Raw genomic sequence first — 55,914 nt, 5'->3', positions numbered from 1 at the left:
TCTTTTTTGAGGTTTTGACGGGCAAAGAAAAGCCCGGGCACTTCCTTTGCGTCGCGTAAAACGGGGAAGGAAGGAACGCTCGTGCTTCATACATAAAAAGACGAACCGGGTCGTGAGAAGGAACGTGGTTCGTCGACAGCCGCACGTCGTGGCTGTCTTTTCAAATGGAGCGTTCAATCAACGACTCGACGTCGCGGCGGACGAGGTCGACTTTGAGCTCGTCATACGCATAGCTGAGCCGGTGCGTCGATTCATCTGTACCCATCAAATCGGCGAACAGGCTGCCGAGGTTGTGGACGCTCTTGTCGACTTGAATCAACAAGTCGAGTGTTGCCTCATCCTGGAGCAAGACGACCTCGATCTCGTCGAGTTTGCGACCGAACCGTGTGCCGTTCGGTGAATATTCAAGCTCTTGGGCGATCGGCAGACGGCCTGAACGGTGACGTGCCGGCAACATCTCGGTGTCGGCCTTTTTCAAGCGGAAGCCGATGGCGTCTAGCGCATCGAGAACGACTTGTTGTGTCGCGTTTGGTTTGACGACGATCGCATCCTCATCTTTCGGGTCGACGGCCTGGGCGATGTCGAGTCCGGTCTCGATCCATGACTTCGACTGGCTGACCGAAAGTGGGGTGTTGAACGGGACGGCGATCGTGAACGGGATTTCCTTCACTTCATCGGGACCGATCAAGAACGGGGCCTCGTTCAATGAAATCTTCTCGATTGTGAACGTCGAGTACGTCGCCTTATCGTTCACTTCATGTTTATATAGTGTGTTGAAGAAGATGTAGATCCGGTCGACCGATTGCTCGACGCTGCCGCCTTTGACGTGGACGACACCTTCTAAAGTGCCGCCTGGTTCACAGTGGCTGTCGGCGAGTCGTGTATCGACCGTCGCGGCGCCGACCCCGATCGATGAGAGTAGTTTTTTGAACATGGTTCTTCCTCCTTTGACGTTTGCACGGCTTCGTGTAATAGTATGTACGGATGAACGATTTAAAAAGTTTCGAAACTACTGAAAAGGAATGAACGAAGTGGACTATACACAATTACTGGCCCGACTGAAGGAAGTCGTCGACCATGAACAACTCGTCACGGCGACGATCAGCCAGCCGCGTCAAAAATCAAGCGATCTCCGGCGCGTCAAGCTGAAACCGGTCTTATTGAGAGAAGCGTACCATATACAGTTTGAGTACCAATATGAGCGGGTGATGAAACATAAAAATTTACCGGCGGACGAAGCGGCCGCTGAGATCGAATCGTTGCTCGAGACGTTCCGTCAAGGACAGTTCCAGTTGAAGTCGTCCGATCTTCAGTTTCAGCTGTCGAAGAAGTTCAAAGTGGTGTATAAAGAACGACAGACGGCGGCCAAACAAGTGAAGCTGACGCACAACCGCGAGAAACAGTACGTCTTGCCGCTCGACGAACCTGTTCCGTTCTTGATTCGTCTCGGTGTCCAGTCCGAGGATGGGAAAGTGAAGCGTCAAAAATATGACAAGTTCAAACAGATCAATCGCTTCCTCGAGTTCATCGAGGACTCGATCAAGCATCTACCGACAGACCGGACGATTCGCATCCTCGACTTTGGCTCGGGGAAATCGTACCTCACGTTCGCCCTCTATCATTTCTTGCATGAGATGAAAGGCTACGACGTCCACATCACCGGGCTCGACTTGAAGAAGGAAGTCATCGAAGAGTGTGCCGGCATCGCCCGTGATTTAGGATACGAGCGGCTCGAGTTTCTCGTCGGCGACATTAACGAGTATGAAGGCGAGTCAGCGGTCGATATGGTCGTCACGCTCCACGCCTGTGACGTTGCGACCGACATGGCGCTCGCCCGGGCCGTCCGGTGGGGGGCGAAAGTCATCTTGAGTGTGCCATGCTGCCAAAAAGAGTTGAACCGTCAGCTTGACGCCGCGCCGCTTGATGTCATGTTGCAGCACGGTCTCATTAAAGAACGGTTCGCCTCACTCGCGACCGATTCGATTCGGGCCGAACTGCTCGGCTTCGTCGGCTATGAAGCGCAATTGCTCGAGTTCATCGATATGGAACACACGCCGAAAAATATATTGATTCGGGCATATTTAACGAATCGGGAAGCGACTGCAGAAGAACGTGCCCGTTACATGGCGTTCAAATCGCTGCTCGGCGCCGACCCGTTCCTCGAGCGTGAATTGAGCGATAGACTTGTTTTCACCGCACGAGAAGACGTAAAATAAAAAAGTACAGACGCAAGTCGAAAGGGGAAACGATATGGATTTTCAATTATACTTCCAAGATGTAGTCGAACAAGCACGGAATGAGGTTCGTGCCGCTGGATATACAGAATTGACGACGCCTGAAGAAGTCGACGCCGCCCTCAAACAAGAAGGCAAGACGCTCGTCCTCGTCAACTCGGTATGTGGTTGTGCCGGTGGGATCGCCCGTCCGGCAGCAGCTTATGTCAACAAGATGGAAGGGACGAAACCGGATCACTTCGTCACCGTCTTCGCTGGACAAGACCGCGAAGCGACGGACCGGGCCCGTGAATACTTTGAAGGATACGCACCGTCATCGCCTTCGATCGCCTTGCTCGAAGACGGCAATATCGTCACGATGGTCGAACGGAGCACGATCGAGTCATCGACGGCCGAAGAGCTCGTCGATCAGTTACAGACGTTGTTCGACATTTATTACGCATAAGAAAGAAGCGCAGAGGCTTTTGCCTTTGCGCTTTTCGCTAAGAAAGGATCGATTCGATGGAACCAGTCATCAAAATCATGAGCGAGGCGGAATATACGATCGCCTTGTCACGCGGCGAGATCAATGAGCCGTCGCTTCAGACAGAAGGATACGTCCGCTGTTGCACCCCGCAACAAATCGGCAAGTTCGTGCGCCGTCACTATCGTGATGAACGGGTCGTCCTCGTATCGTTCCACGTCGCTCGGCTAGGAAGTCTACTCCATTACGAGTTCGATGAGGACGGTGAACGTTACCCACACGTCTATAGCGCCATTCCCATCACGTCGGTCAAACGGGTCCAACCGTATGGCTCACGCGATAACGGTACGGTCACTTATTTCGCTTACGAGCGAATGTGACCGTATTTTTTTTAGATTTTATGCATGAATATACTTTACAAGTAATAATTATGTGTATATAGTGGTTGAAGAACAAGTCAGACATGTGATGAGTCGAAAATCGATTGAGTCATTTTCACATATATGTCATAATTTTGTTAATGTTCTGATTATTTCATCTCAATGGAGAAAGGAACGATGATCATGAAAAAAGGTTTTCTAGCATTATGTATCGCGGGGCTTGCCGCTTTCTCGGCCGCATGTGGCGCTGACGTCAACGAAGGAGGGTCATCTTCTTCGGCAAACGACGACAAAGTCATCGTCATGGGCACGAGCGCGGATTACTTCCCGTACGAGTTCGTCGACACGGCGAACGGGGATGAAATCGTCGGATTTGACATCGACATCGCCAAACAAGTCGCAGAAAACATGGGGTATGAATTAAAGATTGAAGATATGGACTTCGGAAGCCTCCTCGGGGCACTGAACGCCGGACGCGTCGACTTCGTCATGGCCGGGATGACACCGACGGAAGAGCGGAAAGAAAACGCCGACTTCTCGGACATCTACTTCACGGCGAAGAACTTGATCTTGTCAAAAGGAAACGCCATCCAGTCACTTGAAGACTTGAACGGCAAGCAAGTCGGGGTCCAGCTCGGTTCGATTCAAGAAGGGATCGCCAAAGACCAGATCGAAGGCGCGGAAGTCGTCGCCTTGAACAAAATTCCAGAGATCATTCAAGAAATCAAGACGGGTCGCATCGATGCGATGGTCATCGAAGACACGGTCGCGAAAAAATATCTCGACCAAGACAGCGAACTTTCGACATTTGAGATCGTTGATGAGGAAGAAGCCGGCTCTGCTGCCGCATTCCGCAAAGACGATGAGCTTCGCAATCAATTCAACGAAGAGTTGAACAAGTTGATTGCGAGCGGTGAAATCGAGAAATTGGCTCAAAAATGGTTCGAAGAAGAAGCCGCACCAGCGGAATAATTCATGCACGAGGCTGACTGGATGTATCAGTCAGCCTTTTTTAGGAGGAACTTACAATGGAGTTTAGTCGGATTTATGATTCGATCCCTTATATTCTCGAAGGGATCCCTGTCATGTTTCAAGTCGTGCTCGTCTCGGCGCTGTTCGGGATCACGCTCGGGATCGTCATCGCCACGTTTAAAATCATCCCGAACCGGTTCGTCAATTTTATCGGACATGCGTATACGGCCGTGTTCCGGGGCACGCCGCTCATCTTGCAACTCGCCATCATCCACTTCGGTCTCCCGCAGTTGACAGGCTTCATCACGACACCGTATCAATCGGCCGTCATCGCCTTCTCACTCAACTCGGCGGCGTACATCTCAGAGATCATCCGGGCCGGGATTCAAGCGGTCGATAAAGGACAGTGGGAAGCGTCTGACGCGCTCGGCGTCCCGTATGTGAAACAGCTGCGGTCCATCATTTTGCCGCAGGCGTTCAAGAATATCTTACCGGCGCTCGTCAACGAGATGATCACGCTCACGAAAGAGTCGGCGCTCGTCTCGACGGTCGGTGTTCTCGACATCATGCGTCGGGCACAGATCGTCGGCGGACAAAAGGCGATCTACTTCGAACCGCTCCTGTTCGCGGGTGTGATATACTTTACGATAGTGATGGTGTTGACATACTTTGGTCAGCGCCTTGAAAAACGGCTTAGAAAGAGTGATGGCAGATGATACAAGTTAACGATTTACACAAGCAGTTCGGTGAATTAGAAGTGTTGAAAGGTATTACGACGACGATCGAGCGCGGGGAGGTCGTCGCTGTCATCGGGCCTTCGGGCTCGGGGAAATCGACCTTTCTTCGTTGCCTCAACATGTTGGAGGTCCCGACGAGCGGGACGGTGACGGTCGATGGCTACGAGTTGACGAAAAAAGGAGCCAACGTCTCAAAAGCCCGTCAACAGATCGGGATGGTGTTCCAACAGTTCAATCTGTTTCCGCACATGAGCGTGCTCGATAACTTGACGTACGCCCCGATCAACGTGTTGAAAATCAGCAAGGCCGAAGCGATCGAACGGGCGAAGAAGTTGCTTGAACGGGTCGGGTTATCTGAAAAAATCAGCGCCTACCCAAGTCAATTATCGGGCGGACAAAAGCAACGTGTCGCCATCGCCCGGGCCCTCGCCATGGAACCGAACGTCATGTTGTTCGATGAACCGACGTCGGCGCTCGACCCGGAAATGGTCAATGAGGTACTCGACGTTATGAAAGGGCTAGCCGAGACTGGGATGACGATGGTCGTCGTCACACACGAGATGGGCTTCGCCCGCGAAGTGGCCGACCGCGTCCTATTCCTCGACGAAGGCATCCTGATGGAGGAAGGCAAACCGGCCGACCTGCTCCTTAACCCGCAGACCGATCGGGCGAAGCGCTTCTTAGAGAAAGTCTTGTAAGTGAAACGTTCCAGCTGACACCAGTTAAGGGAGGAATCATGATGAAGATCACGTACTATGGCCACGCAACCGTATTATTGAATATTGATGGGGTGCACGTCCTCATCGATCCGTTCTTGACGAGCAACCCGCACACGGACGTCAATCCGGCGACCGTACCGGCTGACTATATCCTGCTCACCCACGCCCATTTCGATCATATCGAGGACGTGGAGTTGATTGCAAACGAGACCGGTGCGACCATCGTCGCGACACATGAGCTCGCCACTTACTACGAGAAGAAAGGCTTTTCTGTCCACGGCATGAACATCGGGGGCGGCAACGCCTTTCCGTTCGGCCGCGTGACGATGACGCAAGCGTTTCACAGCTCGAGTCTCGACATGGGCGATACACCGGTTTACATGGGTATGCCGGGAGGCTTCATCATTGAAACGAACGCGCTCACCGTCTATCATGCGGGCGACACGGGACTGTTCTCGGACATGAAGCTGTACGGGGAACGGTTTGAAATCGACGTCGCCTTCCTCCCGATCGGTGACAACTTTACGATGGGACCGGCTGATGCGCTCGACGCGGCGCATTGGCTACAAGCGAAACGGGTCGTCCCGATTCATTTCGATACGTTCCCGCCGATCAAACAAGATGCACGTGCGTTTTGTGATCAGTTGCACCAGCGCGGTCTGCTGATCGAACCGAACAGCACGATCGAGATTTGATGACGTACAAAGAAATCATCACGGCGACGGAACGGTTCGTCGCGGAACTGCACGAAAACGACCATACCGGACATGACGTCGCACATCTCGAGCGGGTCAGGCGACTGGCCGAATCGCTCAGTGAAGGATTAGCGGTCAATCGATTCGTCGTGACGCTTTCGGCGCTCTTACATGACGTCGAAGACCATAAGCTAGGGCGGGCATCCGGGCTCGTGAAGGCTCATCTCGATTCGCTCGACGTCCCGGGCGAGCTGAGCCGACACGTGTTAACGGTCATTGGTGAGACGTCCTACTCGAAAGGGATAGCACCGTCCTCGCTTGAAGCGGCGATCGTGCAAGACGCCGACCGGCTCGACGCCATCGGGGCGATCGGCATCGCCCGAACGTTTCAGTATGCCGGTGCAAGCGGCACTGCTTTATACGGGGAATCGAGCGCCAGCGCACACTTCGAGGAGAAGCTGTTGAAACTTGCGGACGGCATGCATACGCCTCGCGCGAAACAAATCGCATGCGAGCGCCATGCCTTCCTCGTCTCGTTCCACGAACGGTTCAAGGCAGAATGGACGGGCGAGGACATATAAAAACGGCCGAGGAGTTCGACTCCTCGGCCGTTTCGCTTTAAAACGGATATTTATTGAGCCAATGCCCGCCGTCGAGCGAGATGCATTCCCCGTTCAAATAACGCATCTCATCCGATAGCATCCAATACGCCAAGTCGGCGATCTCTTCTGGTGTCCCGAAACGACCGAGCGGCACGTTGCGACGAATCCGTTCGACTTCTTTCACGTGGACGGCGAGCTTCTCTGCGCCGCCCGTCCGCTCAATTGGACCCGGGCTGATCGCGTTGACGCGTGCCCCGAACTGATAGCCCCATTCGACGGCGAGCGTGCGCGTCAAGTTGAGGACACCGGCTTTCGCGGCGGCGCTAGGGGCGACGCCAGGTCCGGCTTGCCAAGCGTAAGAGGCGACCATGTTCAAGATTGAACCGCCGCGCAACTGTTCGGTCTCCCAATGTTTTCCGAGTGCGTGTGTACAGTTGAACGTGCCGTTCAAGACGATGTCGATGACGCTCGACCAGCCGTTCGGTGTCAAGTCGAGCGTCGGACAGACGAAATTACCGGCCGCGTTATTGACGAGCGCATGCACTTGTCCGTAGGCGGATGTGATGGCGTCTAACGCTTCGGCGCAGCCGTCATAGTCACGGACATCATGTTGGACGCTCATCGCCCGTCCGGCTTCGATTGCGTCCAACTCACGCATCGCCTCTTCAAGCCGCTCCGTGTTCCGACCACTGATGGCGACGTTCCAACCTTCCTGTTTAAATTTGAGGGCCATCGCTTTCCCCATCCCGGATGACCCGCCTGTGATCCAAATCGTTTTCATGAAAAAATCCCCCTTTTAGAAAAATGAATGGTCGTTCATTTATGTATTCTTGATGTGACGGGGGAATTCCTGCAATAAAAAAAGTGATGGCTTTCACCATCACTTGATTCGCTCATAATATGCAGAACCTAAGGCACGGTCGATCCGATACATCGTCCCGGCAACCTTTTCGCCCCAGTACGGGTCCGATGCATAAAAGATGTTGATGCCTTCCTGTTTGTTGCCTGGGTACGGTCCTCTCGCATAAGCACCGGTCACGTATTTCTCGGCGAACAAGTTTGCTGCGGCGTCAACGCTATCCTCGAACGAGGCGAATGTCGCGGCGTTGCCGCTCGGGTCGTTGTCGGTCGCTTTGAAGCCGAACAAGTTGAACTTGTCTCGGGCGATGGCGGATGTGCCGTAACCTGATTCATGGCCGGCGACGGCGAGGAGGAATAATGCGTTGATCCCGTGCTTCGACTCGGCGTCTTTAAAGGCAGCGCCTTTTCCTTTCAACGGAGAGTCCGATAACGTCTCGAGGAACCGATTCAACTCGGCCGCCGAGTATGGTGACGTCGAGGCGATGGAGGCGAACTGGTACGGTGAATCGAACACGTCACGGACGTTCTCGGTGTAGTAACGGTCTTCTTCTGTGCCGTTCGCCGGACCGACGAGGAACGTGCCGGCAAGATTGTCGTTCGCCTCGACCGTATGGTACACGTCCCCATCACGTACTTCATAAAAGCCACGTTTCTTCACGAGTGCGTCCGGGTACAACGTCATGTTCGCGAGCGGGACAAATACGTCTGCCCCGGAGATGCTGACTTTCAAGTGGTCTTGCCCTCGCTCGAGTAGACGTAATCTTGTGCCACCAGCCACGTACGATTGGCGTTCAGACAAGGCGGCGTCTTTAAACAAATAAGTGACTTGTCCGGTCGGGGTGACGGCGATGCCGGCACCGGTAAAGTCGATGACCTCACCGTCGGGTCCGACCAATGCCCGATGGTCACCTCGTTCCATATAGGCTTTCGCCTCGGCGAGCGACTCGAACTGTCGTGTCTCGGTCTGGCCGTCCACGAACGTCTCGACCGTGTACGTACCGCTCGGACGTTGCTCGAGCCAAAGGAAGCCGAGGACGGCGATCGCAAGGATGAGGAGCGAAGGGAGGATCCGTTTATTCTGTTTTGACTTCATGTTCCATCACTTCCAAACATAAGGATTGCCAAACGGGGAATTCTAGTTAACAATTTTGTAAGAGAAAGGGGGGATTCGATGAAAATCGGGTCACGCACGTTAAAGACGGCAGTCGCCGCCGGCATTGCGATGCTCATCGCCGAGACGATTCATCTCGATTATTACGTGTTCGCGGCCATTATCGCCATTCTGAGTATTCAAGAGACGAGGAAGAAATCCTTCCGAGCGTCTTACGAACGGGTCATGGCGAGTCTGCTCGCCATCGGGATGGGAGCGCTCATGTTCACGCTCCTCGGCTATTCACCAGCCACGCTTACACTTTATTTTGTCATGTTTATCCCGCTCGTACAACAACTCAAACTGCAGGACGGGATGATTACGAGCGTCGTCATCTTGACGCATCTGTATACGGAAGGACGATTCTCGATCGAACTGTTCATCAACGAGCTGTTGTTGATCGCGATCGGGGTAGGCGTCGGGCTCATCGTCAATATGTATATGCCGACGCTTGACAAAGAGATCGAGCGCATCAAAGAGAACATCGACCGGGCGCTCGCCGTCTATTTCTATGATATCGCCGCCTGTGTCGAGACGGGGATCTATAACGACCATGCGATGATGCTGTTGAAGACGCGCGATTATTTGAAGCAAGGAAAAGACCTCGCGCTTAGGAGGATGGGCAATTCAATTGGGAAACGGAACGAAGATATGGACTATCTCTACTTTCGGATGCGCGAACGACAATACGACATCCTGAAACGGATCGTCGACAACGCCCGCGAGATCACGCTCGTCGTCGATGAGGCGAAGCCGGTCGCGACGTTTCTCCGGCTCGTCGGGGACAATGTGAATGAACGGGCCGACGCTTCGGCATTTCTCCGTGAGCTCGATGCGACGATCGAGCATTATCGAAAAAACGTACCTCTCCCCACGTCACGTGAAGAATTTGAGGTACGTTCGTCGTTGCTCAATATTTTGTCGGATGTGAAGAGCTACTTGATTTTAAAAGAGCGCTATATTCTTCTGTTAAAAGAACATGGCCATGCTCGAGAGCACCGTGCTGAGCAAAAAGATTGATACGATGACGACAACGCCGATCTGGATGATCCGTTGTCGTTTTTTTTGTTTATTTCTCATGTCGTTCCTCCATTACACGTTTGTCCCCATTGTACAGAATGGAAAACGTTCGTGCAAACGTCATGAGTTTGGTATAATGACCAAGAAATGTTTGGATGGAGGGATGGTTTTTATGGTAAATGAGACACGCGTGCTCGACACGTTCTTAGGGCTTGTCGGCATCGATTCAGAAACGAAAGAAGAAGCGGTCATCTGTGAGCATTTGAAAGCGGTGTTCACTGAGCTTGGCTGTGACGTCTATGAGGATGACGCGTCGACGAAGACGGATCATGCGGGGAACAACTTGATCATAACCGTTCCAGCCACGAAGGAAGGCGTCGACCCGATTTACTTCACGGCCCATATGGACACGGTCACGCCGGGGAAAGGCATCAAGACGAGCATCAAGGACGGCTACGTCGTCACGGACGGAACGACGATCCTCGGAGCGGACGATAAGACCGGCCTCACGGCGATGATCGAACTCGTGCGTGTATTAAAAGAAGAGAAGATCCCGCATGGGCAGATCCAATTCGTCATCACGGTCGGCGAAGAATCAGGTCTTGTCGGCGCGAAAGTGCTCGATTTGTCTAAAATCGAAGCGAAGTACGGTTTCGCACTCGACTCGGACGGACCGGTCGGGGACATCATCGTCGCCGCACCGACTCAAGCGAAGGTGAATGCGCGAATCTTCGGGAAGACGGCTCACGCCGGCGTCGCGCCTGAGAAAGGTGTGTCGGCCATCCAAATCGCAGCGAAGGCGATCGCGAAGATGCCGCTCGGCCGCATCGATGCCGAGACGACGGCCAACATCGGCCGATTCGAAGGTGGACGGGCGACAAATATCGTCTGCGATTACGTCGAAGTGTTCGCTGAGGCGCGCTCGCTCATCCATGAGAAGATGGAAGCGCAAGCGGAAGCGATGAAGCAGGCGTACGTTGAGACGGCGGCCGCACTAGGCGGACGCGCGGAAGTCGACATCGACATCATGTACCCTGGTTTCAAGTTCGAGGAAGGAGACGAGGTCGTCGAAATCGCGAAAACGGCTGCGGCTTCGATAGGTCGTCCGACGCGCATTTTGCACTCGGGCGGTGGATCTGACGCGAACGTCATCGCCGGTGGCGGCATTCCGACCGTCAACCTCGGTGTCGGCTATGAAGAGATTCATACGACGAACGAGCGGATGCCGCTCACAGAATTGTATAAAATCGTCGAGTACGTCGTCGAGATCGCCAAGCACGTCGCCACACCGAACAAGCCATAAAAAAAGAGCCGACGTCACGTCGGCTCTTCGTATGTGTTCATGCTTTCAGGCGGCGAATTCCAATGACTCGAGAACGAGTTCGTCGGTACAGTGGAGTTCTTGCGCTATGTCGTGAATTCGGATCGAGGTGCCTTCTTCTTGTTGGTGTTTGCGATTTAAGGAAGTCGCTCGTTCACGGATCACTTTATATAAAGTGTCGGAATGGTCAACTTTGTTCATCACGGATCACATCCTTTTTCAACGATTACGTCAAGTATAGCATGGAATGGTCTACAAGAAAGGACAATATTATTTATGAAGTTACATTTTTTAGGAACTGGCTCTGGTATGCCGTCGAAACAGCGCAACGTTTCCGGCCTTGCGCTGACGTTGCCGAAACAGACGTGGCTGATCGATTGTGGGGAGGCGACCCAACACCAAATGTTGCATACGTCGCTGAAACCGCGCAAAGTGTCGGCCGTCTGGGTCACCCACCTTCACGGCGACCACGTCTTTGGATTGCCGGGATTTTTGTCGACCCGTTCGGCGCTTGCCGGGACGGAACCGCTCACGCTCTATGGTCCGAAAGGCATCAAGCAATGGCTCGACGTGACGCTCAAGATGACCGGGTCTTATTTAGGGTATCCATTGACGATCATCGAGTATAAGGACGGAGACGAATTTCTCCAAGACGGCCATCGCGTCACGGTGAAAAAACTCGAACACCGTTTTCCGTCGTACGGGTTTCGAATCGAGGCACCGATTCGCCCAGGGACGCTCCTCGTCGACAAAGTGAGGGCGCTCGGTATCCCGAACGGACCGATTTACGGTCAAATCAAACAGGTTGAAACGTTCGAGTTTGAAGGGAAAACGTACAACGCTAAAGAATACGTCACAGAACCGGTCGCAGGCGCGGTCGTCGCCGTGCTCGGTGACACGGTGCCATGTGCCAACGCCGAACTGCTCGCGCGTGACGCGGACGTGCTCGTCCATGAGGCGACGTTCATGGGCGCCGAGTCGAAGCTTGCCCGCCAATACGGACATTCGACGACGATCGAGGCTGCCTCGCTCGCGGTGGCGGCTCGCGTCGGTCAATTGATCGTCACACACATCTCGGCGCGGTATCAAGGCCGGGAATCGGAGTTTGCGGCAGAAGTGGAGGCCGCTTTTCCGAATAGCCAAGTAGCAGTCGACTTCTATGAATTTACAGTGGGGGATTGATGTGACCATACAACTTTACGTCTGGCTCGGTTTTATCGTCATCAGCGTGTTGCTCGGTGTACGATTGAACCAGTTAAAAGAACCGGAACCTCGGTTTTTCTTGAAGTTTTTATTTTATTCATTGCTCGGCATCGTCTCGTTCCCCATCGGCGGGTTTCATATCCCGATTGGTTTTTTACTTTCTTTTTTATTTTTCCCGAAACGGAACAGCCGTTATAAATGGTACGGTGCTCTCGTCGGGTTCTTCTTTTTCATCGTGCTGCTGTTCGTCCCGCTGTTCGACCAATCGGGGTTCCGGGCCGAGTCTCAACAGATCGGGGCGGTCTCGATCCAAGACGAATCATTCGACCGGATGACGAACCATATTATGCGCCGTGTCAACGGTGAGGCGATCAAGCTAGATCGGAGCAAGATGGTGCTCACGCGTGACGGAGAATTGCAATCACTCGAGTATTTGTTGCTCGTCGAGCGGAGCAGTTCGTTCCAACAAATCCGGATCACGTATGATGAGACCGGCGAACTGTCTTATCAGCAAGTCGATGAGTTGAATAAAGAATCGGGTCGGGCGTTCTTTGAGAAGCTCGTCGATTTTGAACGTGTGTTGAGCGCTGTTCAGGACACGGCGTGGGAAGACTTCGCCGACCGAGTGAACGCACCGCTCATCCAACTGTCATTTGACGGATTGTATGACATGTATACGTATGAGAACGAGGTGATGCTCATGATCAATCGAGAGGGCCGGATCGTCAAGTTCTGGCTCCAGCGTGACCCGGTGCTCGCCAACAGCATCCAGCTGTCAGGTCTTACCCGAGAGAATCGGCCGACCGGGGAACGCTACATCATTTTATATAACTATTCCATTCACCAACGAGAGGATTTGACAGACCAATGAAGCGATTACTCACGTTCAGTTTACTCATCCCACTTCTGACCGGTTGTGCGGATTCGTCATCGACCGGCACGAACAGCGAATGTGCCGTCGAACCGACCATTTCGGTCTACAACGCGGCGACAGAAGAGACGCTGTACCATGAAAAGAGCGTCTGTCTCGATGAAGGCGCCACAGTCCTAGACGCCTTGCAAGCGACGGACTTGGCCATCGAGTCGGTGGGCGGCGGCGAAATGACGTACGTCACGGCAATCGACGGTGTGGAAGAGAAATCGGCCGGGCAGTCTTCAGGTTGGGTGTACGCCTTTAACGGCAGCCCAGGGGATGAAGGGGCCGGTGCGAAAGAAGTCGAGTCAGAAGACATCATTCAATGGCGGTTTGAAGAAGATGCAATTTCTTTCTTCGAATGAGGCTGATTGGGAGCGCAGACATCCTGTCACGCTCCTTTTCTTTCTCATCGCACACTTGTATGTTCTCGTGTACATGAACGGGTCGATTTGGCTGCTCATCGGCTTGGTCGGTCTTCTCGTTCTTGAGCGCAGGTTCCCGCTTGGGTTGGCCGTTGTCCTGCTGGCGTTCGTGCTCATCTCGTTGGCGCCGTTGTTGATCGGTTGGGACGTCTCATTCCATCGCATCATACGTCAGCTCGTCCAATTGGCGACGTTCTTGTTCGGGATGGTATGGGTGAGCCGCTTTCTGAAACTGGATCGATTTTTACCGTTCCTTGCCAGATGGCCGCGGTCGACGCAGCTGTTGTTCGGGGCGTGGGCGCTCATTCCGACGATGGAACGGGCCATCCGTTTGTCTTTGAAGAGCCACGCGCCTCGCGATTGGCAAGAGGCGGTTGTCGTCGGCATCGACAGTCAGCGACAAGAACCGATCTACCGTGTCCCGCTCTCACGGCGCTTCGAACAGCATGATCTCGTCCCGCTCGCCGTCTTGACCGGCTGTTTCGGGGCGACGTATGGAGGCTGGCCGCTCTTATGGCTCCTCTATCCATATTTGACGAAAGGAGGGATGCGAGATGCAATGGTTATCATCCGAGGATACACGAGACGTTGAAAACTGGATGACAGCGGTCGGGGCGAAGGCTGTGCGCCTTGCCGAGCCGCTCGCCGGACGTGTCGCCTCGCTCGTCATCGGGAACGATGCACTCCAAGGTTCTGAAGTCGTGGCGCTACTCCAAATCGATCACTTGATGAACAAGCGTTTCGATGAATGTTCGAGCGGAGAGCGTCAACTCGTCCGTATCGCCCATGCATTGACCGATCGACCGAAAGCCCTCGTTTTATTCGAACCGTTCCGTCATCTCGACCGTTATCGGCGGGAACATTTGACGATGTTGCTAGAGCGGCTCGCACGGCTCGGTGTGAAAATCGCTTATACCGAGCGGGCCCGGGAGGTGGGATCGCCCCCTTCGTTTTCGGTCGTCTCATCGCGAGGGGCGGGCACGGTCGACGTTCGCGACGTCTCGTACCGTCATCCGCTGCAACCGGTGTATGCCGTCGAACATGTCACGTTCGCCTCGGAAGGTCCCGGTTTGACGGCGTTCATCGGTTCAAACGGCAGTGGCAAGTCGACGCTTCTCGAACTGATGGCCAAAAGCGTGAGACCGCTACAAGGTAAACTTAAGCTGTCATCACGTCCCGTCTATCTTCCGCCCGAAGTAGAATATGGCCCGTTCCCGGACGCGCCGAAACGACGTGTGGAACAGTTAAAAGCGGTGCTGGCTTCGGAAGCCCCGCTTTTTCTGCTCGATGAGCCGACCGTAGGCCTCACCGATCAGGAACGAGCGGATTTCCTCACCGCGCTGGTCGAGAAGAGCCGTACGGCGTGTCTCATCTGTGCGACACACGACGCATCGGTACTCGCTGCCGCCGACCGTATCGTGTCCCTGTCGAATGGCAGCATCGTGTTTGACGGCAGTTATGAACAGTTTCTAGAACGGAGTATCGTATGGTCACATTCATCGTCGCTGTCTTGATGGCTTATCTGCTCATGTCAAAATTTGAACGGACGAAGACGCCGATTTCGGTACTGACCCAGTTGCTCGCCGTGGCGGTCATCGGCCGCTGGTTGTTCGTCGCGATCCCAAACGTCCAACCGACGACGGCGCTCATCATGATGACCGCGCTTTACTTCGGCTGGACGAGTGCGGCGATGCTCGCGTTGTTCGTCCCGGTGTTGTCCGGATTGTTACTCGGACTCGGGCCGTTCGTGATGTATCAGTTTCTCGGGTGGCTGCTCGTCGTGACGGTCGTCGTCATGTTGCGGCCGCTACTGAAGCAGTCTTTGATCCTCCTTGGCCTCGTCGGACTCGGTTCGGGCTTTTTGTTCGGTTGGACGACGAACTTGTCGTATGCGGAAGTGATCGGCACCGACTTTTTGAACTTGCTCGTCATGAGCGTGCCGTTTGATCTCGCTCACGGGATCGGCAACGTCTTCTTTTTGATCGTGTTACGGGAGTTGTTCGTCCGCATATTTGTGCGTGACGAAGGGTAAATGAATGAAAAGGGCGAGGTGATGGGTCGTGGGCGAATACATCAATCTAGTTGAGATAGGTATGTTTTTGTTTATCGGACTGTTGTTCATGGGGCTGCACATCTTTTTCATCGTACGACGATACTTACGGACGCGCTATGCGATGATCGGGGTGCTCGCCTCGAGCGTCTGGCCGGCGCTCATGATCGTCTTATCGGTTCAAAATATTGATCTCCTCTCCGCATTGACGATCCGGCGTGTGACGGCCGAAACGGTGATCGGCTGGTCGATCGTTTTGTCGACGGCGTTCATGCTGTTGATTCCGGCCGGCGTCTTTCTCGTCCGGATGTTTCGGTTGTCACGTGAGGCCCATCCAAAAAAATCGTAAAGCGCAGCTGCGCTTTACGATTTTTTTATGCGTTCGGCACTTGCTCGACCGCCGCATCGGTCGGTTTTTGGAAACGACGTAAAATCTCGAGGCTGACCGCGCGCGGCATCAGTTTCGCAGCGGCGACGAGCAGCTGGTTCGAAACACCTGGGATGATGACGCGCTTGTTGTTCATGACCCCTTTATAGCCGAAGAAAGCGACGAGATGCGACGGCATCTTCGAGACCATCATCTCGCTGCCGGCTCGGTTGAAGAAGCCCGTGTCGGTCGGTCCAGGGCAGAGGACACTGACGTGGACACCTGTATCTTTCACTTCGGCATGAAGCGCCTCGGTCAGAGACAGGACGTACGCTTTCGTCGCGTAGTACACCGCCATATACGGGCCAGGTTGAAACGCCGCGACGGAGGCGACGTTCAACACATAACCGTAGTTGCGACGGACCATGTCCGGCAAATACGTTTTCGTCAATTCAGTCAACGCGTTCACGTTCAAACGTACCTCTTCAGCCTCGGTTTCCGGGTCAAGTTCGATAAATTCTCCGGCCGTGCCGAAGCCGGCGTTGTTGATCAAAAAGTCGACGGTCAAGCCGGCGTCTTCGATGGCGCCTGTCAGGCGTTTGGCGGCGTTATGTTCGGACAAGTCGAGGGCGAAGACGTGCACATTGATACGATACCGTTTTTCGAGCACTTTTTTCAGCTCGTGCAGGCGCGGTTCGTTTCGAGAGACGAGAATACAATCAAAGCCGTCTCGAGCCGCCAATACGGCGAGATCGAGCCCGATGCCTGTCGAGGCTCCGGTAATGAGGGCGGTTTTAGTCAATAGGGTCCACTCCTTTATAAATGTCATACATTGTTACTCAATTCTTCACGAGTTGTTAAATTCCTGCCCCGTTCACACATCCGAACATGTGCTAGAGTTATCAAGAAAATGTGATTAGACTCACAAAGTCAGGAGACGAGAACGAGATGATGATTCAGTTGATTACTACGGCGCACAGCGTCGAACAGGCAGAAGCACTTATCATGGCGGGAGCGGACCGTTTGGTCGTCGGTGAGACGACGTTCGCTTTACGTCACAAAGGGGACTGGTCGCTCTCTGCTGTGAGGGAAGTCACAGCCCTCGCCCATCGTTACGGAAAAGAAGTGACGGTCGCCGTCAACAATATGATGCATAACGATCAAATCGAGTCGTTACCCGACTATTTGGCCGAGCTCAAAAACATCGGGATCGATAGTGTGACGGCAGGAGACCCGGGTGCGATCCGGTTGATCCGTAATGCCAATATCCCCTATTGGTATGACGCTCAAACGCTCGTCACATCGGCCCGACAGATCCAATTTTGGGCGAAGCGGGAAGCAATCGGTGCCGTCGTCGCCCGAGAAGTGACGTTGACCGAGCTCGAACAGATCCAGCGTCAACTCGGGTTGCCCGTCGAAGTTCAAGTATACGGGCCGACTTGTATCCACCATTCGAAACGGCCGCTCTTGACGAACTATTTCAATGAGATCGGTCGGCCGGACAGCGGCAAGCAACGCGAATACTACATGAGTGAACCGAACGATGTCGCCAGCCGTTACCCGATCTACGAGGACGCCAACGGTACGCACATCTTTTCAGAAGATTTGACGCTGATGGGGAAACTGCCCGAACTGTTCCGAAACGGGCTCCATACGTGGAAACTCGACGGGTGGCATGCCGGGGACCGGTTCGTCGACATCGTCGGTTTGTTCAGCCAGGCGCGCTCCCACTTGTTGAACACGAAGTTTGACCGCGTAGAGATGGAGCGGCGCTTAGCCGAACTTCAGCCTGAACAGTTCCGGCTTGGCACGGGACTCATGTTACGAAATCCAGAAGAGATCAAGTGAGGGAAAAGCGATGAAAAAACGTCCAGAATTATTGGCACCGGCAGGAAATTTAGAGAAGTTGAAGATGGCAATCCATTACGGCGCCGATGCCGTTTATATCGGGGGGCAACAGTTCGGTTTACGCTCACGTGCCGGCAATTTCAGTTACGAGGAAATGGCGGAAGGCATCTCGTTCGCCCATGCGTCCGGAGCAAAAGTGTACGTCGCGGCCAACATGGTCACGCATGAAGGGGATATCGAAGGGGCGGCGGAATTTTTCATCACACTACGAGACCTTGGCATCGACGCCGTCATCGTCTCGGATCCGGCCATGATCGAAGTCTGTCTCACAGAAGCACCGGGATTGCCCGTCCATTTGTCGACGCAGGCGTCCGCCACGAACTATGAGACGCTTCGGTTTTGGCAGGAGGAAGGCTTGGAGCGGATCGTCCTCGCGCGTGAAGTCTCGATGGACGAGATCAAAGAGATGAAACGTCAGACCGATGTCGAGATTGAGACGTTCGTTCATGGTGCGATGTGCATCTCGTATTCAGGTCGATGCACACTCTCGAACCATATGGCGCTCCGTGACGCCAACCGGGGTGGCTGCGCCCAATCGTGTCGTTGGAAATATGGGTTCTTCGAGGCCGACGAACTGATGACGCCGGAGATGGAGGCACGGGATGAAGAACCGTTTTCGATGAGCTCTGTCGATTTATCGATGGTCCGCCACATTCCAGATCTTGTCGACGCCGGGGTCGACAGTTTGAAAGTCGAAGGGCGGATGAAATCGATTCATTACGTGGCGACCGTCTGTAACGTATATCGGAAAGTCATCGATGCGTACTGCGATCACCCGGAATCGTTCGAATTCGACCCGGCATGGGAAGAAGAAATTTGGAAAGCGGCGCAACGTGAGCTGTCGACCGGATTTTACTACGGGACACCGACCGAAAAAGAGCAGTTGTTTGGCAAACCGCGGGCCATCCCACAATATGCGTTCGCGGCCCGTGTCATCGCCTATGATGAAGAAACACAAACCGCGACGCTCGAACAACGAAACCATTTCCGCCGCGGTGAAGAAGTTGAATTCTTTGGTCCTGGCTTCGTCCGTTTCACCCAACGTGTCGAAGAGATGTGGGATGAGGACGGTACACCGATCGAGACGGCGCATCAAGCGATGATGACGGTCAACATCAAAGTCGCCGAACCGGTCGCGACCGATTATATTATGCGAAAACGGAAAGTGGCCGCAGGCAAGCTCGTCCGAAGCGGGAACTGACACATCACGTAAGACAACATAGTCGACCGTTCCCTTCAATCTTGCTACCCTATTACCATAAGAGATGGAGGGGATGGAAAGATGAACCAAAATACAGAGCAGCTTCGGACCGAGCCGATTGGACGATTGTTGTTCAAACTGTCTCTCCCGGCGATGATCGGGATGCTCGTGACGGCGCTCTATAACATCATCGATACGATTTTTGTCGCGCGCGGCATCGGGGCGTCAGCAGTCGCGGCAATCGGTATCGCCTTTCCGATTCAAATGATCTTGATGGCGGTCTCGAGTGCGGTCGGGTTAGGGGGCGCGTCCATCAGCTCACGGAAACTCGGAAAAGGCGACGACGCCGGTGCGGCCGTCACGTTCATGAACGTCCTCGTTCTCGTCGGCGTGTTCGCCGCTTTCGCGGTCAGCTCAGCTTTCTTCATGCTCGACTCGATTTTGACCGTCTTCGGGGCGACGTCGGCGATCATGGAACTGAGCCAACAATACTTATCGGTCGTGCTCATCAGTTCACCGTTCTTCATGTTCACGATTGCGGCGAGCGCGATGGTGCGGGCTGAAGGTCAGGCGCCGTATCAAATGAAAGTGATGCTCACGACCGTGGTCGTCAACTTGGTGACGACACCGCTCTTTATCTTCACGTTCGGATGGGGCATTTACGGGGCGGCCTGGTCGACGGCGCTCGCTCAAGTCGTCGGTTCGATCCTCATGTTACGCTTCTTCTTTTCAAAAACTCGCCGAACCGCACTCGACTTCCAGTGGCGTAAGTTTCGGTTGCGGTTCGGCGAGTTGAAAGAGATCATGGCCATCGGGTCTTCCTCGTTCATCATGATGGTCTCACAATCCATTTTATTCGTTTGTGTCAACGTCATGCTCGGAACGTATGGCGGGACGGAAGAATTGGCCATCTTCGCCATCATCAACAAGTTTATGGCGCTCGTCGGCATGCCGATCATGGGTATTGTCCAAGGGATGCAACCGATCGTCGGTTATAATTTCGGGGCGCGTCAGTTTGAGCGGATGCGCGAGACGATATGGACGGCGCTTCGGGCCGGAATCGCCATCGCTGTGTTCATTTGGTTGACGCTTCAGCTGTTCCCGACCCCGCTCATGCGCATGTTCACGAATGAAGCGGCGCTTATCGCCGGCGGGGTCACGGCAATTCACGTCCTGTTCGCCGTCTCGTTCTTACCGAGTGTACAGATGCTCGTCAACGGGATTTACCAATCGCTCGGGAAAGCCCGAGTGGCGATGTTCTTGTCGTTGTCGCGCCAGACACTCTACACGATCCCGCTCGTCTTCATCTTGCCGTCTTACCTCGGTGTGTTCGGTGTCTGGCTCGCTTTCCCGATCGCTGACGCCATGACGTTTTTGACGGCAGTCGGTATGGCGATTTGGGACCGGAAACTTTTATTCCGGCCGGCTGAAGAAGAAGTCAAAAAAGCAACAAACTTATGAAACGGCGTCCGTTCTGACTGAGCGGGCGTCTTCTTTTAGGAACAAATAAATTCCGCCAAGCAGGACGGCCGCCCCGATCAATTGGAACGGACCGAGCCGTTCTTCGAAGAAGAAGAAGCCGAACAACATTCCCCAGAGCGCTTCCCCGAGGATAGTGATGCTGACGACGGTGGCGCTCACACGGGCAAGCGCATAATTGAATAAGTTATGCCCGAGCAGCGTCGGGAAAAAGGCGAGGGCGACGAAGTACCACCAGTTGACCGTCTCGAAGGCGACGAACGTCGTGTCGCGAACGAGCAGCATAAAGCCGAGGACGATCGTGGCGACGATATAGACGCTGAACGAATAGTCGTTCGTCTTCATCTCGGTCCGGACGTGTTGACCGACGAGCCAGTAGCCGGCGATCAAAATGGCGGCCGCTAAGGCGAGCGCGTCCCCGATGAGTGCGTCCCGACCGAGCTGGAAATCACCGGCCGCGACGAGCATGCCGCCGAGAACGGCGACGAGCGCGAACGTGAGCCCTTTCGATGTCGGGCGTTTTTTGAAGAACACCGCGTTCCCGATCAACACAAAGATCGGACTCGACGTGACGAACAACGTCGAACTCGCGACGGTCGTATAATCGAGCGATAAAAACCATAACCAAAAGTGGAAGGCGAGCAATACACCGCTCAGCCCGATTGCGTATCGGGTGTTCGTCCGTAACGAGATGAGCGAACGATAATCAAGAAACGGTAACAGCATGAGACTTGAGAACAACATGCGGTAAAAAGCGGCCGTCTCGGCTGGCGCGGACGTCCATTTGACAAAGAGGACGCTCGTCGACAAGAAGAAGACGGCAGCAAAAAGAATGAGATAAGACAAACGATGGTCCTCCTTTTGTATGTATGTAATCATCCTAATGATATAGTAAAATGACAGAGCGACCAACATAAACTCGGATCGTGACGCAAAGAATCGCGGTTGCGTCACAGAGGAAAGGAACGATATGAGACTAATCATTGCCGAGAAACCATCGCAGGCGCAAAAGCTTGCGGCCCCATATCCGTCAAAAAAACGGAAAGATGAAATTGAAATCTCGCCGTGTCCTCGTTTCCCAGACGGTGCCATCGTCGTATGGGCGGTCGGGCACTTGTGCGAGCTACAAGAACCGGCGTATTATCGTCCGGAATGGAAGTCTTGGAAATATGAGGCGCTCCCGATTGTACCGGATCGGTTTGACTACCGGATCTCGAAAGGAAAGTCAAAACCGTTTCAGACGATCAAGCGTTGGCTCCATGATAAATCGATTACCGATATTATCATCGCCTCCGATGCCGAACGCGAAGGAGAGGCGATCGTCCGGCTCATCCTTCGTCTGGCCGGGAACAAAAAACCGCTCACCCGGCTATGGATCTCGAGTTTGACCGAACAGGCGGTCGATCGCGGCTTTTCCAACTTGTTACCGGGAGAAGAGACGGTCCCGTATTATTACGAGGCGATGAGCCGCGCCTGTGCCGATTGGCTCGTCGGGATGAACGCCTCGCGGGCGTACACGACCCTCTTGAAGACGATTGGGGTCGAGGACGTCTTCTCGCTCGGTCGTGTCCAGACCCCGACGCTCGCCCTCATCGTCGAGCGGGAGCGGGAAATTAAGCAGTTCGTCCCTGAACCATACTTCGAGGTCGAGGCGACGTTCCAAAAGTCACGCTCAACGTTCAAGGCGAAGTACACTCTTGGCAAGACGACGAAATTGAAAACGCGGCAACAAGCGGACGAAGTCGTCAAGCGAGCGTCGGGTCAAGCGGTCGTCCGATCGATTGACACGGAAGAAAAAATCGAGCAGCCCCCGTTTTGGTTCAGTTTATCCGGGTTACAAGCCGAAGCCGGAAAACGGTTCGGATTTGGTGCGAAGAAGACGCTCGATGTGGCCCAAAAGTTATATACGAAAGGGTGGATCAGCTATCCACGGACGGACTCTGGATTCGTGACGCCAGATGAGGCGTCGCTGTTCCCGGTCACGAAAGCCCGGTTGCTGAAATCAGCGGCATACGCCGAACTCGCTCCCGTGTTGACTGAGAATCCGGCGTCAAACAAACGCTACGTCAACGCCAAAAAAGTGAGCGACCACTATGCGATCATCCCGACCGAGGCGTGCGGGGACGTGGCGCGACTCAGCGGGGACGAGGCAAAACTTTATGATTTGATTAACCGCCGTTTCCTCGCCGCTTTCGCTCCGTCAGCGAAACTCGAGAAGACGACGGTCGATCTGTTGGACGGAGACGACTTGTACCGGGCGAAAGGGACAGTCGTCGTCAGTGCTGGATATCGTCAAGTCGTGGAAATGAAATCAAAAGACGTTGAACTCCCGTTGCTCGAGAGAGGAGAGACGGTGACCGAACGGAACGTCGAGGTGCTCTCCAAACAGACCGAGCCACCGAAACGCTACACGGAAGGCGCCCTCATCCTGGCGATGAAAGTGGCCGGGCGTAAACTCGATGACGACGAGTTGATCCATATCATGAAAGAAGTCGAAGGGCTCGGGACGGAAGCGACTCGAGCGAACATCATCGACGGCCTGAAAAAGCGCGGGTACGTCGCGTTACAAAAGAAAGAACTCGTGCCGACCGATAAAGGCCGACTGCTCATTGATGTCCTCGGGGATAGCATCCTCGCTTCTCCGGCGATGACGGCGAAGTGGGAGAAACGGCTCCATGAAATCGGGCAAGGGGCGGCCTCGGCCGCTGAGTTCATCGACCAGGCGAAGAAGATGGCGATCCACCTCGTCGATGAGGCAAAAACACGTGTCACATCGGCAAACCCGGAAGGCTACACGATCGAACCTAGACGTGGATCACGAAAAGGACCGAGTCGTCCGAAACCGTCGTTCGGAGTCTGCCCGAGCTGCGGGAAAGGACTCGTCGAGCATCCGAAATTTATCGGGTGCAGCGGTTATCGGGAAGGCTGTAAGTTCACGATATCGAAGCAAGTGCTTGGCGTCGGCATCTCAAAAGACGAGTTGAAACAGATGATCACGGGGGGACGCTCGAACATCCATACGTTCACGAAAGGCGAAAAAACGTTCAACGCCGCTCTCTATCTCGAGGAAGGTGCGCTCCGGTTCGAATTCAAGTGAAAACAAGACCGTCCTCATGGACGGTCTTGTTTGTCTGCTTGCTCTTTTTCTAAAATCTGGCGATTGATCTCATCGTAATCAAGGACGATGTCGTCTTTATTATCCTTATAGGCATATCCTTTTTGGATGACGACGACCGAGGCGATTAAGACGAGCAATATGATCAACCCGCTCACAGCGAACAACCAACCCATCACGCATCCCTCGCTTTCATACTCTTAGTATGCCAAAAATAGAGACGCATCTCTACAATCGATGCTTTCAATACTGTTATAAGTTTGAAATAAGCGGTCAATCGATTAGATATGATACAATAATATACAGATGAACATTGACTGAGAAGGTAGGGATGACGATGGCGATTATGATTGTGGATGACGAACCGGTTAACACGATGGTTCTCGAACAGCTACTGCATCAACACGATTACGAGACAGTCGTCGTCTCGAGCGGTGAAGATGCTCTCGAACTCCTCATGGATCCGCAAGCGCCGTCGCTATATGATCTTGTTCTGCTCGATGTCGAGATGCCAGGCATTTCAGGAATCGAGACGTGCAAGCGGATTCGCCATATGGCGGGCTATGAAGAACTGCCCGTGATCATGGTGTCCGGGCGCACCGAAGAGAAACAGATCGCGGAAGGACTCGACGCAGAGGCGTCAGACTATACGACCAAACCAATCAAGATCACGGAACTGCTTGCCCGTATCCGTTCTGCTCTCCGCTACAAGGCGGCGGTTGATGAACGGAAGAAGTATGAGGCGCGATTACAGTACGATCTCGATTTGGCGCAAAAAATCCAACAAAGTGCGTTGACGCCGCCGATCAGTAACGCTGAAATCGATATGCGCGCGCTCTATTTACCGTCTAAAAAGTTGGCGGGTGATATGTATGCATGGTTCCAGGTCGCACCGGACCGATACGGTGTCATCATCTTTGATGTGATGGGTCACGGTGTGTCTTCGGCGCTAATCACGATGGGAATCCGCTCCATTTTGCCGGGGCTCGTCGGAAACGTTCAATATCCGGTCGATGTCATGACCGAATTGAACCGTCAAATGACGTTCTTGTTCTCAGGCGATGACATGCAGAGCTACTTTACGGCCGTTTACTGTTATGTCGATACGACGAAAAATCGCATCGAGTACGTCAACGCCGGACATCCACCGGTCATCGTTACGTCACCGTCAGGGGTTTGTCGTCTCGAGACGACCGGTGTCCCGGTCGGTATGTTCGAAGAGCCGAACTACGAAGCAAAAGAAATCGATATCGAGCCGGGCATGGTGTTGCATATGTACACGGACGGGTTGATGGAATGCTACAGCAAAGACATCGATGACGGGATTCGCTGGCTTGAGAAAGACATCGCCACGTACGGCGTCGGCTATGCCGACCATGTCGCGGAGCGTCTCGTGCCGAAAATCGAAATCGATGATGACTTGTGTCTCGTCACGGTCAAACTGCTGTAAGGTTATCGAGAAAGGGAGCGTCATTCCAGAAGGGATGACGCTCCTCAGCTTGTTGACTACCATGAATAATATTGCTCGTTTTTCCGGCGCCCACGCTTTCCGCAGGCAATCCCGGAGCCGCATCGCGACTCGTGTCGCTGCTGGGCCTCCGTTGGATTGCGTTCCTGCAGGAGTCGGGACGCCGTCGGACGAGCAACGCAAACGGTCGCTGTCGTGCGGCCGTTTGTTTTTTCTGAGGACTCGATCTCCTTGAACACAAAAAAGACTAAACAGATTGCGATGAGCGAATTGGTTAGTTAACAGCCTGAGCGTCATAACCTGATTCTAACAATATCCCAATCGCATAGCGAAACAATGGCGCTTCAGTCGAATAGCCCATCTCTGGGAACGGGATGGCCAACTGGTTGATACTCGATTTGTGTTGAATCAAAGTATAAGCGACTTCAATATTTAGATATCCGGTGACATGGTTGGATTGACGAATAGGCATCCTACTCACCTTGCGTCACGAATCGGGATTGTCCATGGTAGACGTGCGTACCGACTTGCTGTCCTTTGCAGATTCTTGTCATGGCACCGTCCTCCTCGAAGTCGAAAATGTGGATGGGCAGATGATGGTCGCGCGCTAATAGAAGGGCGGATTGGTCCATCACTTGTAAATCATTTCTGAGCACATCGGCATAGTTTAACGTTTCATATTGCCGCGCATCAAGCGAACGGTTTGGGTCTCGATCGAAGACACCGGATATTCCGTTTTTGGCGACAAGAAGGGCATCACAATTCACTTCGATTGCACGTTGTACTGACGGGTAGTCGGTCGAAACGAACGGTTGGCCATTTCCACCGGCAAAAATGACGATGCACCCTTTTTCTAGGTGGTTGAGGGCTTTCAGTCGGATATATGGTTCGGCCACGCTCGGCATCGGGATGGACGTCATTACCCTGACGTCGCGTTCGGTCTTACTTTTCAGCACACCACGAAGCATGAGGCTATTCATGACCGTCCCGAGTGTGCCGATGCTGTCTGCTTCGGCCCGGTCAATGCCCCAATTGCTGGCCTCATTTCCTCGGAATAGGTTTCCTCCTCCGATAACGAGCGAGACGTGTATCCCTGAATCGAGAAGGGATAAAATATTATTCGCAATCCGGTCGAGTTTGACGGCGTCAAAGTTTTGCCCGTCGTCTCCAGCAATGGCCGCTCCACTCAACTTGATACAGACACGTTTATAAATCAGAAGAACCACATCCCTCATATGGTATTTTTTGTCTGATTCAGTATAGCGAAGAGCCGGTCGGCAGGCAATAAAAAGTTCGTACAATTAAAAAAGGCAACCACACGAAGTGATTGCTTTCTGCTTAAAAATATCGTTTCCGCCACAAAATATAGAACGCGAGACTCGAGAACCCGAGCATGAGCGTGATGGCGAAGATGAAGCCGACTTCTTGACCTTCGAACGGCACTTCGACATTCATCCCGAAGATACCGGAAATCATCGTCGGGATGCTCAAGACGATCGTGATGGACGCTAAAAATTTCATGACGAAGTTGACGTTGTTGGAGATGATCGAGCCGAACGCCTCCATCTTGATGCTGATGATATCGTTATAAATCGAGGCCATCTCCATCGCCTGACGGTGCTCGACGAAGACGTCGTCGAGCAGTTCCTCGTCTTCTTCATGTTTCTCGAGGCTCGGCGTCTTGACGATCCGGTCGAGGACGCTATCGTTCGCTTTCAAGGACGTCATGAAATAGACGAGGGATTTCTGCAAGTTCATCAATTGGAAAATCTCCTGATTTCGCATCGAGCGCTGCAATTCTTGCTCGAGCTCATCCATTCGGCGATCGATTTGGCGCAAGAATCGCAAGTACGTCATACTGACGCGGTGCAAGATTTGAAAGACGAACCGGCTGCGGTAGTTCGTTCGGAACAAACGAGCCTTTCCGTTGGCAAATAAGTTCAGTACGTCAAGGTCACGTGAGCAGACGGTGATGAAATGCCGCCCCGTCACGATGATACCAAGCGGAATCGTGTTATATGTTCTACCTGTGTCATCTTCTTCAACGTACGGCACGTCGATGATCATGAGGAGTCCTTCATCATCTTTTTCAAACCGTGGTTTTTCTTCACTATCGAGCGGGTCATAGACGAAGTCTTCCGGGATGCCTGAAGCGGCGATCACTTGATCGGCCTCGTCTTTCGTCGGATTGACAAGTTGGATCCAGCTACCTTTGTCAAAGTCTTCAATCTCGTCGACATGTCCTGACGCGTCGGTCCGGTAAATCGTTAGCATAGTTCTCCTCCTACCTTAGCTCAACCTTATTATAGGTAGGCGCGTAGGTGAGTGCAATCGGAAAGGAGGAGATTTTTTTGTTTTCTCTCGAAAACATGCTACAGTGGTGGAGAATGGTTATGACACGCTGACAAAGGAGGGATGGAGTTGTCACAAACGCCCAAACAAGCTCTGTTTAACGAAGAAAAGTTGGCGGAGCTCCATCAGATCGCTGGTGGCAATAAAGATTTCTTAAAAAAAATCGCCCAGACGTATCTCGTCCAATTCGAGGACAAGTTTCCCGACTTGAAACGAGCCGTCCGTGACGAGGATCACGTCCAAGTCGAACAGCTCGCCCATCTGTTGAAAGGCGCGTCCTATTCGGTCGGCCTTGACCAAACGGCAGAGGAGTTCCACACACTTGAGCGAGCGGGGGAAGCAGGCGAATCGACAGGACTCGAACCGGTGCTTGAGACGATTGAACAGCAAATGGGTCGATTCACGATGGAGTGGGACGCTCACTTCAATCATACGGGTTGACGCAAAAGGGTTCCGCATGTGCGGAACCCTTTGTCAATCATGCGAAAAATTCGTCGAGCGTCGCAATCAACTTGCCGATCTCGGGCTTCGTGATTTGCGCGTTCGCGCCGACGGCTTCCCCTTTATGCTTCAAATCGTCTGAAATGAGTGAAGAGAAGATGACGATCGGCAATTCGGAAAACCGGTCCATGTCACGCAACCGTTTCGTCAAGTGTAAACCGTCCATTTGCGGCATCTCGATATCTGTGATGAGCAAGTCACAGTCGACATCGGCTGCCTCGAACGCATCAAACGCCTCTTTCCCGTTGTTGAAGATCGTCGTATTGAAATAACCGGCATCATCGAGCGTATCGATGATGAGCGAGCGGAGCATCTCGGAGTCTTCCGCGAGCCAAATCTGTTTGTTCGAGCGCTCGCGGGCACCGAGTCGTTTCACCGACTCGCGCGCCATGATGTCTTTTCGAGATAACTCGAGGGCGATGCGCTCGTAGTCGAGCAAGATGATCATCTGGTCGCCTGTCTTGACGACACCGTTCGTGATGCCTTGCACACCGCGGGCGAGGTCGGACGGCGTATCGATCTGTTCCCAGGAGATGCGCTTGATCTCGGTCACCTGATCGACGCGCAATACCGATTTTTCTCCGTTGAACTCACAGACGATCAAGCGGTCGCCTTCACCGACTTCACGCGGATGACCGATGACCATCGGGAGATCGATGACCGTCATCACTTCACCTCGGAGTTCGATCAGCCCCATGATTGCTTCTGGCGTCCCCGGGAGCGGGGTGAGCGGGAGCATCGTGATGATTTCGCGTACTTTCATGACATTGATTCCAAAAATGAACGGTCCCGATTGAAAAATGACGATCTCGAGTTCGTTCGTGCCTGCCTCAAGTAAAATATTATGATCCATGCTCAATGATAGTCCCTCCTAGTTCACGTACTCTCATCCTATCTATCGGTCAACGTGCCCGAACTCTTCAGTTGAAAAGTGTCAATCTTGGGACGGAATTCACAAAAAGTTATCACGTAACCGTTTACATTACATAAACTGAATCTTTATAGTTGTTCATCGGATTTAATTTTGCATACAATGGGGGTGGCAACGAGATATCAAAGCTTACTCAGGAGGCAGATAGAGATTATGAGTATGAACACGTATCCATATTTAATCAATGGACAATGGCAGGAATCTACATCAAACGAGACGATTGAACTCGTTTCACCTTATACAAACGAAGTCGTCGGTCACGTGCAAGCAATGTCACGCGATGAAGTCGACGAGGCGATTCACGGCGCCAAACGAGCACAACAAGAATGGGCAGCGCTTCCGGTCAACAAGCGCGCCGAACTTTTGTACACATGGGCCGATAAACTAGAAGAGCGTGTCGATGAGATTGGTCAGATCATCATGCGCGAAGTTGGGAAAAATTTGAGCGACGCAAAAAAAGAAGTCATCCGCACTGCTGAAATCATCCGCTACACGGCTGAAGAAGGTTTGCGCTTCACAGGCGGCTTCATGCAAGGGGATTCGTTCCCGGGCGGTTCGAAGAACAAGATGGCGATCATTAAAAAAGAGGCACTTGGTGTCGTACTCGCCATCTCCCCGTTCAACTATCCGGTCAACTTGGCGGCTGCCAAAATCGCACCGGCGCTCATCACAGGTAACGCGGTCGTCTTCAAACCGGCGACGCAAGGCGCGATCAGTGGTGTCAAAATGGTCGAGGCGCTCCAAGACGCCGGTCTTCCGAGCGGATTATTGAACCTCGTCACAGGACGCGGTTCGGTCATCGGTGACTATTTGACGTCGCATCCGGGCATCGACATGATCACGTTCACAGGCGGCACGGGCACGGGGCAACACTTGTCGCAACAGGCGTCGATGGTGCCGGTCGTCCTCGAACTCGGCGGAAAAGATCCGGCGCTCGTTTTAGAAGACGCGGACCTTACGCTCGCGGCTGATCAAATCATCAGCGGCGCGTTCTCGTACTCGGGACAACGTTGTACCGCAATTAAGCGCGTGTTCGTGCTCGAGCATCAAGCGGACGAACTCGTCGCCATGTTGAAAGAACGTGTCGAGAAGCTCACGGTCGGCTCACCGGTCGATAACAGCTTCATCGTCCCACTCATCGACAAGAAGTCGGCGGATTACGTCCAAGGACTGATCGATGACGCGGTCAACAAAAAAGCGACGGTCGTGCACGGCAACGAACGCGACGGTAACTTGCTTCATCCGACGCTCCTCGACCATGTCACGCGCGAGATGCGTGTCGCGTGGGAAGAGCCGTTCGGACCGGTGTTGCCGGTCATCCGTGTCAAGTCGCTCGATGAGATGATCGAATTGACGAACGAGTCCGAGTTCGGTCTCCAAGCGAGCGTGTTCACGCAAAACGTGAACAACGCCTTCACGGTCGCCGACAAGCTCGAAGTCGGAACGGTCCAAGTGAACGGCCGCACGGAGCGCGGACCAGACCACTTCCCGTTCATCGGCGTGAAACAGTCAGGTCTTGGTGTCCAAGGAATCGGGCGTAGCCTCGAGACGATGACGCGTGATAAAGTGACCGTCATCAACTTATAATCTGTTCGGAGAGGAGAAATCCTCTCCTTTTTTTGTGTCATTGAAATCCGTTCTTTCAGACAGGTATAATGAGTGAAGATAGGCGGAAGGGGTTGTGGGGACGTGGCGAACTGGATTTCAAGCCAATTGGCAAGAATTGATCTTCCGACACCGTTTGAGGTCGGGAACGTAAACGTATATATCGTCGAGCATATGAACCGCTTTTTCATGGTCGATTGTGGACCGGACACAGAGGAGGCATGGGCGTCGTTGAACGCGCAACTGCACGAACTCGAGTTGTCGCTCGAAGACATCGATTTCTTATTTTTGACACACCACCATGCGGACCACGCCGGTCAAGCTTGGCGATTGCGTGACGCCTCGATTCCGGTGTACGGCCATGAGAAGCTCGTCCGTTACTTGGAGCAGACACCGAACTTCATTAAACGAGGCAATCAATTTTTGCACGATTTGGCGCATTCGTTCGGCACGCCTGAGTCGATCGTCGCCAAATTGCCGGACTACCGAGAGGCGTTGCGTTGGATCGGGCCGACGACGGTGACGATGACGTTTGAAGACGGACAAGCCGTGACAGCGGACGGGGCGTGGAAAACGATTCATCTGCCTGGCCATGCGAGCGACCAACTCGGCCTCATCGGACCGGGAAACGTCCTCATCGCGGGAGATCATTTGATTGATGGCGTGGAACCGAACCCGCTCATCGAACAGCCGTATGAGGGAGAAGGGTTCGCCTCGCCGGTGTTGCTTTATATAGATTCGCTCAGGAAACTAAAGGCGCTCGACTTGAAGCTTGTCGTCAGCGGCCACGGCGACCCGATTTTACACCCGCACCCGCTCATCGATGACCGAATCGGACAGCGGTACGACCGCAGCGAGCAACTGCTCGACGACTGGGTCGACGGCTTGAGCGTATTTGACTGGTCGATGCGCTTGTATGGGCGCAAGATGCGCCGGGCGATGCCGCTCGTCTTCAGTGAAGTGTTCGCCCGTCTGACGTTACTCGAGGAACGGGGACACGTCGAACGCAGGCTCGTCGACCGGAAATGGACATACGAACGAAAAAAGGAAGTGGAATTGTGAAACATATCGTGATCACAGGTGCGTCAAGCGGCTTTGGTGCCGCTTTGGCGCACTCTTTTTATGAACGAGGTTACAAGTTGACGTTAGTGGCGCGAAGCGAGGGAAAGTTGCGGGAACTCGGGGCAACGTTATCGGCTGACTGGCTCGTCGCCGATGTCACGGTCGAAGCGGAGTCGCTCGTCGATCGTATCGAACGAGCTTTCGGCCCGATTGACGCATGGGTGAACAACGCCGGTGTCGGAGAGTTCGACCGGGTCGTCGACCAATCGACGGACGTCATCGAAGAGATGATGCGCTTGAACGCCGTCGCGCCGATGATTCTTTCGCGGGACTGTGCGAGACGGATGGGGAAAGGAGGGACGATTGTCAACGTCTGCTCACAGGCGGCGAAAGTTCCGACGCCGAAGTCGGCCGTCTACGCCGGCTCGAAAGCGGCGCTTCTTCAATTCTCGAACGCGCTACGGCTCGAGATGAAACCGAAAGGCGTCCACATTATGACGGTCAATCCCGGACCGATCGCGACGCCGTTCTTCGAGCGGGCCGATAAGAGCGGGCGTTACGAGCAAAGCGTCAAACGAATCATGCTTTCCCCTGAGCGCTTGGCCCGTCGCGTCGTCATGGCGTATGAGCGGTCAGAACGGGAAGTGAACGCCCCGTGGTGGATGAACCTCGGTGGAAAGGTGTACGCAATGTGCCCGGTCTGGTTCGAACGTCTCGCAAAACGGGGATTTGACAAAAAGTGAACACTTTTAGGGGGAATAGGGATGAAACGATTACGTACAGTCGGGCTCATGCTCATTTTGTTCTTAACTGCGTGCGGTGCGGAACGTTCAGAGGTCGCGGGCACGTTCGATGAGGCGGCCGTGGCCGCGGAAGGGACGACCGTCAATTTTTACTTATGGGGTGGTGACGAGGGCATCAACCGTTACTTGGATGAATACGTCGCTCCTCGCCTCGAGTCGACCCACGGCATCGAGTTGAACCGCGTGCCGATGGATACGGCCGAGTTCGTGCGGCAGCTGTCGCTCGACAAACAGGCTGACCGTGAACGCGGGACGATCGATTTGATGTGGATTAACGGAGACAACTTTCGTAACGCCGCCGAAGCGGACTTGTTGACGGGCGGTCTCCTCGAACGGATTCCGAACGCCTCATTGTTGAACGAGACGGCGCAAGCGACCGATGCCGGTACACCGACCGATGGCCTCGAGGTCGCCTGGGGGAACGTACAATTCGTCCTGCATTATGATGCGGACAACGTCAAAAATCCGCCCGAAACGTTTGAACAACTCCGTCGATGGACCGAGGAAAATCCGGGCCGTTTCACGTATCCTGAAGTGACGGACTTCACAGGCAACGCCTTTATCCGTCATCTGTTGTATGCGGAATATGGGGCGTCTTTACGTGACATGGAGACGATTCCCGATTCGTTTTGGGACGAGCTCGCCACTTGGTCACCGAACTTATGGAAGCAAGGTCAGACGTACCCGAAGTCGCTCGCTCAACTGGATCAGTTGTACGCGAACGGTGACGTGTGGATGACGATGGGCTTCAACGAACGCCGGGCCGAGGCGGAAGTGAACGCCGGCGTATTCCCGGAGAGCACGCGTGCGCTCGTGCTTGATCATTCCATCGCCTCGACGCACTTCCTTGCGGTGCCGTTCAACGCACCGAATCCGAATGGGGCCATCGTCGTCATTAACGAACTGCTTGCCCCGGAAGTCCAGCTCATGAAGCAACGGGACACATATTGGGGTGATGGGACGTCGCTCGACCTCGAGAAACTCGACGAAGGCGACCGGGAAGCCTTTTTATCGCTAGATGAAGGCCGCACGTATCCGGATCCGGAACGGCTGAGCGAACGTCAAGTCCCGGATTATGGACCGGACGTGATCGACCTCGTCCGAGAGGGGTGGACGCGTGTCGCGCGTTAACGTCTTTATTAGTCTCCTTGTCGCGCTACTGCCGCTCACGGCGATTTTGTTTTTATTCCGTGGGTCGGCCGGTACGGACATATGGGCCCTCACGCAAGATGAGGCGTGGCGCGCGAGTCTAGGCGTCACGCTCTACGTGACGCTCGTCTCGACGTTGTTATCGCTCGTGCTCGGGACGTTAGCGGCCCGTGCCGTGTACGTGACGGGTCATACGTGGCTCTTGACTTGGCTGAAGTGGCCGTTGTTCGTCCCGCATATCGCGGGAGCGTACTTGTTTTATTTATTGTTCGCCGGTGGTTTCCCGTTTTACGGACTGATTGAATCGAACGAGCGGCATCATCTCGTCGTCATCTTGACGTATATGTGGAAAGAAGTCCCGTTCGTCTTTCTCATGGTGCTCGGCACATACGCCCAGCTGAACACAGGCTATCGTGACATGGCGAAGACGCTCCAACTGAGTCGTTGGCGCCAGTTCGCCGTCGCGGAATGGCCGTTTCTGATGAAGCCGCTTCTAGACTCGTTTTGGATTTTGGTGGCGTTCATCTCGTTCGCCTACGAAGTGCCGGCGCTACTCGGGGTCACGTTTCCGAAACTCTTCGGCGTGCTCGCCTATGACCGGTTGACGACCGGATTGTTCTTGAACGAGAGCGAGGCGTATGCCGTCGCCCTTATCTGGACGCTCTTCTTGTTCATCGGCGTATTGATCTCGTACGCGTTGACGGCGAGGCACAGGCGTCGGATTGAGAGAGGGGTGAGGCGATGAAGCGTCTCTTTGTGCTTGTCCTCATCTTGTTGCCGTTCCTTGGATTGCTCACGACCGTGCCGACCTTGTTTTGGGACGATGCCATCGTCAACACGGTCGTCCACGTCATCGTGATCGCGAGTTTGAACGTGTGGCTTGCCATCGGGACGGCATGGTGGATCCTGTTCACACCATCCAAGTGGCGCACGTTCGTCGAATGGTTCATCTTTTTGCCGTTGTTCATCCCGGCGCTCGCGGGTACGTTCGGCATGTATATCGCGCTCGCGCGGTTCGGGCTCGTCGGTACAGACATCGGTGTCCTCATCGTGTTGCTCGTCGTGACGTTGCCGTATTCGATACGGCTCGCCTATAACGCGATGTATGTGATCGGTCGACCGATGTTCGAGCAGGCACTGTTTTTGCCGCCGCTCAGACGGTATCGCGTCGTCTTGTTCCCGCTTTTGAGCGGGACGATTCAGACGATTGTTCTCATGTCGACAGTGATCGTGCTCGGTCAGTTCGTCCTCGTCCAACTGATCGGGGCAGGACTCGTTCCGACCGTGACGACGAGGCTGTATCAAGTATATGCGGGAAATGATGTCTCGCTCGCGTTACAACATACGTGGCTCTTGATTTTGATTCCGGTTGTATTATATATCGCTATCGGCTGGGGCGTGCGCATGGGCGTGAAATTCGTGAAAGGACGGTTATGATGGGGTTACAATTGACGAACATTCAAAAGCGATTTAAACGACGTGACGTGTTGGCAGGCGTCGACTTTTTTGTTCAACAAGGTGAGATTCATGCCCTTGTCGGGACGAGCGGTTCCGGGAAATCGACATTGTTGCGCATCATCGCCGGTCTCGAGGCGCCGGATGCCGGTACCGTCACGTGGAACGGGGCGCCTCTTCTTGGTGTGCCGGCCCACGAACGGAAAATTACGATGCTGTCGCAGACACCGCTCTTGTTCCCGCATTTGACGGTCGGAGAGAACGTCTTGCTCGCGATCCCGGACCGCTCGCGAGAGCAGGCAGAGAAATGGCTCACGCGTGTCCGGCTCGCCGGTCGTTATGATGATGAGGTTCATACGTTGTCAGGTGGAGAGGGTCAACGGGCAAGCTTTGCCCGGGCGCTTGCCGCCGACCCTCGTCTGATTTTGCTCGATGAACCGTTCACGAACCTTGATCCCGATTTGAAGTATGAGCTGCAGCAGTTGATTCGTGATGTGGTGGGCGAGCTTGATTTGACGGCGCTGCTCGTGACACATGACCGAGAAGAGGCGATGCTCGTCGCGGACCGGGTCACGTTACTCGACAACGGGACCATTCATACGACCGGGACACCGCGGGAATTGAGTGAGACGGAACCGACGTTCGGTGACTTCATCGAACTAGAGGACGAAATCTATCCGTTGACGCAAATCGGCGTGTTTTCCGATGGGGGCGGGGAACGGGTGGAACTGACCCGTCAACTCATCAAGTTCGGTGTCCGGCTCGGCGAATACCGACGCCCGAACGGGGAGTACGTGATATTGCCGTCGGACGCTTCCCATAAGATTGGCCGAGCATACCCGTTACGGAAAAAATAAGGAGTGGTTTTATGTTAGATACGTATGGAAGCCGATTCGTCCGTCCCGTCGTCGAACGCGGGGCCGATCGGTTATTGAAATGGAAGTTCACGCCGAACGAGGTGACGTTGCTAGGCGGCATCGTCGGCGTGTCGGTCGGATTCTTCATCTATAACGACATGCATTGGACAGCCGTCATCTTGTTATGGTTGTCAGGACTATTCGACGTATTGGACGGGACGATGGCCCGGCGTTCCTCGAAGACAGGGTTCGGCACGGTGTTGGACCTCGTCGTGGACCGTCTCGTCGAGATCGCGGTCGTCATCGCGCTCGCTTTGCGCTACCCCGAGCATATGACCGTGTTCCTGTTGCTCCTCGCCTCGTTCATCGTGGCGATGACGGTGTTTTTGGCCGTCGGCGCGAGCAGTTCCCGCCGGTCTGAAAAGACGTTTTATTATCAACCCGGGGTGCTCGAACGGACCGAGTGCTTTATCTTGTTCAGTCTCATGATCTTATTCCCGAGCTTTGTCGGGGTCATTGCCACTATCTTTCTTATTCTTGAAGTGGTGACGATCACCCAACGGATGCTTGAAGCACGGCGGATCTTACGATGAAGCCGCGTCTCGTTCTCGTCGGTCTCGGGCATGGCCAGCTCGAACTGTTGGACCGGGTCGATGAGTTGCGAAAGTCGTATGACGTCACATACATCGGCGGGAATGACGCGATCTATACCGGCGCCTTCCCGCAAGTCATCGCCGGAGACGTGCTGCACGCGACCGTTCATTTAAGAGGGGACGTCGAACCGGTCGCTTCTCGTCTCGTGTCACTTGACCCGCTAAGACGTATCGTGCACACAGAGGCGGGCCAGGTGTCGTATGACGTGCTCGTTCTCGCGACGGGAGCGGTGAGCCGCGGAATCGGGATGGGCGTCAAACCGATGACGAAGGAAGGGTTGGCCCGAATCGATTCGAGCGAGGCCGTCACGATTGTCGGGGGCGGGAAGGCGGGCGTCGAGCTCGCTTTCGCCTGCATCCGCAAACAACGTCGCGTCACGCTCTACGCTTCCGACATCTTGCCGGGATTGTCGACCCGTGTGCAACAAACGATGCGACGGCGACTCGTGAAGAGCGGCGTCACGATTGTTTCGCGTAAATATGAAGAGTGCGCGTTTCATGACGGTCTCGTCCTTGATGCGTCAGGCGTCATCCCGGACGATTGGTGGCAAGCGGCTGGACTCGCAACAGCGGGCGCCTTCATTGAGACCGACCGTTATTTGAGACACGCTGACTATAAACAGATCTTCATCACCGGTGACATGGCCTCAAGGTTGAGCGGGGGCGTCGATGCAGTCCGGTCCGGGCGGCACGTCGCGAACTATCTGCTCGGAGACCGCCGGCCGTTCCGGGAACGGACGTCACTCAACATTTTACTGACGCTACCGGGGCAGGCTTTGTTGACGTACGGGAAGTGGACGTGGCACGGCCGTTTCCCGTACTATGTGAAACGGTGGATTGACAAGCGCTATTTGAAGCGGTTCGGCCCATGAAAAAAGACGGCCGCGGCCGTCTTGTCGTTCATGCGTTCAACGTGTCGAGGAACGAGCGGATTTGCATCTCTGTCTTGGCGTGTGCCGAGTGAAGGTGTTCTTGTTTCACACCGTCTTGATAGAAGAGCAACGACGGGATGCCGCGAACTTCTTGCGTGTCCGACAAGTCCGGTAATTCGTCGCGGTCGACGACGTACCAGTTGAACTGTGGATAATCTTTGACGAGCTCGTCGACATACATGTCGAGGCGGCGGCAATCCGGGCACCATGATGTCGTGAAGATGACCATTCCGTTATGTTGGATCGCTTCTTGGAATTGTTGATCTGATTGAATCGGTTTCATGAGAAATCTCCCCTTTCCATCTCATTGTCTGTGTCTTTCCGTCGTCCGTCAACCGATTGGCGTTCTCGGTCAATCATGAATATGTGATACACTTTAGAAAATAGAACGCAAGGGATAGGTGATGGTTATGGCGTTACGTCATGCACTACTCGGGTTGTTGACCCATCAGCCTGCGACCGGCTATGCCTTGAACGCGACGTTCAAAGCACAAATGATTCACTTTTGGCACGCCCATCATACACAGATTTATCGGGAGCTGTTGAAGATGGAAGACGAGGCGCTCGTCTCGTCCGAACATGTGACGCAACACGACTTGCCTGACAAAAAGATTTATTCAATCACCGAACGAGGTCGGCAAGAGTTGATTGACTGGCTTAGACAACCGACATCGTTCCAACCGAAGATGAAAGATGAGAATCTGCTCCGGGTGAGCTTGCTTCAACTGCTCCCGCTCGAAGAAGCGATCCGTTACGTCGAGGAGACGAAAGCCCATCACGAACAAGTCGCCCAGCAAATCCGTGCCTTTCAAGAAGCCCATCAATCGAAAGACGATACGCTCGGTTACTTGTTGACGAGCGAGTATGCCATTCGGATGATGGAGAACTATGCGGGTTGGGCCGACTGGGCCATCGAACAAATGAAGCAACGCGATAAACATGCGACCTGACGATCAGGTCGCATGTTTTGTGTAGGGATGTACCGGCAATCGTGCGAGCAAGTCGTCGAGCACATGCTCTTCGATTCGATGTCGGTCAGCGGCAATCGTCTCGTTCAACTGTTCGACAGACGATGCCCCTGGCAAGACGACGGCGCACGTTCGTCTCGCCGCGGCAAGCGCGTACGCTTGGATCGGCTTTGGCAACGTCGGCAACAGGTCGCGCAACTCGTCCTCGTTCCAAGACTCAAATCCTTTCTCACCCAAGCGTTCGGACCATTCTTCGGTCAACAGCCCTTTGGCGAGCGGACCGCGGCCGACGATCGGGACGTCGAGGTCGAGCGACTCGACGCGACGGTCTAACAGCGAGTAAGGCGTCATCAAGACGTCGAGCTCGCCGTGCTCGAGCCAATAGCGGATGACGTTCGGACGGATGGACGACAGACCAATTTGGCGGATGACGCCGCGCTGTTTCTGTTCACGCATAAACGCGATCGTCTCGTCGATATCATCTTCTATCGTACCGCCGTGGACGTAATAGAGGTCTAAATAGTCGGTCTGCAACCGTTCGAGCGAACCTGAGAGCGCTCGTTCCAGATAAGAAGCGCGGGGGTTCCAGCGCATCCCGTCGGACGTTATTTCGTTGCCGCCTTTACTCGTTAAAAACAGTTCTTCGCGACGAGAGGCGAACGTCGAACCGACGAGTTTCTCGACTTTGTATCGGTCATAGACGTCAGCGGTGTCGAAGTGACGAATCCCGGCGATATAGGCTGCTTCTAAAATCGCTTCCCCTTCCGTTTCACCATGTTTCAAGATGGACATCGTGCCAAGCCCTAGTTCTGCCATGAATAATTCCTCCTTGTTCCGTCTATTCATTTCACTCATAATCAAAGTATAAAGCAAAAAGTGAGGAGTATATACATATGGTCGAGAAAACGATTGAACGGGAAGTCATCTATGAAGGAAAAATCTTTAACGTCGAAAAGCATGTCGTCGAGCTCCAGAACGGCGGCACATCGGTCCGAGAACTGGTGTATCATAACGGTGCCGTCGCGGTGCTCGTCATTGATGAAGACGACCGCATCGTCCTCGTCGAGCAGTATCGAAAAGCGTTCGAGTCGATGTCGCTTGAAATCCCGGCCGGTAAACTTGAAGTCGGCGAAGAGCCGCTCGCGAGTGCGCACCGTGAGCTCGAGGAAGAGACCGGGTACAAGGCAGAGGCGCTCGAGAAAATCTTCTCATTTTACGGGGCGCCAGGTTTCTGTAGCGAACGCGTGGACGTGTTCGTCGCTCGCGGACTGACGGCCGGAAAGATGAACCTCGATGAGGATGAGTTCCTCCAAGTGGAACGATATACGTTCGCCGAGGCGGTCGACCTTCTCACGAGCGGCCGCATCACCGACGCGAAGACGATCATGGCGATCCAATGGTGGCAATTGTCTAAATTAAAATGATTCTAATCTAGGGTGCCATATGGTACACTTACATAGGAATCATTTTAATTTGATAATCGTGCCGAATTTCGGTATGCTTTGAATAGTGAATTATGCAAAGAGGGGGCGCCTTATGGAAACGCGAATTGAACGGATCAAACAGCAGTTGAGCGCCAAAGGATATAAACTGACACCGCAACGTGAATCGACGGTTCGAATTCTACTTGAGAACGAAACGGACCATTTGAGTGCGGAAAACGTCTTCATGCTCGTCAAAGGCATCGCACCAGAAATCGGTCTCGCGACCGTATATCGGACGCTCGAGTTGTTGACCGAGCTCGGTGTCGTCGACAAAGTCAACTTCGGTGACGGCGTCGCCCGTTTTGACCTCAGACCGGAAGGGGCGAACCATTCGCACCATCACCTCGTCTGTGTCGAGTGCGGATCGGTCGAGGAGATCATGGAAGATCTGCTCGTCGACGTAGAGAAAAAAGTCGAAAGCAAATATGAATTTTTAATTAAAGACCATCGCTTGACGTTCCACGGCATCTGTAAAGTGTGCCAAGCGAAAGGTGTCACGCTAGAAGGCCATAAAGCCGTCATCAATGGATGAACACAAACGACCAGCCGCTCACGAAGCGACTGGTCGTTTTTTAGTGCGACAAGTAACGGGCCAATACGGCGGCGGTGAACATGCCGGTGACACGGTCCATGAATGGCTCGGCGAGTGAAGCGGCATGGGCTTTCAAGTAATCGGGCTGCCCAGCGACGAGAATCTTATACACAGGGAAACGGATGGCGTCGGAGAGTCAAGGCTCTTCCCGCAATTGAAACCGGCCTCCTCTCGACTTAAACTCGACTCCTTAAATGGTCAGTTCGAGTTTGTTTTGTTCGGGGTCGAGCATGACGCTCTCATAGTAACCGTCGCCTGTCATGCGTGGTCCGTCGAGGAGCGGGTAGCCGTCCTCTTGTAGGCGGGCCGTGAGCGCCTCGACCGCTGCTTTGCTGCCGAGGCTGAAGGCGATATGCGTATAACCGAGCGTTTCACGTCCGCTTTCTTGGACATCGGTCCGATGCATCAGCTCGAGCCGGCATGCAGAGTCGGGGAACGTCAAGAAGTAGGAAGTGAATTGTTTCTGTTCATTTTTGTAACGATCATTTGACTTTGCCTCGAAATATGTCTCATAGAAGCGGCGCATCTGTTCGATGTCTTGTACCCATAGGGCGATGTGGTCAATTTTCATGGCGGTTCTCCAATCTCATGCGTGTGATGATTACCTGTATCCCGATCCATCATCCGGTATCGGATAGAAGGAATGAACGTATCGGATTCAGTGTAGCAAACTCTGCGAACAGCTGGAACGATTTGCTCATTTGAACGTTCAAAAATATCACTGAAGTTCGTCACAAAAATGCTTCAAAAAAATGAGGTCAGACGTCTTCACAACGGTTTACATAAGTGATATGATGTAAGCGTATTCAGGTGTAGCAAGGAAGGAGGGGAGTGTCATGCGTTCGCAAGTCGAGTCATTTTTACAGTATATGACCGTTGAAAAACGAATGTCATCGAACACGAGACAAGCCTATGCGAGCGATTTGACCCAATACTTATCGACGTTGACGCAACTCGGGGTGACCGATTGGAATGAAGTCACACGCGCCCATATCGTCAAACATATGGAAGAATTATCTCAGGCGGGTCGGGCCGCCTCGTCGCTGCGACGTGCTGTCAGCTCCATCCGCACGTTTCATCATTACTTGAAGATGACGAACGGGGCTTCGACGGACCCGGCGCTCTATCTTGAGACCCCGAAAGCGGAGCGGCAGTTGCCGGATACGTGGTCGCAAGAAGAAGTCGAGCGTTTGCTTGACAGCGTTCCGACGTCCGACCCGCTCGCACTTCGGGACCGGGCCATGCTCGAACTGCTCTACGGTACGGGTATGCGTGTCAGTGAACTTCTTGGACTCGATTTGGATGATTTACAGTTCGAATTGGGGTATCTACAGTGTGAAGGGAAAGGTGAGAGCGCTCGCATCATCCCGGTCTCGTCCGTCGCCCAAAGTTTTGTTGAGCGATACATCCAGCAAGCCCGTAACGGCATCGGCGGTCGTGAGACCGAGGCGCTGTTCTTGAACGGGCGCGGTGGCCGTCTCAGTCGCCAAGGGTTTTGGAAGATGATCAAACGGCGCGCGAAAGAAGCCGGCATTCAAAAAGAAATCACGCCGCATGTGCTCCGGCACTCGTTCGCGACGCACCTTCTTGAGAACGGTGCCGATTTGCGTGCCATTCAACAGATGCTTGGGCACGCTGACCTCTCCACGACCCAAGTTTACACCCATGTCAACAAGGCACGGCTCCATGATGTTTATCGCAAGCATCACCCTCGTGCGTAACCACTTTAAAGGAGGAACTTTTTGTGAAGAAATTTAAACGTATTTTTCTGGTCGTCATGGATTCGGTCGGGATTGGAGAAGCTCCAGATGCCGACCAGTTCGGTGATGTCGGTTCGGACACACTCGGTCATATTGCCCGCGAGCATGGCGGGTTGAATATGCCGCACATGGGACGACTCGGCCTCTCGAACATTAAACCGATTGCCGGGATCGAGCCGTCGGCCACACCGAGTGCTTACGGACGGATGGAAGAGATTTCGGCCGGGAAAGACACGATGACAGGACACTGGGAAATCATGGGCCTTCATATTGACACGCCGTTTCGCGTGTTCGAGGAGTTCCCGGATGATTTGATCAATCGACTCAAAGAGTTTAGCGGGCGTGACATTATCGGCAACAAGCCGGCGTCAGGTACGGAAATCTTGGATGAGCTCGGTGAAGAACATGTGAAGACAGGGGCACTCATCGTATACACGTCAGCTGACTCGGTGTTACAAATCGCCGCGCACGAAGAAGTCGTGCCGCTTGAAGAACTGTATCGCATCTGTGAATACGCCCGTGACATCACGCGTGAAGACCCGTACATGCTCGGTCGCATCATCGCTCGTCCGTTCCTCGGGACGCCTGGGGCTTGGGTCCGGACGTCTAACCGACATGACTATGCATTGAAGCCGTTCGGCAAGACGGTCATGAACACGCTCGAGACAGCCGGGAAAGACGTCATCGCCCTCGGCAAAATCAGCGACATTTACGACGGTGAAGGTGTGACGAAAGCCGTGCGCACGAAATCCAACATGGACGGGATGGACAAACTTGTGGAAGCCCTCGATGAGGATTTCGAAGGTCTATGTTTCTTGAACCTTGTCGACTTTGATGCGCTCTTCGGTCATCGCCGGGATCCGGAAGGTTACGCTGTCGCGCTCGAAGAGTACGATGCCCGTTTGCCGGAAGTGTTCGAGAAGTTGCGTGAAGACGATTTGCTCATCATCACCGCCGATCATGGAAACGACCCGACGCACCCAGGTACGGACCATACTCGTGAATACGTGCCGCTCGTCGTACACCATCAGGCGTCACAAGCGGTCGATCTCGGTATTCGCGGCACGTTCGCCGACATCGGCGCCACGGTCGCAGACAACTTTGACGTTGAGGCACCATCAATCGGAAATAGTTTCTTAAACGAAATTTGAGGAGGATTTACTCATGGTAAATTGGAACGAAACGAAAGCATTTTTACAGGAACGCATGAACGGAACACCAGAAATCGGCTTGATTCTCGGATCAGGTCTCGGTGTGCTCGCCGACGAGATTGAAAATCCGGTCGCCATCCCGTACGAAGACATCCCGCATTTCCCGGTGTCGACGGTCGAAGGCCACGCCGGTCAACTCGTGTTCGGTGACCTTGAAGGAAAACGCGTCGTCGCGATGCAAGGCCGTTTCCATTTCTATGAAGGCTATTCGATGGAACAAGTGACGTTCCCGGTCCGTGTCCTCAAATTGATTGGTGTTGAGACGCTCATCGTCACGAACGCTGCCGGTGCGTGTAACGAGTCGTTCAATCCGGGAGATCTCATGATTATCACAGATCATATCAACTTCTTCGGGACGAGTCCGCTCATTGGTAAGAACGCGAGTGAATTCGGGACACGGTTCCCTGACATGTCAGAAGCGTACGATAAAGAGCTCGTGGCTTTGACAGAGCGCGTCGCCTCAGACCTCGGCCTCTCGGTCCAAAAAGGAGTTTACTTCGGGAACACGGGTCCGACTTACGAGACGCCGGCCGAAGTGAAGATGGCTCGTCTTCTCGGCGGCGACGTCGTCGGGATGTCGACAGTTCCAGAAGTCATCGTCGCACGCCACTCTGATATGCGTGTCCTCGGTATTTCGTGTGTGTCGAATATGGCGGCCGGTATTTTGGATCAACCGCTCAACCACGAAGAAGTCATCGAGACGACGGAACGTGTCCGCCAAGACTTCTTGTCACTCGTACGTGGCACGATCAAGAGTATGTGACAACTTAACAATCCGTAGAAAACATAACTAGGAGGACGAAACTTATGCGTATGGTCGACTTGATTTTAAAGAAACGTAACGGTGGAGAATTGAATGAGGCAGAGATTCGCTACGTCGTCGAAGGATTCACGAACGAGACGATCCCGGACTATCAGATGTCGGCACTCTCGATGGCGATCTATTTCAACGGGATGACGGAAAAAGAGACAGCTTCATTGACGATGGAGATGGTCAAGTCAGGAGACGTCATCGACCTCTCGAACATCGAAGGCAAAAAAGTCGACAAACACTCGACCGGCGGTGTCGGTGACAAGATCAGCTTGATCGTCGCACCGCTCGTCGCTTCGATCGGTATCCCGGTCGCGAAGATGAGTGGTCGCGGCCTCGGACATACGGGTGGGACAATCGATAAGCTTGAGTCGTTCCCAGGGTTCAACGTCGAGTTGACGGAAGAACAGTTCACGAAACAAGTGAACGATATTAAGATGTCGATCATCGGTCAGACCGGCAACTTGACGCCGGCCGACAAGCGTCTTTACGCGCTTCGTGACGTTACGGCGACGGTCGAATCAATCCCGCTCATCGCGAGCTCGATCATGTCGAAGAAGATCGCGGCCGGAGCCGACAGCATCGTCTTAGACGTCAAGACGGGATCGGGTGCGTTCATGAAATCGTTCGACGATGCCAAAGCGCTCGCTGAAGAGATGGTTGCCATCGGGAAAAACGTCGGCCGCAAGACGGTCGCTGTCATCACGGATATGGACCAACCACTCGGATTCGAAGTCGGGAACGCCAATGAAGTGAAAGAAGCAATCGAAGTGTTGTCGGGGAAAGACGTCGAAGACTTGAAGACGATCGCCTTGACGATTGCCGGTCATATGGCTGTCCTTGGCGGTTTCTACCCGACGTTCGATGAAGCATACGCTGACCTAGACAAGCGCATCGCGGACGGGCACGCCTTGGAAGTGTTCCGCCAGTTCGTCGCGGCACAAGGCGGTGACGCCTCGCTCGTCGATGACGTGACGAAGCTCCCGCAAGCGAAATTCGAAACGACGTTCGTCGCGAAGCAGGCGGGTTATGTCGAATCGATCATCGCGGATGAGGTCGGTGTCGCAGCGATGCTACTCGGTGCCGGACGAGCGACGAAAGACGACCAAATCGATTTCGCGGCCGGCATCACGCTCGAGAAAAAAGTCGGCGATAAAGTCGAGGCTGGCGACGTCATCGCCGTCCTCCGCTCGAACATCGAAGACATGTCTTCTGCGCTCGAACGGATGGATCACGCGTACACGATCGGAGACACTAAGCCTGAAGCGCGACCGCTCATTCACGCGGTCATTCAGTAAGTCAGAACGTCTGTTTCCACAAAACAGTGGAGACAGACGTATTTTTTTGATAGAATGGGCAATGTGAGCAATTAATGACTATATGAACATAAAGGGGTTTTTGTAGATGAAAAAAGGATCGATGAAACTTGAGAACGGTGAAATGATTGAATTCGACTTGTTCCATGACGCTGCACCGATTACGGTCGACAACTTTGAGGAACTTGCGAACCGTGGTTTCTATAACGGCTTGACGTTCCACCGTGTCATCCCTGGCTTCGTGAGCCAAGGCGGATGTCCGGACGGTACGGGCATGGGCGGATCGGGTAAGACGATCCCATGCGAGACGTCGACTTCGTTCCCTTACAAGCATGAGGCAGGCTCGCTTTCGATGGCACACGCCGGCCGCAACACGGGTTCATCACAATTCTTCATCGTTCATGAGCCACAACCGCACTTGGACGGCGTCCACACGGTATTCGGGAAAGTGACGTCTGGCCTCGAGCACGCGGTCAAGCTTCGCCAAGGAACAAAAATGGCTGAAGTCAAAGTATGGGACGAGAATTGATTTTCGTCTGACCGTTATGGCACAATGAGCCATGTCTCTCACGTCTTCACTTCGTGAAACTTGAATGACTAAAGGTGGTGAAACCAGCGATGCTGGTGAAATATAAACAATCGTATGAAAAGACAGCGATGGGTTTACTCGCGTTCTCATGTAGCGATAAATCTCCGCTCGCATTGTTACAGCTCGTTCGGGCTTACGAAGAGGACCCGGCCCGTTTCCTTTACTTATGGAAAGTCGGGGAAGACTTTGTCGGCATAATCGGAATGGAGCAACACGAGACGACGATGCATATTTTGCACATCGCCCTGTCGCCATCGTTCCGAGGCGAGAAGCGGTCGTATGAGCTGCTCGATGAGACCCGGAACCTTCTCCCGCTTGACTTGACGCTCGTCGGACAAGGCAAGACGGGTGAGTTGCTCGACAAATGGAATCAAGTGGCCATTTAAAAAAGCTAGGCTCAGCGCCTAGCTTTTTTTCGTTGCTCGATGGCGAGCAGCCGTTCATTGACGACCGGGGTACGGTCTCGATAAATGTGTTTGTGGACGAGCTGTTCGAAAGTCAGGTCGGTCGGTCCGAACGTCGGTTTCAAACATTCGATGTTCGTACGCGTCGCTTCGTTTAACGGAAGTTCGTTCGGCAACGGCCAGCGTTCCAAATCACGCGCGAACCGTGGCACGTCGATACCGAGCATCTCCAATTCGTCTGAGGCGAGGGCAAGTTTACGTTTCAACGCCTCGATGCTTTTCTTCGCCCCGGCCTCGTTGCCGCGTCGGGCGTGATAGTGGGCGACAGCGTACTGAATGAGTGCGGCGTAACCGATTTGTTTGCGATTCCCGTCCTGCCAAGCTTCCTCGAGTACTTCGTGACATTCAAAATAATCGGCATGGCATTCGAACAAGAGCGTATAATGTATAAAAGGGGTAGTCACATCAAATTTCTCCTTTCATAGTCGCTGTACTACAAAACATGTTATACTAAAGCGCAAAAATGTAAAATGGCAGGTGTCTCTATGGAAGCGTACAATGTCAAAATCGATACGTTCGAAGGACCACTCGACCTGTTGCTCCACTTGATCGGAAAGATGGAGCTCGACATCGTCGACATCTCTGTCGCAGAAGTCACGGACCAGTATGTCGCCTTCATCCGCACAATGCAAAAGTTTGAACTCGACGTTGCGAGTGAGTACTTGGTCATGGCTGCGACGCTACTCCAATTGAAGAGTAAGCAGCTGTTGCCGCCGGTGCCGGTCGAAGAAGACGACATCCCGGATTTTGCCGAAGAACCGACACGGGAAGGGTTGATTCGTCAACTGATTGAATATAAAGCCTATAAGGAAGCAGTCGTCTTTATGCGTGAACAAGAAGAACAACGGCTCGAGCTTTACAGCCGTCCAGGCGAAGATTTGACCCGCTACATGGCTGAACACGTTCAACCGTATGACGGACCGCTCAACTTTTCTGACTTGTTACACGCCTATTCGAAGATGGTCGAACGCAAGCGTTGGAAAGAACGCCGGAAGAAGACGATTCAACGGGAGACGCGGACGCTCGAACAACAGATGGCGCGTCTGCACGATCACGTCTCATCGGAGCGGAGAACGTCGTTTTTCGCCTTCTTCGAGGAGCGGCCAGACGTCTCTGATCTCGTTGTCACGTTCATGGCGCTCCTTGAACTGATCAAATTGCGCGTCGTGACGACGACACAAGTCGACCGTGATATCGAGATCTCATTCGTCGAAACGTCAAAGGAAAGGGATGAGGCCGTTGTTGTCTTATGAAACGATCATTGAAAGTTTGCTGTTCGTCGTCGGTGACGAAGGCATGGAAGTGCGGGCGCTCGCTGAGACGCTCGACATTTCCGAAGCGGCTGCTCGTGAACAGTTGAAGAAGCTCGAGGCCTCGTTCACGAACTCAGGGAGACCGTTCCAGTTGATCGAGTCGGCGGGCGTATATAAGCTCGTGACGATCCCGGACGTCTCCCCATACATTCAGCGATACGTCGGAACGATGGCTGAACAGGCGCTGTCGCGTGCGGCGATGGAGACGCTCGTCATCATCGCCTACAAGCAACCGGTGACACGGGCCGACATCGAAGAAGTACGCGGTGTCAAAGTCGAACGTGTCATTCATACGTTGCTCTCGAAAGGGCTCATCGAGTCGGCCGGACGGGCGAAGACGCTCGGCCGGGCCAAACTGTATCGGACGACGGAGCATTTCCTCGACCATTTCGGTTTCAACTCGCTCGATGAATTGCCGCCATTAACATTTGAAGACGAGCTCTCGGACGAAGGCGATTTGTTCTTCGCAGAGCCGGCACGTCATTCGCAAGAAAGATTGGAGAAGGATTAATTGATGGAACGTTTACAAAAAGTAATTGCCCAAGCAGGTGTCGCCTCACGGCGTAAAGCAGAAGAAATGATTCTCGATGGACGGGTCCGTGTCAACGGAAAAGTCGTCCGCGAACTCGGAACGAAAGTCGGACCGAAGTCAGAAGTCGAAGTGGACGGTGTCAAAATCGAACAAGAAGAGCACGTGTATTACGTGCTCTACAAACCGAGCGGCTACGTCTCGACAGTCGAGGACGATAAAGGACGTAAAGTCATCACGGACCTCGTACCGCCAGGGGCACGTGTCTTCCCGGTCGGTCGTCTCGATTACAACACGACAGGATTGATCTTGTTGACGAACGATGGCGAATTCTCGAACTTGATGACGCATCCGAAGTTCAAGATTCCAAAACGTTATGTCGCGAAAGTGAAAAACATCCCGTCATACATCGCCATCAAAGAGCTGGAATCAGGCGTCGAACTCGATGACGGCTACAAGACGAGCAGCGCGAAAGTGCGTATGAAGTCGGTCGACCATAAGAAGAACACGGCAATCGTCGAACTCATCATTTCGGAAGGCCATAATCGCCAAGTGCGCCGTATGTTCGAAGCGATCGGGTCAGAAGTGATCAAGTTGAAGCGCGAACAGTTCGGTTTCTTGACGCTCGACGGCTTGACGACGGGCGAATGGCGCGAGTTGTCACGTAAAGAAGTGTCGAAACTTCGTGAGCTCGCTAACCCGACGGTTCCGCCTGAAACGCGTGGCAAGAAAAAGAGAAAATGACAATCAAAAAATCGTCCTGAGAGGGATGATTTTTTTGATTGTGGAGATTGTGTGACAAAACAATGAAAAAAGTCTGTTAATGTGCGTTTTTATTGTTTTTTCAGTACAATAGCAACTGAAGGAAGGTGTGAGCAATCATGACGAAAGAGTCGAAATCGGGTGACCGCATGCAACAAGCGATGGCCCACAAGAAAAAACGGTCGTTTTGGCGGTTGATGGTCATGACGATGGTGCTGTTCGCCGGTGCGGTCGTCATCATGCAGTTGATCGAGCAGGCCGGGAGTGACGGACGCGTCGCGGCCGGAGACGACGCGCCGAACTTTAAGCTCGTCAGTCTGGACGGTGCGACGATGGTTGAGCGCGAAACATATGAAGGCAAAGGGCTCCTGTTGAACTTCTGGGGCACGTTCTGTGAGCCGTGTAAAAAAGAGATGCCGGTCGTTCAAGCGAACTACGATGCGCTTCAAGACATGGGCGTCGATTTTTGGGCCGTCAACGTCGGTGAGACACCGCTGCGTGTCGACAACTTCGTGAACGACCTCGGCGTCGAACTCGACTATCCGATTTTGATGGACACACGGAGTGAAGTCGAGAAGGCGTACGGCATCTATAACTTGCCCGTGACGTTCGTCATCGACGAGAACGGCAAAGTGATCGAGAAATACGAAGGTGAACTCACGAAAGAGAAACTGATGGAGTTGGCCGAGAAGTCATTGTAAGGGAACGGGGGGCGCACATATGCTAGATATGAAATACGACGGCGCCGATTTGCGATCGAAGCGACGTCCGAAGTCATGGATTGACCGTGTTTGGAGCTTTTTTGCATCGGTAAAAGTCGGGCTCTGGTTGATCGGGCTCATCATCGTCGGTTCGGCGGTCGGTACGATCTTCCCTCAGGAGATGTACATTCCGCAGCAGTTGCCGGCGAGTCAATACTATACGCAAGAGTATGGGACGGCAGGGACGATCTATTACTCGCTCGGTTTCCATAACTTGTATACATCATGGTGGTACATCAGTCTCATCGTCATGCTGACGTTATCGCTCATCGTCGCTTCAATCGATCGGTTTGTACCGCTCTACAAGGCGCTCAAGTATCAACCGGTCCGTCGCACGGAACGGTTCATGCGCGGACAACGATTGATTGGAGAAGGCGGCGGTACGGAAGCACAGATCGATATGATGGAACAGTCGCTCAAAGCGAAACGTTACCGCGTCAAACGAGACGGGGACGCGCTTCTCGCCGAGAAACACCGCTTCGGTCGTTGGGGTCCTTACGTCAACCACGTTGGTCTTGTCATCTTCTTCATAGGGGCGATGCTTCGCGTCTTCCCAGCGTTCCATACCGATACGCTTGAATGGGTGCGTGAAGGGGATACGGTCGCGCTAGAAGCGACCGGGGACGAATATTATCTCCGGAACGACCAGTTCATCCTCGAGATGTACGACCCGGAAAACAATGAAGAAGACGCCAAGTTCGCCGAGGCGATCGAGAAGGTCGGCGCCGTCCCGAAAAACTATGAGACGGAGTTGACGCTGTTTAAGAAAGCCGGGACGAACGAAGACGGTTCGCCTCGCCTTGAAGAAGTCGAGACCGGCTCGACGAAAGTGAACCATCCGTTCAAGTTCGACAAATACGAAGTGTATCAAGAGCAGTATTCGAGTCGTCCGGAATTCTTATCGATGTCGTTCAGTGTCGGTGACAAAGAGACGGGCGACATTTACGGACCGTTCACGGTCGACATGAACGACCCGGAGACGACGTACGAGCTCGGTGAAGTAGCCGTGTCGCTTCGAGATTTGTATCCTGATTTTGAAATTCGAAACGGTGAGCCGGACACGAAATCGCCGCGGGCGCTCAATCCGGCCTTCTTCTTCGTGGTCGATACACCGGAAGGGACGACCGAAACGAATTTGATCGGCATCCGCATGAACGTCGCCGATGAAAACAACCGCTACGCCATCCAGTTCGCGGGGACAGAGTTGGCGAGTACGAGTGGCCTCCGGGTCAAGAGTGACTCGACGTATCCGATTCTCATTGTCGGCGGGACGATTTTCATGATCGGGATCGTGATGGGGATGTATTGGCCACACCGTCGTGTATGGATTCGACGTCATGACGACTCGGACGTGCTCGTCGCAGGCTTCACGAACAAAAACCCATCGTCGCTTCGCCGTGAAGTATCACCGCTTCTTGAGAAGGCGGGACTGCCGATTTGGGAAGACCAGGCGATGTTTGAGAAACAGACAGATGCCAACTCAACAAATGAAAGAGGGGAATCTTAATGGAATGGATTCAATGGAGCAGTCGTCTGCTCCTCATCGCGTTCATTTTATACGCCGTCGCGACCGTGTTGTTCACGATCGCGGTCAGCGGGATGCGCAAAGACCGAAACGTCAACCGCGTCCCGTACGGCAAGATCGCGTTCATCTTGGCTGTGATCGGCTTTATCGCCCAGACAGGCTACTTTATTATGCGCTGGGCCGGTGTCGGCTATGCGCCGGTATCGAACTTGTATGAATACACGACGTTCTTCGGCATGATGATGGTGCTCGGTTTCCTCGTCGTGTACGGGATTTACAAAAATGACGTGCTCGGATTGTTCGCCATGCCGGTGGCGTTGCTCGTCATCGCGTTCGCTTCGATGTTCTCGAGCGACGTCGCACCGCTCATCCCGGCCTTGAACAGTGTCTGGTTGAAGATCCACGTCACGACGGCCGCGCTCGGTCAAGGCATTCTCGCCATCAGCTTCGCGTCAGGACTCATCTTCCTCTTAAACGAGACGTCGATGCGTGAGCGTTCGAAATCACGGACGTGGCTTGAAGTGACGATGTTCGTGCTCGTCTGTACGCTCGGCTTCATTCTCGTGTCGATGCTGTTCAAAGGCATCGGTGCTGGCGGTGTCGTCGAGTTCACGAATGACCGTGGTGGACAGGAGACGTATGAGTACTTCATGCCAATCTTGTTCGTGCCGGAAGGAGCTCAACTCGTATCGGGTGCGAGCGGATTGTCGCTTGAACTCCCGAATCTCATCAACACGTTGAAGCTGAACACGCTCCTCTGGTCTGTCATCGCGGGACTCGTCTTGTACGTGTTGCTCCGCTTCGTCATCTTGCGGAAACGGATCGCTGAGTCGCTCCAACCGCTCGCGAAAAAAGTAAGCCTTGATCTCGCCGATGAGATCAGCTATCGCTCGGTCGCGATCGGTCTTCCGGTGTTCATCCTCGGAGGTCTCATCTTCGCGATGATTTGGGCGCAAATCGCCTGGAACCGATTCTGGGGCTGGGACCCGAAAGAAGTGTGGGCGCTCATCACGATGCTCATCTATATTTATTACCTCCATATGCGGATCCAACGCGGCTGGACGGGGACGAAAGCGGCGTGGCTTTGCGTCGGCGGCTTTGCCGTCATCATGTTCAACCTCGTGTTCGTCAACCTCGTCATCGCGGGACTGCATTCGTACGCATAATGAAAGAAGTCACTTCGGTGGCTTCTTTTTTCGTAAGGGCATACAACTCATCGTTGTGAAGCCAAATAATAGAGTGGTATAGTTATGAAAGAGAGCGAAATGTTCACAATTGTGCAACATTCGCTACATCTTGCAATGGTTCTCTAGGAGGTTTAAGTGGATGGCTGATAAAACAAGAATTCTAGTGGTCGACGACGAGGAAAGAATCCGTCGACTGTTAAAGATGTATCTCGAACGTGAACAGTACATCATTGATGAAGCGACGAACGGGGAAGAAGCGTTGCGCTACGCACTCGATGGGGACTACGATGTCATCTTGCTCGATTTGATGATGCCGAAGATGGACGGGATCGAAGTATGTACCGAGCTCCGGAAATCGAAAGCGACACCGGTCATCATGTTGACGGCGAAAGGCGAAGAAATCGACCGGGTTCAAGGGTTCGAGGTCGGCGCGGATGATTATATCGTCAAGCCGTTCAGTCCGCGTGAAGTCGTGTTGCGCGTCAAAGCACTCCTTCGACGCTCGGGGACGACGAAATTTATGCGCACATCAGAAAAGTCAAAAGACTTGATCGTGTTCCCGCATTTGACGATTGATAACGATGCGCACCGTGTCACCGTCGATGGAGAAGAGATCGCACTCACGCCAAAAGAGTATGAGTTGTTGTTCTTCCTCGCCAAACAAGTCGATAAAGTGTTTTCACGCGAGCAACTTTTAAAAGAAGTGTGGAACTATGAATTCTTCGGAGATCTTCGGACGGTCGATACGCACGTGAAGCGCCTTCGCGAGAAGTTGAACCGCGTCTCGCCAGATGCGGCCCAAATGATCACAACGGTATGGGGCGTCGGCTACAAGTTCGAAGTCGTCAGTGAGTGATGGTTCGCCGCAATAGCATCGTCACGAAACTATGGCTGACGATTCTTGTTCTCGTCAGCCTCGTCTTGTTCATCGTTTCCGTCCTTATGCTCGAGTTTTTCAACTCGTTCCATATCGACCAGGAGCGGGGACACTTGGCCAAGCTCGGTGGACAAGTCCAGTCCGTCCTGCTTCAAGAAGGGGATGCGTCTCGGACGGTCGACCAAATCATCGAGGTGTACGGCGCAAACTATATATTAGAGAACGGTTCCGTCCGCTCCAACTTCGGAACGGAAGTCGACGGATTGATGACGGAGCTTGGACGCCAAGCGTGGGAGCCATATCAGTCGGTCGGTGAGACCGCGATCGGGAACTTCTCTTCATTCGACGACCAAGCCGCCTTGGCGTATCGGACGACGTTCACACTCGAGACGGGCGAGTACACGCTCTACTTGATTGAGCCGCTCGATGCGATCTCAAGTGCGAACGAGGGCGCTCGGACGATCATCTTTTGGACGGTCGCCTCGGCGATCATTGCGACGACCGTGTTCGCTTTCTTCTTGTCGACCCGTATCACGGCACCGCTCCGCGAGATGCGTGATGCCGTCAACAAGACGGCCGAAGGTCAATTCGATTTGCGGCTCGAACAACGGACGCACGACGAAATCGGTCAACTAGCAGGTTCGTTCAATGCGATGAGCAGTCAACTCGCGACGTACGTCAACGCGCTCGATCGAGAGCGGCTCCAACTCGCCTCGATTTTACGCTCGATGGCGGACGGCGTCATCACGCTCGACCGCCACGCGAACGTCATCGTGACGAACCCGCAGGCCGACCCGTTGTTCATCGACGGACAACCGCATGACGTCGTTTTGTCACTTTACAAAGACGTTGTCGATGGGGCGCCGGAGAAGACGATCGAAGTGAAACGGGATGAACATTACTACACGTTGACCGTCACCCCGCTCCTCGGCGAGGAAGATTTCGAAGGGGCCGTCGTCGTCATTCGGGACACGACCGAGAGCCACCGCCTCGACAAGATGCGGACCGACTTCGTGGCGAACGTCAGTCATGAATTACGGACGCCGCTCGTGACGCTGCAAGGTTACTCGGAGGCGATCATCGACGGGATGACCGAGAGCGACGACGCGACGAAAGAGTTCGCATCGATCATCTATGACGAGTCGCTCCGGTTGGCGCGTCTTGTCAACGATTTGCTCGACTTGGCCCGGATCGAGTCCGGCAAAGAGACGATGCAGTTCACGGAGCTCGACTTCGGTGAATTTTTACCACGCGTCATGCGCAAGTTCAAACAGATGGCAAACGAAAAAGGAATCGTGCTCGAAACGACCGCACCGAACCGATTCATCGAGGCGGACGGCGATCGCCTCGAGCAAGTGTTCACGAACTTGATCGGAAACGCCATCGCCCATACGGACAGCGGTACGATCCGACTCGACGCCGTCGCAGAACCGGAAGAAGTCGTGATTCGACTGACCGACACGGGCAGTGGTATTCCGAAAGAAGACTTGCCGTTCGTGTTCGAACGGTTCTACAAAGCTGACAAGGCACGTACGAGCGGCGGCAAGACGGGGACGGGGATCGGACTCGCCATCGTCAAGAACGTCGTCGATGCCCATCACGGGACGGTCACCGTCTCGAGTGTGCTCGGCGAAGGGACGACGTTCACGATTCGCCTCCCGTACGTCCAACCAGACACATAACGCCAATGGTGACTCCTATGGGTCACCATTTGTGCCATACAGGAGGGATGACCATGAGACTGTACACACGTGGAGGAGATCAAGGAGAGACGTCGCTCATCGGGGGACGTGTCTCCAAAGTACATCCTCAAATCGAGGCGATGGGATTGCTTGATGAATTAAACAGTCACATCGGACTCGCCTTGGCCCATCAGACCGACGAGACGCTCCGGACACAACTGACGAAAATTCAACACGACTTGTTCGACCTCGGTTCAGAGCTCATGCATCAGAACGAACCACCAAAACAAGTCGACCTGGTCATTGTCACCGAGCTCGAGACATGGATTGATGAACTCGAGCCGAACTGCCCGCCGTTGCGGCGTTTCATCTTGCCGGGAGGGGGTGTCGCCTCGGCGAGCTTGCACGTGGCCCGTACCGTTTGCCGCCGTGTCGAACGTGAACTCGTCGAAATCGAGGCCGCCACTCGTCAGCTGCCTTACTTCAACCGGTTGAGCGAT

65 protein-coding genes (1 of these 65 only partly in view) are annotated in these 55,914 nt (G+C 53.7%); 50 read left to right on the top strand and 15 right to left on the bottom strand.

The window, feature by feature from the left end:
- Nucleotides 1–160: 160 nt before the first annotated feature.
- Nucleotides 161–934, bottom strand: coding sequence for a sporulation protein (locus L971_RS11430; RefSeq protein ID WP_047375887.1), 774 nt, complete (start codon nt 932–934; stop codon nt 161–163).
- A 97-nt stretch (nt 935–1,031) separates the two neighbouring features.
- On the opposite strand from L971_RS11430, the gene L971_RS11425 reads away from it, so the two are divergent.
- The 8 genes from L971_RS11425 to L971_RS11390 all read left to right on the top strand — a co-directional run bounded on the left by L971_RS11425 (nt 1,032) and on the right by L971_RS11390 (nt 6,781).
- Complete coding sequence (locus tag L971_RS11425) at nt 1,032–2,216, top strand: SAM-dependent methyltransferase (RefSeq protein ID WP_029334809.1); 1,185 nt, start codon at nt 1,032–1,034, stop codon at nt 2,214–2,216.
- Between the two features lie 34 nt (nt 2,217–2,250).
- Nucleotides 2,251–2,679 carry a BrxA/BrxB family bacilliredoxin gene (locus L971_RS11420; protein ID WP_024371538.1) on the top strand — a complete coding sequence of 143 codons (429 nt, stop codon included), beginning with the start codon at nt 2,251–2,253 and terminating at the stop codon, nt 2,677–2,679.
- A gap of 56 nt (nt 2,680–2,735) precedes the next feature.
- Nucleotides 2,736–3,077 (top strand): DUF952 domain-containing protein, encoded by a 342-nt coding sequence (locus L971_RS11415; protein ID WP_024371539.1) that lies wholly within the window; start codon nt 2,736–2,738, stop codon nt 3,075–3,077.
- 183 nt (nt 3,078–3,260) lie between these two features.
- Nucleotides 3,261–4,049 carry a transporter substrate-binding domain-containing protein gene (locus L971_RS11410; protein WP_024371540.1) on the top strand — a complete coding sequence of 263 codons (789 nt, stop codon included), beginning with the start codon at nt 3,261–3,263 and terminating at the stop codon, nt 4,047–4,049.
- A gap of 56 nt (nt 4,050–4,105) precedes the next feature.
- Nucleotides 4,106–4,765 carry an amino acid ABC transporter permease gene (locus tag L971_RS11405; RefSeq protein WP_029334811.1) on the top strand — a complete coding sequence of 220 codons (660 nt, stop codon included), beginning with the start codon at nt 4,106–4,108 and terminating at the stop codon, nt 4,763–4,765.
- The gene (locus L971_RS11400) at nt 4,762–5,484 is read left to right on the top strand and encodes an amino acid ABC transporter ATP-binding protein (protein WP_024371542.1); all 723 of its coding nucleotides are present in this window, start codon (nt 4,762–4,764) and stop codon (nt 5,482–5,484) included. Before L971_RS11405 ends, L971_RS11400 begins: the two co-directional genes overlap by 4 nt.
- Nucleotides 5,485–5,525: 41 nt before the next feature.
- Nucleotides 5,526–6,200 carry a metal-dependent hydrolase gene (locus tag L971_RS11395; RefSeq protein WP_024371543.1) on the top strand — a complete coding sequence of 225 codons (675 nt, stop codon included), beginning with the start codon at nt 5,526–5,528 and terminating at the stop codon, nt 6,198–6,200.
- Nucleotides 6,200–6,781 carry an HD domain-containing protein gene (locus L971_RS11390; protein WP_047375885.1) on the top strand — a complete coding sequence of 194 codons (582 nt, stop codon included), beginning with the start codon at nt 6,200–6,202 and terminating at the stop codon, nt 6,779–6,781. The genes L971_RS11395 and L971_RS11390 overlap by 1 nt, the downstream gene beginning before the upstream one ends.
- Before the next feature lie 37 nt (nt 6,782–6,818).
- Here L971_RS11390 and fadH read toward each other — a convergent pair whose 3' ends face one another.
- Together fadH and L971_RS11380 are read right to left on the bottom strand one after the other, a co-directional pair.
- A complete protein-coding gene (gene fadH / locus L971_RS11385) occupies nt 6,819–7,583 on the bottom strand; it encodes a 2,4-dienoyl-CoA reductase (RefSeq protein ID WP_024371545.1) in 765 nt (254 codons plus the stop codon).
- 99 nt (nt 7,584–7,682) lie between these two features.
- A complete protein-coding gene (locus L971_RS11380) occupies nt 7,683–8,756 on the bottom strand; it encodes an N-acetylglucosaminidase (RefSeq protein ID WP_047375883.1) in 1,074 nt (357 codons plus the stop codon).
- Nucleotides 8,757–8,834: 78 nt separating this feature from the next.
- Here L971_RS11380 and L971_RS11375 point away from each other — a divergent pair, with 78 nt between their 5' ends.
- The 9 genes from L971_RS11375 to L971_RS11335 all read left to right on the top strand — a co-directional run bounded on the left by L971_RS11375 (nt 8,835) and on the right by L971_RS11335 (nt 16,094).
- Nucleotides 8,835–9,833, top strand: a complete 999-nt coding sequence (locus L971_RS11375) for an aromatic acid exporter family protein (protein WP_024371547.1) — start codon at nt 8,835–8,837, stop codon at nt 9,831–9,833.
- A gap of 172 nt (nt 9,834–10,005) precedes the next feature.
- Nucleotides 10,006–11,136: a M20/M25/M40 family metallo-hydrolase gene (locus tag L971_RS11370; protein WP_024371548.1), complete on the top strand. Its 1,131-nt coding sequence runs from the start codon at nt 10,006–10,008 to the stop codon at nt 11,134–11,136.
- A 294-nt stretch (nt 11,137–11,430) separates the two neighbouring features.
- Nucleotides 11,431–12,336, top strand: coding sequence for a ribonuclease Z (rnz, locus tag L971_RS11365; protein WP_024371549.1), 906 nt, complete (start codon nt 11,431–11,433; stop codon nt 12,334–12,336).
- The gene (locus L971_RS11360) at nt 12,314–13,228 is read left to right on the top strand and encodes a hypothetical protein (protein WP_156111528.1); all 915 of its coding nucleotides are present in this window, start codon (nt 12,314–12,316) and stop codon (nt 13,226–13,228) included. Before rnz ends, L971_RS11360 begins: the two co-directional genes overlap by 23 nt.
- Nucleotides 13,225–13,635, top strand: coding sequence for a DUF4430 domain-containing protein (locus L971_RS11355; RefSeq protein ID WP_024371551.1), 411 nt, complete (start codon nt 13,225–13,227; stop codon nt 13,633–13,635). The genes L971_RS11360 and L971_RS11355 overlap by 4 nt, the downstream gene beginning before the upstream one ends.
- The gene (locus L971_RS11350) at nt 13,613–14,287 is read left to right on the top strand and encodes a hypothetical protein (protein WP_024371552.1); all 675 of its coding nucleotides are present in this window, start codon (nt 13,613–13,615) and stop codon (nt 14,285–14,287) included. The genes L971_RS11355 and L971_RS11350 overlap by 23 nt, the downstream gene beginning before the upstream one ends.
- On the top strand, nt 14,250–15,209 hold the full coding sequence (locus tag L971_RS11345; protein ID WP_024371553.1) for an ATP-binding cassette domain-containing protein: 960 nt from the start codon (nt 14,250–14,252) through the stop codon (nt 15,207–15,209). The genes L971_RS11350 and L971_RS11345 overlap by 38 nt, the downstream gene beginning before the upstream one ends.
- Nucleotides 15,182–15,727, top strand: coding sequence for a hypothetical protein (locus L971_RS11340; protein WP_024371554.1), 546 nt, complete (start codon nt 15,182–15,184; stop codon nt 15,725–15,727). Before L971_RS11345 ends, L971_RS11340 begins: the two co-directional genes overlap by 28 nt.
- A 61-nt stretch (nt 15,728–15,788) precedes the next feature.
- Complete coding sequence (locus tag L971_RS11335) at nt 15,789–16,094, top strand: hypothetical protein (RefSeq protein WP_231557599.1); 306 nt, start codon at nt 15,789–15,791, stop codon at nt 16,092–16,094.
- Between the two features lie 25 nt (nt 16,095–16,119).
- Here the strand turns inward: L971_RS11335 and L971_RS11330 are convergent, their stop codons facing one another.
- On the bottom strand, nt 16,120–16,914 hold the full coding sequence (locus L971_RS11330) for an SDR family oxidoreductase (RefSeq protein ID WP_231557598.1): 795 nt from the start codon (nt 16,912–16,914) through the stop codon (nt 16,120–16,122).
- A 146-nt stretch (nt 16,915–17,060) separates the two neighbouring features.
- On the opposite strand from L971_RS11330, the gene L971_RS11325 reads away from it, so the two are divergent.
- The 3 genes from L971_RS11325 (at nt 17,061) to L971_RS11315 (ending at nt 20,682) form a co-directional block, all read left to right on the top strand.
- A complete protein-coding gene (locus L971_RS11325; protein WP_081977083.1) occupies nt 17,061–17,960 on the top strand; it encodes a peptidase U32 family protein in 900 nt (299 codons plus the stop codon).
- 10 nt (nt 17,961–17,970) lie between these two features.
- Nucleotides 17,971–19,221, top strand: a complete 1,251-nt coding sequence (locus tag L971_RS11320) for a U32 family peptidase (RefSeq protein ID WP_024371558.1) — start codon at nt 17,971–17,973, stop codon at nt 19,219–19,221.
- Nucleotides 19,222–19,302: 81 nt separating this feature from the next.
- Entirely contained in the window at nt 19,303–20,682 is a 1,380-nt protein-coding gene (locus L971_RS11315) for an MATE family efflux transporter (protein ID WP_024371559.1), read from the top strand.
- On the opposite strand, the gene L971_RS11310 is transcribed toward L971_RS11315, so the two are convergent.
- Nucleotides 20,677–21,546 (bottom strand): DMT family transporter, encoded by an 870-nt coding sequence (locus tag L971_RS11310; protein WP_024371560.1) that lies wholly within the window; start codon nt 21,544–21,546, stop codon nt 20,677–20,679. The genes L971_RS11315 and L971_RS11310 overlap by 6 nt on opposite strands.
- Nucleotides 21,547–21,670: 124 nt before the next feature.
- On the opposite strand from L971_RS11310, the gene L971_RS11305 reads away from it, so the two are divergent.
- Nucleotides 21,671–23,797, top strand: a complete 2,127-nt coding sequence (locus L971_RS11305) for a DNA topoisomerase III (protein WP_047375879.1) — start codon at nt 21,671–21,673, stop codon at nt 23,795–23,797.
- 14 nt (nt 23,798–23,811) lie between these two features.
- Here the strand turns inward: L971_RS11305 and ytzI are convergent, their stop codons facing one another.
- Nucleotides 23,812–23,991: a YtzI protein gene (gene ytzI, locus L971_RS11300; RefSeq protein WP_024371562.1), complete on the bottom strand. Its 180-nt coding sequence runs from the start codon at nt 23,989–23,991 to the stop codon at nt 23,812–23,814.
- 161 nt (nt 23,992–24,152) lie between these two features.
- Between ytzI and L971_RS11295 the strand changes: the two genes are divergently transcribed.
- On the top strand, nt 24,153–25,265 hold the full coding sequence (locus tag L971_RS11295; RefSeq protein ID WP_047375912.1) for a PP2C family protein-serine/threonine phosphatase: 1,113 nt from the start codon (nt 24,153–24,155) through the stop codon (nt 25,263–25,265).
- Nucleotides 25,266–25,557: 292 nt separating this feature from the next.
- Here the strand turns inward: L971_RS11295 and L971_RS11290 are convergent, their stop codons facing one another.
- The 3 genes from L971_RS11290 to L971_RS11280 form a co-directional block, all read right to left on the bottom strand.
- Entirely contained in the window at nt 25,558–25,695 is a 138-nt protein-coding gene (locus L971_RS11290) for a hypothetical protein (RefSeq protein WP_156111527.1), read from the bottom strand.
- A gap of 61 nt (nt 25,696–25,756) precedes the next feature.
- Complete coding sequence (gene pyrH / locus L971_RS11285) at nt 25,757–26,500, bottom strand: UMP kinase (RefSeq protein ID WP_047375910.1); 744 nt, start codon at nt 26,498–26,500, stop codon at nt 25,757–25,759.
- A 121-nt stretch (nt 26,501–26,621) separates the two neighbouring features.
- Nucleotides 26,622–27,557, bottom strand: a complete 936-nt coding sequence (locus L971_RS11280) for a magnesium transporter CorA family protein (RefSeq protein ID WP_024371564.1) — start codon at nt 27,555–27,557, stop codon at nt 26,622–26,624.
- A gap of 141 nt (nt 27,558–27,698) precedes the next feature.
- Between L971_RS11280 and L971_RS11275 the strand changes: the two genes are divergently transcribed.
- The gene (locus tag L971_RS11275; RefSeq protein ID WP_047375876.1) at nt 27,699–28,076 is read left to right on the top strand and encodes an Hpt domain-containing protein; all 378 of its coding nucleotides are present in this window, start codon (nt 27,699–27,701) and stop codon (nt 28,074–28,076) included.
- A gap of 37 nt (nt 28,077–28,113) precedes the next feature.
- Here the strand turns inward: L971_RS11275 and L971_RS11270 are convergent, their stop codons facing one another.
- Nucleotides 28,114–28,989: a chemotaxis protein CheV gene (locus tag L971_RS11270; protein ID WP_029693767.1), complete on the bottom strand. Its 876-nt coding sequence runs from the start codon at nt 28,987–28,989 to the stop codon at nt 28,114–28,116.
- Between the two features lie 228 nt (nt 28,990–29,217).
- Here L971_RS11270 and L971_RS11265 point away from each other — a divergent pair, with 228 nt between their 5' ends.
- The 9 genes from L971_RS11265 (at nt 29,218) to L971_RS11225 (ending at nt 37,523) form a co-directional block, all read left to right on the top strand.
- Nucleotides 29,218–30,654, top strand: a complete 1,437-nt coding sequence (locus tag L971_RS11265) for an NADP-dependent glyceraldehyde-3-phosphate dehydrogenase (protein ID WP_047375908.1) — start codon at nt 29,218–29,220, stop codon at nt 30,652–30,654.
- Between the two features lie 102 nt (nt 30,655–30,756).
- A complete protein-coding gene (locus tag L971_RS11260) occupies nt 30,757–31,734 on the top strand; it encodes an MBL fold metallo-hydrolase (RefSeq protein WP_047375874.1) in 978 nt (325 codons plus the stop codon).
- On the top strand, nt 31,731–32,477 hold the full coding sequence (locus L971_RS11255; protein WP_024371569.1) for an SDR family oxidoreductase: 747 nt from the start codon (nt 31,731–31,733) through the stop codon (nt 32,475–32,477). The genes L971_RS11260 and L971_RS11255 overlap by 4 nt, the downstream gene beginning before the upstream one ends.
- 21 nt (nt 32,478–32,498) lie before the next feature.
- Nucleotides 32,499–33,668, top strand: a complete 1,170-nt coding sequence (locus L971_RS11250) for an ABC transporter substrate-binding protein (protein WP_047375872.1) — start codon at nt 32,499–32,501, stop codon at nt 33,666–33,668.
- Nucleotides 33,655–34,431, top strand: coding sequence for an ABC transporter permease subunit (locus L971_RS11245; protein ID WP_047375870.1), 777 nt, complete (start codon nt 33,655–33,657; stop codon nt 34,429–34,431). The genes L971_RS11250 and L971_RS11245 overlap by 14 nt, the downstream gene beginning before the upstream one ends.
- Nucleotides 34,428–35,123: an ABC transporter permease gene (locus tag L971_RS11240; RefSeq protein ID WP_047375868.1), complete on the top strand. Its 696-nt coding sequence runs from the start codon at nt 34,428–34,430 to the stop codon at nt 35,121–35,123. Before L971_RS11245 ends, L971_RS11240 begins: the two co-directional genes overlap by 4 nt.
- The gene (locus tag L971_RS11235) at nt 35,123–35,998 is read left to right on the top strand and encodes an ABC transporter ATP-binding protein (protein WP_047375866.1); all 876 of its coding nucleotides are present in this window, start codon (nt 35,123–35,125) and stop codon (nt 35,996–35,998) included. Before L971_RS11240 ends, L971_RS11235 begins: the two co-directional genes overlap by 1 nt.
- A gap of 11 nt (nt 35,999–36,009) precedes the next feature.
- Nucleotides 36,010–36,591, top strand: a complete 582-nt coding sequence (locus tag L971_RS11230; protein ID WP_024371574.1) for a CDP-alcohol phosphatidyltransferase family protein — start codon at nt 36,010–36,012, stop codon at nt 36,589–36,591.
- A complete protein-coding gene (locus tag L971_RS11225) occupies nt 36,588–37,523 on the top strand; it encodes an NAD(P)/FAD-dependent oxidoreductase (RefSeq protein ID WP_047375864.1) in 936 nt (311 codons plus the stop codon). The genes L971_RS11230 and L971_RS11225 overlap by 4 nt, the downstream gene beginning before the upstream one ends.
- 28 nt (nt 37,524–37,551) lie before the next feature.
- Here the strand turns inward: L971_RS11225 and L971_RS11220 are convergent, their stop codons facing one another.
- Nucleotides 37,552–37,866 (bottom strand): thioredoxin family protein, encoded by a 315-nt coding sequence (locus tag L971_RS11220; protein ID WP_024371576.1) that lies wholly within the window; start codon nt 37,864–37,866, stop codon nt 37,552–37,554.
- 127 nt (nt 37,867–37,993) lie between these two features.
- Between L971_RS11220 and L971_RS11215 the strand changes: the two genes are divergently transcribed.
- Entirely contained in the window at nt 37,994–38,533 is a 540-nt protein-coding gene (locus L971_RS11215; protein WP_024371577.1) for a PadR family transcriptional regulator, read from the top strand.
- A 3-nt stretch (nt 38,534–38,536) separates the two neighbouring features.
- Here the strand turns inward: L971_RS11215 and L971_RS11210 are convergent, their stop codons facing one another.
- Nucleotides 38,537–39,367: an aldo/keto reductase gene (locus L971_RS11210; RefSeq protein WP_231557597.1), complete on the bottom strand. Its 831-nt coding sequence runs from the start codon at nt 39,365–39,367 to the stop codon at nt 38,537–38,539.
- Between the two features lie 77 nt (nt 39,368–39,444).
- Between L971_RS11210 and L971_RS11205 the strand changes: the two genes are divergently transcribed.
- Both L971_RS11205 and L971_RS11200 read left to right on the top strand, forming a co-directional pair.
- A complete protein-coding gene (locus L971_RS11205; RefSeq protein WP_081648602.1) occupies nt 39,445–39,975 on the top strand; it encodes an NUDIX domain-containing protein in 531 nt (176 codons plus the stop codon).
- A 112-nt stretch (nt 39,976–40,087) separates the two neighbouring features.
- The gene (locus L971_RS11200) at nt 40,088–40,567 is read left to right on the top strand and encodes a Fur family transcriptional regulator (protein WP_024371580.1); all 480 of its coding nucleotides are present in this window, start codon (nt 40,088–40,090) and stop codon (nt 40,565–40,567) included.
- Nucleotides 40,568–40,607: 40 nt separating this feature from the next.
- Here the strand turns inward: L971_RS11200 and L971_RS15265 are convergent, their stop codons facing one another.
- Together L971_RS15265 and L971_RS11195 are read right to left on the bottom strand one after the other, a co-directional pair.
- Nucleotides 40,608–40,739 (bottom strand): hypothetical protein, encoded by a 132-nt coding sequence (locus tag L971_RS15265; RefSeq protein ID WP_255360791.1) that lies wholly within the window; start codon nt 40,737–40,739, stop codon nt 40,608–40,610.
- Nucleotides 40,740–40,817: 78 nt separating this feature from the next.
- Nucleotides 40,818–41,198 (bottom strand): VOC family protein, encoded by a 381-nt coding sequence (locus L971_RS11195; RefSeq protein ID WP_024371581.1) that lies wholly within the window; start codon nt 41,196–41,198, stop codon nt 40,818–40,820.
- A 265-nt stretch (nt 41,199–41,463) separates the two neighbouring features.
- On the opposite strand from L971_RS11195, the gene xerD reads away from it, so the two are divergent.
- The 6 genes from xerD to L971_RS11165 all read left to right on the top strand — a co-directional run bounded on the left by xerD (nt 41,464) and on the right by L971_RS11165 (nt 46,700).
- Nucleotides 41,464–42,348, top strand: a complete 885-nt coding sequence (gene xerD / locus L971_RS11190) for a site-specific tyrosine recombinase XerD (protein ID WP_024371582.1) — start codon at nt 41,464–41,466, stop codon at nt 42,346–42,348.
- A gap of 23 nt (nt 42,349–42,371) precedes the next feature.
- Nucleotides 42,372–43,538 (top strand): phosphopentomutase, encoded by a 1,167-nt coding sequence (gene deoB / locus L971_RS11185; protein WP_047375862.1) that lies wholly within the window; start codon nt 42,372–42,374, stop codon nt 43,536–43,538.
- 13 nt (nt 43,539–43,551) lie between these two features.
- Nucleotides 43,552–44,361, top strand: a complete 810-nt coding sequence (locus L971_RS11180; protein ID WP_024371584.1) for a purine-nucleoside phosphorylase — start codon at nt 43,552–43,554, stop codon at nt 44,359–44,361.
- Nucleotides 44,362–44,405: 44 nt separating this feature from the next.
- Nucleotides 44,406–45,707, top strand: coding sequence for a pyrimidine-nucleoside phosphorylase (locus L971_RS11175; RefSeq protein ID WP_024371585.1), 1,302 nt, complete (start codon nt 44,406–44,408; stop codon nt 45,705–45,707).
- A 106-nt stretch (nt 45,708–45,813) separates the two neighbouring features.
- The gene (locus tag L971_RS11170; RefSeq protein WP_024371586.1) at nt 45,814–46,254 is read left to right on the top strand and encodes a peptidylprolyl isomerase; all 441 of its coding nucleotides are present in this window, start codon (nt 45,814–45,816) and stop codon (nt 46,252–46,254) included.
- An 89-nt stretch (nt 46,255–46,343) separates the two neighbouring features.
- Nucleotides 46,344–46,700, top strand: coding sequence for a hypothetical protein (locus L971_RS11165; protein WP_024371587.1), 357 nt, complete (start codon nt 46,344–46,346; stop codon nt 46,698–46,700).
- A gap of 11 nt (nt 46,701–46,711) precedes the next feature.
- On the opposite strand, the gene L971_RS11160 is transcribed toward L971_RS11165, so the two are convergent.
- Entirely contained in the window at nt 46,712–47,182 is a 471-nt protein-coding gene (locus L971_RS11160) for a DUF309 domain-containing protein (RefSeq protein ID WP_024371588.1), read from the bottom strand.
- Nucleotides 47,183–47,263: 81 nt separating this feature from the next.
- Between L971_RS11160 and L971_RS11155 the strand changes: the two genes are divergently transcribed.
- The 9 genes from L971_RS11155 to L971_RS11115 all read left to right on the top strand — a co-directional run.
- A complete protein-coding gene (locus L971_RS11155) occupies nt 47,264–48,031 on the top strand; it encodes a ScpA family protein (RefSeq protein WP_029334858.1) in 768 nt (255 codons plus the stop codon).
- A complete protein-coding gene (scpB, locus tag L971_RS11150) occupies nt 48,009–48,602 on the top strand; it encodes an SMC-Scp complex subunit ScpB (protein WP_024371590.1) in 594 nt (197 codons plus the stop codon). The genes L971_RS11155 and scpB overlap by 23 nt, the downstream gene beginning before the upstream one ends.
- A 3-nt stretch (nt 48,603–48,605) precedes the next feature.
- Complete coding sequence (locus tag L971_RS11145; protein ID WP_024371591.1) at nt 48,606–49,364, top strand: pseudouridine synthase; 759 nt, start codon at nt 48,606–48,608, stop codon at nt 49,362–49,364.
- A 137-nt stretch (nt 49,365–49,501) separates the two neighbouring features.
- Nucleotides 49,502–50,083, top strand: coding sequence for a redoxin domain-containing protein (locus L971_RS11140; RefSeq protein ID WP_029334859.1), 582 nt, complete (start codon nt 49,502–49,504; stop codon nt 50,081–50,083).
- Between the two features lie 19 nt (nt 50,084–50,102).
- Complete coding sequence (locus tag L971_RS11135) at nt 50,103–51,650, top strand: cytochrome c biogenesis protein ResB (RefSeq protein WP_034799109.1); 1,548 nt, start codon at nt 50,103–50,105, stop codon at nt 51,648–51,650.
- The gene (ccsB, locus tag L971_RS11130) at nt 51,650–52,834 is read left to right on the top strand and encodes a c-type cytochrome biogenesis protein CcsB (protein WP_024371594.1); all 1,185 of its coding nucleotides are present in this window, start codon (nt 51,650–51,652) and stop codon (nt 52,832–52,834) included. The genes L971_RS11135 and ccsB overlap by 1 nt, the downstream gene beginning before the upstream one ends.
- A gap of 160 nt (nt 52,835–52,994) precedes the next feature.
- Nucleotides 52,995–53,711: a response regulator transcription factor gene (locus L971_RS11125; RefSeq protein ID WP_024371595.1), complete on the top strand. Its 717-nt coding sequence runs from the start codon at nt 52,995–52,997 to the stop codon at nt 53,709–53,711.
- Entirely contained in the window at nt 53,711–55,414 is a 1,704-nt protein-coding gene (locus L971_RS11120; protein ID WP_024371596.1) for an ATP-binding protein, read from the top strand. The genes L971_RS11125 and L971_RS11120 overlap by 1 nt, the downstream gene beginning before the upstream one ends.
- A 53-nt stretch (nt 55,415–55,467) precedes the next feature.
- Nucleotides 55,468–55,914 carry the 5' portion of a cob(I)yrinic acid a,c-diamide adenosyltransferase gene (locus L971_RS11115; protein WP_047375859.1) on the top strand. Its footprint extends 105 nt past the window's final position, so the window shows 447 of its 552 coding nt (coding positions 1–447); it begins with the start codon at nt 55,468–55,470; its stop codon lies off the right edge, out of view.

Origin of the sequence: Exiguobacterium sp. ZOR0005 (genome assembly GCF_000798975.1) — a bacterium.
Lineage (GTDB): Bacteria > Bacillota > Bacilli > Exiguobacteriales > Exiguobacteriaceae > Exiguobacterium > Exiguobacterium aurantiacum.
This window is presented reverse-complemented; position numbering and strand designations above follow the sequence as displayed.

What these genes read in the sequence shown, in the direction of transcription:
- L971_RS11430 (WP_047375887.1), bottom strand. Translation starts at nt 934, where the DNA reads ATGTTCAAAAAACTACTCTCATCGATCGGGGTCGGCGCCGCGACGGTC.
- L971_RS11420 (WP_024371538.1), top strand. Translation starts at nt 2,251, where the DNA reads ATGGATTTTCAATTATACTTCCAAGATGTAGTCGAACAAGCACGGAAT.
- L971_RS11415 (WP_024371539.1), top strand. Translation starts at nt 2,736, where the DNA reads ATGGAACCAGTCATCAAAATCATGAGCGAGGCGGAATATACGATCGCC.
- L971_RS11410 (WP_024371540.1), top strand. Translation starts at nt 3,261, where the DNA reads ATGAAAAAAGGTTTTCTAGCATTATGTATCGCGGGGCTTGCCGCTTTC.
- L971_RS11405 (WP_029334811.1), top strand. Translation starts at nt 4,106, where the DNA reads ATGGAGTTTAGTCGGATTTATGATTCGATCCCTTATATTCTCGAAGGG.
- L971_RS11400 (WP_024371542.1), top strand. Translation starts at nt 4,762, where the DNA reads ATGATACAAGTTAACGATTTACACAAGCAGTTCGGTGAATTAGAAGTG.
- L971_RS11395 (WP_024371543.1), top strand. Translation starts at nt 5,526, where the DNA reads ATGAAGATCACGTACTATGGCCACGCAACCGTATTATTGAATATTGAT.
- L971_RS11390 (WP_047375885.1), top strand. Translation starts at nt 6,200, where the DNA reads ATGACGTACAAAGAAATCATCACGGCGACGGAACGGTTCGTCGCGGAA.
- fadH (WP_024371545.1), bottom strand. Translation starts at nt 7,583, where the DNA reads ATGAAAACGATTTGGATCACAGGCGGGTCATCCGGGATGGGGAAAGCG.
- L971_RS11380 (WP_047375883.1), bottom strand. Translation starts at nt 8,756, where the DNA reads ATGAAGTCAAAACAGAATAAACGGATCCTCCCTTCGCTCCTCATCCTT.
- L971_RS11375 (WP_024371547.1), top strand. Translation starts at nt 8,835, where the DNA reads ATGAAAATCGGGTCACGCACGTTAAAGACGGCAGTCGCCGCCGGCATT.
- L971_RS11370 (WP_024371548.1), top strand. Translation starts at nt 10,006, where the DNA reads ATGGTAAATGAGACACGCGTGCTCGACACGTTCTTAGGGCTTGTCGGC.
- rnz (WP_024371549.1), top strand. Translation starts at nt 11,431, where the DNA reads ATGAAGTTACATTTTTTAGGAACTGGCTCTGGTATGCCGTCGAAACAG.
- L971_RS11360 (WP_156111528.1), top strand. Translation starts at nt 12,314, where the DNA reads ATGAATTTACAGTGGGGGATTGATGTGACCATACAACTTTACGTCTGG.
- L971_RS11355 (WP_024371551.1), top strand. Translation starts at nt 13,225, where the DNA reads ATGAAGCGATTACTCACGTTCAGTTTACTCATCCCACTTCTGACCGGT.
- L971_RS11350 (WP_024371552.1), top strand. Translation starts at nt 13,613, where the DNA reads ATGCAATTTCTTTCTTCGAATGAGGCTGATTGGGAGCGCAGACATCCT.
- L971_RS11345 (WP_024371553.1), top strand. Translation starts at nt 14,250, where the DNA reads ATGCAATGGTTATCATCCGAGGATACACGAGACGTTGAAAACTGGATG.
- L971_RS11340 (WP_024371554.1), top strand. Translation starts at nt 15,182, where the DNA reads ATGGTCACATTCATCGTCGCTGTCTTGATGGCTTATCTGCTCATGTCA.
- L971_RS11335 (WP_231557599.1), top strand. Translation starts at nt 15,789, where the DNA reads ATGTTTTTGTTTATCGGACTGTTGTTCATGGGGCTGCACATCTTTTTC.
- L971_RS11325 (WP_081977083.1), top strand. Translation starts at nt 17,061, where the DNA reads ATGATGATTCAGTTGATTACTACGGCGCACAGCGTCGAACAGGCAGAA.
- L971_RS11320 (WP_024371558.1), top strand. Translation starts at nt 17,971, where the DNA reads ATGAAAAAACGTCCAGAATTATTGGCACCGGCAGGAAATTTAGAGAAG.
- L971_RS11315 (WP_024371559.1), top strand. Translation starts at nt 19,303, where the DNA reads ATGAACCAAAATACAGAGCAGCTTCGGACCGAGCCGATTGGACGATTG.
- L971_RS11305 (WP_047375879.1), top strand. Translation starts at nt 21,671, where the DNA reads ATGAGACTAATCATTGCCGAGAAACCATCGCAGGCGCAAAAGCTTGCG.
- ytzI (WP_024371562.1), bottom strand. Translation starts at nt 23,991, where the DNA reads ATGGGTTGGTTGTTCGCTGTGAGCGGGTTGATCATATTGCTCGTCTTA.
- L971_RS11295 (WP_047375912.1), top strand. Translation starts at nt 24,153, where the DNA reads ATGGCGATTATGATTGTGGATGACGAACCGGTTAACACGATGGTTCTC.
- L971_RS11280 (WP_024371564.1), bottom strand. Translation starts at nt 27,557, where the DNA reads ATGCTAACGATTTACCGGACCGACGCGTCAGGACATGTCGACGAGATT.
- L971_RS11275 (WP_047375876.1), top strand. Translation starts at nt 27,699, where the DNA reads ATGGAGTTGTCACAAACGCCCAAACAAGCTCTGTTTAACGAAGAAAAG.
- L971_RS11270 (WP_029693767.1), bottom strand. Translation starts at nt 28,989, where the DNA reads ATGGATCATAATATTTTACTTGAGGCAGGCACGAACGAACTCGAGATC.
- L971_RS11250 (WP_047375872.1), top strand. Translation starts at nt 32,499, where the DNA reads ATGAAACGATTACGTACAGTCGGGCTCATGCTCATTTTGTTCTTAACT.
- L971_RS11240 (WP_047375868.1), top strand. Translation starts at nt 34,428, where the DNA reads ATGAAGCGTCTCTTTGTGCTTGTCCTCATCTTGTTGCCGTTCCTTGGA.
- L971_RS11235 (WP_047375866.1), top strand. Translation starts at nt 35,123, where the DNA reads ATGGGGTTACAATTGACGAACATTCAAAAGCGATTTAAACGACGTGAC.
- L971_RS11230 (WP_024371574.1), top strand. Translation starts at nt 36,010, where the DNA reads ATGTTAGATACGTATGGAAGCCGATTCGTCCGTCCCGTCGTCGAACGC.
- L971_RS11225 (WP_047375864.1), top strand. Translation starts at nt 36,588, where the DNA reads ATGAAGCCGCGTCTCGTTCTCGTCGGTCTCGGGCATGGCCAGCTCGAA.
- L971_RS11220 (WP_024371576.1), bottom strand. Translation starts at nt 37,866, where the DNA reads ATGAAACCGATTCAATCAGATCAACAATTCCAAGAAGCGATCCAACAT.
- L971_RS11215 (WP_024371577.1), top strand. Translation starts at nt 37,994, where the DNA reads ATGGCGTTACGTCATGCACTACTCGGGTTGTTGACCCATCAGCCTGCG.
- L971_RS11210 (WP_231557597.1), bottom strand. Translation starts at nt 39,367, where the DNA reads ATGGCAGAACTAGGGCTTGGCACGATGTCCATCTTGAAACATGGTGAA.
- L971_RS11205 (WP_081648602.1), top strand. Translation starts at nt 39,445, where the DNA reads ATGGTCGAGAAAACGATTGAACGGGAAGTCATCTATGAAGGAAAAATC.
- L971_RS11200 (WP_024371580.1), top strand. Translation starts at nt 40,088, where the DNA reads ATGGAAACGCGAATTGAACGGATCAAACAGCAGTTGAGCGCCAAAGGA.
- L971_RS11195 (WP_024371581.1), bottom strand. Translation starts at nt 41,198, where the DNA reads ATGAAAATTGACCACATCGCCCTATGGGTACAAGACATCGAACAGATG.
- xerD (WP_024371582.1), top strand. Translation starts at nt 41,464, where the DNA reads ATGCGTTCGCAAGTCGAGTCATTTTTACAGTATATGACCGTTGAAAAA.
- L971_RS11180 (WP_024371584.1), top strand. Translation starts at nt 43,552, where the DNA reads ATGGTAAATTGGAACGAAACGAAAGCATTTTTACAGGAACGCATGAAC.
- L971_RS11175 (WP_024371585.1), top strand. Translation starts at nt 44,406, where the DNA reads ATGCGTATGGTCGACTTGATTTTAAAGAAACGTAACGGTGGAGAATTG.
- L971_RS11170 (WP_024371586.1), top strand. Translation starts at nt 45,814, where the DNA reads ATGAAAAAAGGATCGATGAAACTTGAGAACGGTGAAATGATTGAATTC.
- L971_RS11165 (WP_024371587.1), top strand. Translation starts at nt 46,344, where the DNA reads ATGCTGGTGAAATATAAACAATCGTATGAAAAGACAGCGATGGGTTTA.
- L971_RS11155 (WP_029334858.1), top strand. Translation starts at nt 47,264, where the DNA reads ATGGAAGCGTACAATGTCAAAATCGATACGTTCGAAGGACCACTCGAC.
- scpB (WP_024371590.1), top strand. Translation starts at nt 48,009, where the DNA reads ATGAGGCCGTTGTTGTCTTATGAAACGATCATTGAAAGTTTGCTGTTC.
- L971_RS11145 (WP_024371591.1), top strand. Translation starts at nt 48,606, where the DNA reads ATGGAACGTTTACAAAAAGTAATTGCCCAAGCAGGTGTCGCCTCACGG.
- L971_RS11140 (WP_029334859.1), top strand. Translation starts at nt 49,502, where the DNA reads ATGACGAAAGAGTCGAAATCGGGTGACCGCATGCAACAAGCGATGGCC.
- L971_RS11135 (WP_034799109.1), top strand. Translation starts at nt 50,103, where the DNA reads ATGCTAGATATGAAATACGACGGCGCCGATTTGCGATCGAAGCGACGT.
- ccsB (WP_024371594.1), top strand. Translation starts at nt 51,650, where the DNA reads ATGGAATGGATTCAATGGAGCAGTCGTCTGCTCCTCATCGCGTTCATT.
- L971_RS11125 (WP_024371595.1), top strand. Translation starts at nt 52,995, where the DNA reads ATGGCTGATAAAACAAGAATTCTAGTGGTCGACGACGAGGAAAGAATC.
- L971_RS11120 (WP_024371596.1), top strand. Translation starts at nt 53,711, where the DNA reads ATGGTTCGCCGCAATAGCATCGTCACGAAACTATGGCTGACGATTCTT.